Annotated in this window: 49 protein-coding genes, 2 tRNA genes and 1 pseudogene; 22 read left to right on the top strand and 30 right to left on the bottom strand. The window is 67.8% G+C overall.

Features of this window, described 5'->3' with window-relative positions:
• Nucleotides 1-196: 196 nt before the first annotated feature.
• Complete coding sequence (locus tag OC372_RS19270) at nt 197-508, bottom strand: hypothetical protein (protein ID WP_262003878.1); 312 nt, start codon at nt 506-508, stop codon at nt 197-199.
• Between the two features lie 248 nt (nt 509-756).
• Between OC372_RS19270 and ppk2 the strand changes: the two genes are divergently transcribed.
• Complete coding sequence (ppk2, locus tag OC372_RS19265) at nt 757-1,617, top strand: polyphosphate kinase 2 (protein WP_410054878.1); 861 nt, start codon at nt 757-759, stop codon at nt 1,615-1,617.
• Nucleotides 1,618-1,662: 45 nt separating this feature from the next.
• Nucleotides 1,663-2,616 (top strand): aldo/keto reductase, encoded by a 954-nt coding sequence (locus OC372_RS19260; protein ID WP_262003873.1) that lies wholly within the window; start codon nt 1,663-1,665, stop codon nt 2,614-2,616.
• 4 nt (nt 2,617-2,620) lie between these two features.
• Here the strand turns inward: OC372_RS19260 and OC372_RS19255 are convergent, their stop codons facing one another.
• From OC372_RS19255 to OC372_RS19235, 5 genes and pseudogenes are all read right to left on the bottom strand, one after another.
• The gene (locus tag OC372_RS19255; protein WP_262003872.1) at nt 2,621-3,304 is read right to left on the bottom strand and encodes a response regulator; all 684 of its coding nucleotides are present in this window, start codon (nt 3,302-3,304) and stop codon (nt 2,621-2,623) included.
• Nucleotides 3,301-4,575 carry a sensor histidine kinase gene (locus OC372_RS19250; RefSeq protein WP_262003869.1) on the bottom strand — a complete coding sequence of 425 codons (1,275 nt, stop codon included), beginning with the start codon at nt 4,573-4,575 and terminating at the stop codon, nt 3,301-3,303. The genes OC372_RS19255 and OC372_RS19250 overlap by 4 nt, the downstream gene beginning before the upstream one ends.
• A gap of 10 nt (nt 4,576-4,585) precedes the next feature.
• Nucleotides 4,586-5,401: an ABC transporter permease gene (locus tag OC372_RS19245; protein WP_262003866.1), complete on the bottom strand. Its 816-nt coding sequence runs from the start codon at nt 5,399-5,401 to the stop codon at nt 4,586-4,588.
• Nucleotides 5,398-6,236: pseudogene (locus OC372_RS19240) on the bottom strand (ABC transporter ATP-binding protein). Before OC372_RS19240 ends, OC372_RS19245 begins: the two are co-directional and overlap by 4 nt.
• A 93-nt stretch (nt 6,237-6,329) precedes the next feature.
• Nucleotides 6,330-6,956 (bottom strand): SOS response-associated peptidase family protein, encoded by a 627-nt coding sequence (locus OC372_RS19235; RefSeq protein ID WP_029262752.1) that lies wholly within the window; start codon nt 6,954-6,956, stop codon nt 6,330-6,332.
• Nucleotides 6,957-7,057: 101 nt separating this feature from the next.
• On the opposite strand from OC372_RS19235, the gene OC372_RS19230 reads away from it, so the two are divergent.
• Nucleotides 7,058-7,969, top strand: a complete 912-nt coding sequence (locus OC372_RS19230; protein ID WP_262003887.1) for a DMT family transporter — start codon at nt 7,058-7,060, stop codon at nt 7,967-7,969.
• 4 nt (nt 7,970-7,973) lie between these two features.
• On the opposite strand, the gene OC372_RS19225 is transcribed toward OC372_RS19230, so the two are convergent.
• Together OC372_RS19225 and msrB are read right to left on the bottom strand one after the other, a co-directional pair.
• Nucleotides 7,974-8,537, bottom strand: a complete 564-nt coding sequence (locus OC372_RS19225) for a nitroreductase family protein (RefSeq protein ID WP_029273975.1) — start codon at nt 8,535-8,537, stop codon at nt 7,974-7,976.
• Nucleotides 8,534-8,938 carry a peptide-methionine (R)-S-oxide reductase MsrB gene (msrB, locus tag OC372_RS19220; protein WP_029262749.1) on the bottom strand — a complete coding sequence of 135 codons (405 nt, stop codon included), beginning with the start codon at nt 8,936-8,938 and terminating at the stop codon, nt 8,534-8,536. Before msrB ends, OC372_RS19225 begins: the two co-directional genes overlap by 4 nt.
• Nucleotides 8,939-9,009: 71 nt before the next feature.
• Here msrB and OC372_RS19215 point away from each other — a divergent pair, with 71 nt between their 5' ends.
• The 4 genes from OC372_RS19215 to groL all read left to right on the top strand — a co-directional run bounded on the left by OC372_RS19215 (nt 9,010) and on the right by groL (nt 12,681).
• Nucleotides 9,010-10,002 carry a DUF2332 domain-containing protein gene (locus OC372_RS19215; RefSeq protein WP_262003864.1) on the top strand — a complete coding sequence of 331 codons (993 nt, stop codon included), beginning with the start codon at nt 9,010-9,012 and terminating at the stop codon, nt 10,000-10,002.
• A 9-nt stretch (nt 10,003-10,011) separates the two neighbouring features.
• Nucleotides 10,012-10,269: a DUF3263 domain-containing protein gene (locus OC372_RS19210; protein WP_029262747.1), complete on the top strand. Its 258-nt coding sequence runs from the start codon at nt 10,012-10,014 to the stop codon at nt 10,267-10,269.
• Nucleotides 10,270-10,358: 89 nt separating this feature from the next.
• A complete protein-coding gene (locus OC372_RS19205; RefSeq protein WP_029273976.1) occupies nt 10,359-10,937 on the top strand; it encodes a LytR C-terminal domain-containing protein in 579 nt (192 codons plus the stop codon).
• Nucleotides 10,938-11,061: 124 nt separating this feature from the next.
• The gene (gene groL, locus OC372_RS19200; RefSeq protein WP_029262745.1) at nt 11,062-12,681 is read left to right on the top strand and encodes a chaperonin GroEL; all 1,620 of its coding nucleotides are present in this window, start codon (nt 11,062-11,064) and stop codon (nt 12,679-12,681) included.
• A 67-nt stretch (nt 12,682-12,748) separates the two neighbouring features.
• Here the strand turns inward: groL and OC372_RS19195 are convergent, their stop codons facing one another.
• The 3 genes from OC372_RS19195 to OC372_RS19185 all read right to left on the bottom strand — a co-directional run bounded on the left by OC372_RS19195 (nt 12,749) and on the right by OC372_RS19185 (nt 15,609).
• Nucleotides 12,749-13,036 carry a WXG100 family type VII secretion target gene (locus tag OC372_RS19195; protein ID WP_105711327.1) on the bottom strand — a complete coding sequence of 96 codons (288 nt, stop codon included), beginning with the start codon at nt 13,034-13,036 and terminating at the stop codon, nt 12,749-12,751.
• Between the two features lie 120 nt (nt 13,037-13,156).
• Nucleotides 13,157-14,857, bottom strand: a complete 1,701-nt coding sequence (locus tag OC372_RS19190) for a sensor histidine kinase (RefSeq protein WP_262003862.1) — start codon at nt 14,855-14,857, stop codon at nt 13,157-13,159.
• A 59-nt stretch (nt 14,858-14,916) separates the two neighbouring features.
• Nucleotides 14,917-15,609, bottom strand: coding sequence for a response regulator transcription factor (locus OC372_RS19185; protein ID WP_029262742.1), 693 nt, complete (start codon nt 15,607-15,609; stop codon nt 14,917-14,919).
• Nucleotides 15,610-15,703: 94 nt separating this feature from the next.
• On the opposite strand from OC372_RS19185, the gene OC372_RS19180 reads away from it, so the two are divergent.
• Nucleotides 15,704-16,720, top strand: coding sequence for a CPBP family intramembrane glutamic endopeptidase (locus OC372_RS19180; protein WP_262003859.1), 1,017 nt, complete (start codon nt 15,704-15,706; stop codon nt 16,718-16,720).
• Between the two features lie 24 nt (nt 16,721-16,744).
• Here the strand turns inward: OC372_RS19180 and OC372_RS19175 are convergent, their stop codons facing one another.
• Genes OC372_RS19175 through OC372_RS19165 form a run of 3 tightly spaced genes read right to left on the bottom strand, consistent with a single transcriptional unit; the run spans nt 16,745 to nt 20,420 of the window.
• Nucleotides 16,745-18,385 (bottom strand): DNA repair helicase XPB, encoded by a 1,641-nt coding sequence (locus tag OC372_RS19175; RefSeq protein ID WP_262003857.1) that lies wholly within the window; start codon nt 18,383-18,385, stop codon nt 16,745-16,747.
• A 36-nt stretch (nt 18,386-18,421) separates the two neighbouring features.
• Nucleotides 18,422-20,134 carry a helicase-associated domain-containing protein gene (locus tag OC372_RS19170; RefSeq protein ID WP_262003855.1) on the bottom strand — a complete coding sequence of 571 codons (1,713 nt, stop codon included), beginning with the start codon at nt 20,132-20,134 and terminating at the stop codon, nt 18,422-18,424.
• 10 nt (nt 20,135-20,144) lie between these two features.
• Complete coding sequence (locus tag OC372_RS19165; protein WP_105711324.1) at nt 20,145-20,420, bottom strand: multidrug ABC transporter ATPase; 276 nt, start codon at nt 20,418-20,420, stop codon at nt 20,145-20,147.
• Between the two features lie 118 nt (nt 20,421-20,538).
• On the opposite strand from OC372_RS19165, the gene OC372_RS19160 reads away from it, so the two are divergent.
• Both OC372_RS19160 and OC372_RS19155 read left to right on the top strand, forming a co-directional pair.
• Nucleotides 20,539-20,919 carry a cold-shock protein gene (locus OC372_RS19160; RefSeq protein ID WP_029262737.1) on the top strand — a complete coding sequence of 127 codons (381 nt, stop codon included), beginning with the start codon at nt 20,539-20,541 and terminating at the stop codon, nt 20,917-20,919.
• On the top strand, nt 20,903-21,475 hold the full coding sequence (locus OC372_RS19155; RefSeq protein ID WP_262003852.1) for a DUF3027 domain-containing protein: 573 nt from the start codon (nt 20,903-20,905) through the stop codon (nt 21,473-21,475). Before OC372_RS19160 ends, OC372_RS19155 begins: the two co-directional genes overlap by 17 nt.
• 10 nt (nt 21,476-21,485) lie before the next feature.
• Here OC372_RS19155 and serC read toward each other — a convergent pair whose 3' ends face one another.
• Nucleotides 21,486-22,598 (bottom strand): phosphoserine transaminase, encoded by a 1,113-nt coding sequence (gene serC, locus OC372_RS19150; protein ID WP_262003850.1) that lies wholly within the window; start codon nt 22,596-22,598, stop codon nt 21,486-21,488.
• Between the two features lie 101 nt (nt 22,599-22,699).
• Here serC and OC372_RS19145 point away from each other — a divergent pair, with 101 nt between their 5' ends.
• The 3 genes from OC372_RS19145 (at nt 22,700) to OC372_RS19135 (ending at nt 25,318) form a co-directional block, all read left to right on the top strand.
• Nucleotides 22,700-23,401, top strand: a complete 702-nt coding sequence (locus tag OC372_RS19145; protein WP_029262734.1) for a metal-dependent transcriptional regulator — start codon at nt 22,700-22,702, stop codon at nt 23,399-23,401.
• A 360-nt stretch (nt 23,402-23,761) separates the two neighbouring features.
• Nucleotides 23,762-24,511 carry a M23 family metallopeptidase gene (locus OC372_RS19140; RefSeq protein WP_036303711.1) on the top strand — a complete coding sequence of 250 codons (750 nt, stop codon included), beginning with the start codon at nt 23,762-23,764 and terminating at the stop codon, nt 24,509-24,511.
• 309 nt (nt 24,512-24,820) lie between these two features.
• A complete protein-coding gene (locus OC372_RS19135; protein ID WP_262003845.1) occupies nt 24,821-25,318 on the top strand; it encodes an HNH endonuclease in 498 nt (165 codons plus the stop codon).
• A 173-nt stretch (nt 25,319-25,491) separates the two neighbouring features.
• Here OC372_RS19135 and OC372_RS19130 read toward each other — a convergent pair.
• From OC372_RS19130 to idi, 9 genes are all read right to left on the bottom strand, one after another.
• Nucleotides 25,492-25,564 (bottom strand) — tRNA-Arg (locus OC372_RS19130).
• A 42-nt stretch (nt 25,565-25,606) separates the two neighbouring features.
• Nucleotides 25,607-27,793 carry an MMPL family transporter gene (locus OC372_RS19125; RefSeq protein ID WP_262003843.1) on the bottom strand — a complete coding sequence of 729 codons (2,187 nt, stop codon included), beginning with the start codon at nt 27,791-27,793 and terminating at the stop codon, nt 25,607-25,609.
• Between the two features lie 60 nt (nt 27,794-27,853).
• Nucleotides 27,854-28,747, bottom strand: a complete 894-nt coding sequence (locus OC372_RS19120; protein WP_105711319.1) for a prenyltransferase — start codon at nt 28,745-28,747, stop codon at nt 27,854-27,856.
• Nucleotides 28,744-29,088, bottom strand: a complete 345-nt coding sequence (locus OC372_RS19115; RefSeq protein WP_262003841.1) for a lycopene cyclase domain-containing protein — start codon at nt 29,086-29,088, stop codon at nt 28,744-28,746. Before OC372_RS19115 ends, OC372_RS19120 begins: the two co-directional genes overlap by 4 nt.
• Nucleotides 29,085-29,432, bottom strand: coding sequence for a lycopene cyclase domain-containing protein (locus OC372_RS19110; protein WP_105711317.1), 348 nt, complete (start codon nt 29,430-29,432; stop codon nt 29,085-29,087). Before OC372_RS19110 ends, OC372_RS19115 begins: the two co-directional genes overlap by 4 nt.
• Nucleotides 29,432-31,033 (bottom strand): phytoene desaturase family protein, encoded by a 1,602-nt coding sequence (crtI, locus tag OC372_RS19105; RefSeq protein WP_262003838.1) that lies wholly within the window; start codon nt 31,031-31,033, stop codon nt 29,432-29,434. Before crtI ends, OC372_RS19110 begins: the two co-directional genes overlap by 1 nt.
• Entirely contained in the window at nt 31,030-31,938 is a 909-nt protein-coding gene (locus OC372_RS19100; RefSeq protein WP_262003836.1) for a phytoene/squalene synthase family protein, read from the bottom strand. The genes crtI and OC372_RS19100 overlap by 4 nt, the downstream gene beginning before the upstream one ends.
• Entirely contained in the window at nt 31,935-33,017 is a 1,083-nt protein-coding gene (locus tag OC372_RS19095; RefSeq protein ID WP_262003834.1) for a polyprenyl synthetase family protein, read from the bottom strand. Before OC372_RS19095 ends, OC372_RS19100 begins: the two co-directional genes overlap by 4 nt.
• A 3-nt stretch (nt 33,018-33,020) precedes the next feature.
• Nucleotides 33,021-33,542: an isopentenyl-diphosphate Delta-isomerase gene (gene idi, locus OC372_RS19090; protein WP_262003832.1), complete on the bottom strand. Its 522-nt coding sequence runs from the start codon at nt 33,540-33,542 to the stop codon at nt 33,021-33,023.
• Nucleotides 33,543-33,626: 84 nt separating this feature from the next.
• Between idi and OC372_RS19085 the strand changes: the two genes are divergently transcribed.
• Nucleotides 33,627-34,277 (top strand): MarR family winged helix-turn-helix transcriptional regulator, encoded by a 651-nt coding sequence (locus OC372_RS19085; protein ID WP_262003830.1) that lies wholly within the window; start codon nt 33,627-33,629, stop codon nt 34,275-34,277.
• A 25-nt stretch (nt 34,278-34,302) separates the two neighbouring features.
• On the opposite strand, the gene OC372_RS19080 is transcribed toward OC372_RS19085, so the two are convergent.
• Both OC372_RS19080 and OC372_RS19075 read right to left on the bottom strand, forming a co-directional pair.
• Nucleotides 34,303-34,650 (bottom strand): histone-like nucleoid-structuring protein Lsr2, encoded by a 348-nt coding sequence (locus OC372_RS19080; RefSeq protein WP_029262722.1) that lies wholly within the window; start codon nt 34,648-34,650, stop codon nt 34,303-34,305.
• 78 nt (nt 34,651-34,728) lie between these two features.
• Nucleotides 34,729-35,586, bottom strand: a complete 858-nt coding sequence (locus tag OC372_RS19075) for a LuxR C-terminal-related transcriptional regulator (protein ID WP_262003827.1) — start codon at nt 35,584-35,586, stop codon at nt 34,729-34,731.
• A 108-nt stretch (nt 35,587-35,694) separates the two neighbouring features.
• On the opposite strand from OC372_RS19075, the gene OC372_RS19070 reads away from it, so the two are divergent.
• Both OC372_RS19070 and OC372_RS19065 read left to right on the top strand, forming a co-directional pair.
• Nucleotides 35,695-36,042: a DUF485 domain-containing protein gene (locus OC372_RS19070; protein ID WP_029262720.1), complete on the top strand. Its 348-nt coding sequence runs from the start codon at nt 35,695-35,697 to the stop codon at nt 36,040-36,042.
• Nucleotides 36,039-37,676 (top strand): cation acetate symporter, encoded by a 1,638-nt coding sequence (locus OC372_RS19065; protein WP_262003825.1) that lies wholly within the window; start codon nt 36,039-36,041, stop codon nt 37,674-37,676. The genes OC372_RS19070 and OC372_RS19065 overlap by 4 nt, the downstream gene beginning before the upstream one ends.
• An 81-nt stretch (nt 37,677-37,757) precedes the next feature.
• Here OC372_RS19065 and OC372_RS19060 read toward each other — a convergent pair whose 3' ends face one another.
• Nucleotides 37,758-38,270 carry a methylated-DNA--[protein]-cysteine S-methyltransferase gene (locus tag OC372_RS19060; RefSeq protein WP_105711310.1) on the bottom strand — a complete coding sequence of 171 codons (513 nt, stop codon included), beginning with the start codon at nt 38,268-38,270 and terminating at the stop codon, nt 37,758-37,760.
• Between the two features lie 229 nt (nt 38,271-38,499).
• Between OC372_RS19060 and OC372_RS19055 the strand changes: the two genes are divergently transcribed.
• Together OC372_RS19055 and OC372_RS19050 are read left to right on the top strand one after the other, a co-directional pair.
• Nucleotides 38,500-42,168 carry an AAA family ATPase gene (locus OC372_RS19055; RefSeq protein ID WP_262003883.1) on the top strand — a complete coding sequence of 1,223 codons (3,669 nt, stop codon included), beginning with the start codon at nt 38,500-38,502 and terminating at the stop codon, nt 42,166-42,168.
• Nucleotides 42,161-42,367, top strand: coding sequence for a hypothetical protein (locus tag OC372_RS19050; protein ID WP_262003822.1), 207 nt, complete (start codon nt 42,161-42,163; stop codon nt 42,365-42,367). Before OC372_RS19055 ends, OC372_RS19050 begins: the two co-directional genes overlap by 8 nt.
• Before the next feature lie 85 nt (nt 42,368-42,452).
• Here OC372_RS19050 and mscL read toward each other — a convergent pair whose 3' ends face one another.
• From mscL to OC372_RS19035, 3 genes are read right to left on the bottom strand one after another with little or no spacing between them, the layout of a single operon-like run.
• On the bottom strand, nt 42,453-42,875 hold the full coding sequence (gene mscL, locus OC372_RS19045; protein WP_029262715.1) for a large conductance mechanosensitive channel protein MscL: 423 nt from the start codon (nt 42,873-42,875) through the stop codon (nt 42,453-42,455).
• A gap of 24 nt (nt 42,876-42,899) precedes the next feature.
• Nucleotides 42,900-43,172, bottom strand: a complete 273-nt coding sequence (locus OC372_RS19040) for an FmdB family zinc ribbon protein (RefSeq protein WP_262003820.1) — start codon at nt 43,170-43,172, stop codon at nt 42,900-42,902.
• Nucleotides 43,173-43,187: 15 nt separating this feature from the next.
• Complete coding sequence (locus OC372_RS19035; RefSeq protein WP_029262713.1) at nt 43,188-43,784, bottom strand: 5-formyltetrahydrofolate cyclo-ligase; 597 nt, start codon at nt 43,782-43,784, stop codon at nt 43,188-43,190.
• A 41-nt stretch (nt 43,785-43,825) separates the two neighbouring features.
• On the opposite strand from OC372_RS19035, the gene galU reads away from it, so the two are divergent.
• The 4 genes from galU to OC372_RS19015 all read left to right on the top strand — a co-directional run bounded on the left by galU (nt 43,826) and on the right by OC372_RS19015 (nt 46,430).
• Nucleotides 43,826-44,713: a UTP--glucose-1-phosphate uridylyltransferase GalU gene (gene galU / locus OC372_RS19030; RefSeq protein WP_029262712.1), complete on the top strand. Its 888-nt coding sequence runs from the start codon at nt 43,826-43,828 to the stop codon at nt 44,711-44,713.
• A 43-nt stretch (nt 44,714-44,756) separates the two neighbouring features.
• The gene (locus tag OC372_RS19025; protein ID WP_091029250.1) at nt 44,757-45,368 is read left to right on the top strand and encodes a GNAT family N-acetyltransferase; all 612 of its coding nucleotides are present in this window, start codon (nt 44,757-44,759) and stop codon (nt 45,366-45,368) included.
• A 91-nt stretch (nt 45,369-45,459) separates the two neighbouring features.
• The gene (locus tag OC372_RS19020; protein ID WP_105711307.1) at nt 45,460-46,305 is read left to right on the top strand and encodes a hypothetical protein; all 846 of its coding nucleotides are present in this window, start codon (nt 45,460-45,462) and stop codon (nt 46,303-46,305) included.
• A 52-nt stretch (nt 46,306-46,357) separates the two neighbouring features.
• Nucleotides 46,358-46,430: transfer RNA gene (locus OC372_RS19015), tRNA-Ala, on the top strand.
• The last annotated feature ends 528 nt before the right edge of the window (nt 46,431-46,958 follow it).

Here is a 46,958-nt window from a genome sequence, read left to right as displayed (position 1 = left end):
ATACTCAGTGCTGCTCAACCGCAATAACAGTGCTGCTCAGCCCCTCGAATACTCAGCCTACTACTGCTCGCAGTTCACCGGCCCAAAACAGTGGGCGCCAGGAGCGTACTCCTGATCGCCGACGCTCGAAGGCCAATCTCGCGGTAGCGAGAGTTCTTCCCGGCTCCACGGCGCACGCCTCCTCGGAGTGGACGGACTAGCTCTCGGGTGCGTCCAGCACCTCGTCGATGAGGCTGATGCCGCCCGTGGAGCTCGCGGACTGCATCAGGTCCTGGATCCATTTCGGATTCAGCTGCGGCGCCTCCGGCTCGTCGAAGGTGAAGCGAAGCGGTATCGACGGGTGCAGCCAGATGGTCGACCGTCCCATGGGCTGCCCTTCAGGGTGCCGCCACGAAAGAGTGAAACTCTCGTTGCGTCGGAGCTTCGTCGCGATGACGACCTTCAGATGCGCGAGTGCGCGGTCCTCGATGTGGATCTCGTCACCGCTGCCGTACTGGATCGTGCCCATGCCAGAACGATAGTCGCCCCATGCGGATGGGCCGAATCCCTGTGCCCGCGCCGATGCCGAGGGTGAGAAACCTGAAAACGCATTCCGATGTATCGCCTCAGTCGATGATATGTTACACATCAGGCAGGTTTCCTGGCGGGCCTCTGGATCGTGCCAGGTAGAAGACGCGCAGGTGGCCGCCTCCCCGCTCCGGCCACCTGCGCTTGCCTGCTTGGTTTCGGGGACCAGACAGCAAGGGAGAGGGCGAGATCTTGAGCAGTGCACCCGATACGGCGACGGTCACTCCGGAGTGGCAACACGACTACCCGTACGCGAAGAAGCTCTCCACGGCGGAATACGAACGAGAGAAGCGGTTGCTGCAGATCGAGCTCCTGAAGCTCCAGTCGCACATCAAGCACTCCTCCGAGCGCTTGCTCATCCTTTTCGAAGGACGCGACGCGGCGGGGAAGGGCGGGGCGATCAAGCGCTTCATGGAGCATTTGAACCCTCGAGGAGCCCGGGTCGTCGCGCTCGACAAGCCGACGGATGCCGAGCGTACGCAGTGGTATTTCCAGCGCTACATCGCGCACTTGCCTTCGGGCGGCGAGATCGTGATGATGGACCGCTCCTGGTACAACCGCGCCGGCGTCGAACGGGTCATGGGGTACTGCTCATCGGCCGAGTACGAAGAATTCATGCAGACCGCGCCGCAGTTCGAGCGGATGATCGTGGGGTCGGGCATCCGCCTCATCAAGCTGTGGTTCTCGGTGGGAGAGGCCGAACAGCGACGCCGGTTCAGGCGCCGTAGCGAGGATCCCGTCAAGCAGTGGAAGCTGAGCCCCACGGACCTCGCCAGCATCGACCGCTGGGCGGACTACACGGCGGCGAAGGAAGCGATGTTCTTTCACACGGACACGCCGACCGAGCCCTGGATCGTCATCAAGTCGAACGACAAGAAGAGGGCTCGGCTCGAGGCGATGAGGTGCGTCCTCGCCCGATTCGACTACCCCGGCAAAGATCCCCTGGTCGCTCACGCCCCGGACACCCGGCTCGTCGGGCGGCCCTCGCAGATCTACGACGAGGGCGAGACGCCCAGAAGCGATTCCTCCCCTGCCGACCACGAAAAGTGACGTCATCCGGGAATGCGCGAAGACCGATCCGCGGTTGTCTTCGTCATGACTCGTATCGGCACCAGTGATCTTGACGTCCTCCCGCTCGCGCTCGGCGGCAACGTGTTCGGCTGGACAGCCGATCGCGATGCGTCGTTCGCAGTGCTCGATGCATTCGTCGACGGGGGCGGGGACTTCGTCGACACGGCCGATTCGTACAGCTCCTGGGTGCCGGGCAATGACGGTGGCGAGAGCGAGACGATAATCGGTGAGTGGCTCGCATCCCGCAAGCCATCCGGTGTCGTCGTCGCGACGAAGGTGAGCCAGCACCCGCAGTTCCGCGGCCTCTCCGGGGCGAATGTGCGAAAGGCGGCCGAGGCCTCGCTCCGGCGTCTCGGCGCCGATGAGATCGACCTGTACTACGCGCACTTCGACGATGACACCGTTCCACTGGAAGAGACCGTCGCCGCGTTCGGACAGCTCGTCGAGGATGGCCTGGTGCGTCACGTGGCGGTGTCGAACTACTCCGCCGAACGCATCAGAGAGTGGATCGAGATCGCGCGTCGCACGGGCGTCGCTGCGCCGGTCGCCGTTCAGCCGCACTACAACCTCGTTCATCGCAATGAGGTCGAGGACACCATCATCCCGGTCGCCGAGGAGTTCGAGCTCGGGCTTGTTCCCTACTACGCGCTGGCGAGCGGATTCCTGACCGGCAAGTACCGCTCGTCCGATGTCGCGGGGCAGGACTCCCCGCGTGCGCAGGGCGCCGCGAAGTACGCGACCGAGGCGGGCCTGCGCGTCATCGATGCGCTCGAGCAGATCGCCGCCGCCCACGGCGTGTCGATCGCCGCGACGTCCCTCGCCTGGTTGCGGGCGCAGCCGACCGTGGTCGCGCCGATCGCGAGTGCTCGCACGGTCGCGCAGGTGCCCGACCTTCTGGCGGGTGCTCGCCTCGAACTCTCCACCGACGAGGTGGGGCTGCTCGATCGGGTCTCTGAATGGACCCCCGCCGGCGCCTGAGGCCTCAGGTCTCGTTTCCGACGAGGCCGAGTCTGTGCGCGAGGATCACGGCGTGGATGCGATCGCGCGCGTGGAGCTTCGCCAGCACCCGACCGACGTGCGTCTTCACGGTGGATTCGCCGACGTAGAGGGCGTGGGCGATCTCGGCGTTGGTCAGCCCGCGTCCGATCGCGAGGAATACGTCTCTCTCGCGTTCGGTGAGCGAGTCCAGCGCCGCGCTCTCCGCGGCATCCGGTGTCGGGGAGGACGAGGCGCTGAGCTGCGGGGTCACGTGCTCGAGGAGCATCCGCGTGATCCGGGGAGAGAGCGCGGCATCGCCACGGTGTACGGCGCGGACGGCGGAGATCATCTCGTGACGCTGAGCGTCCTTGAGGAGGAAGCCGCTGGCACCGGCACGGATGGCGCCGAAGGCGTATTCGTCGAGGTCGAACGTGGTCAGCACGAGCACTTTCGTCTGAGGGCGATCCCGCACGATGGTCTCGGTGGCAGCGATGCCGTCCAGCTCCGGCATGCGGATGTCCATGAGCACCAGGTCGGGTGCGAGTGCGGCGCTCTGCGCGATCGCCGCCCGCCCGTCGCCGGCCTCACCGACCACGACGATGTCGCTCTCCGCTTCGAGGACCATCCGGAACCCGACGCGAATCAACTCCTGGTCGTCCACCAGAAGCACCCTGATCGCATCCGTCATCCGTCGTCCTCCGTCGATTCGTCTTGTGGGGCGGGGGCAGCCGCCTTCGTCGGCAGCACAGCGCGCAGAACCCATCGTCCCCCGTCGGTCGGCGCGGACTCCACGCTTCCCTGCACGTGAGCGGCGCGCTCGGCGAGTCCGCGCAACCCGAAACCTTCGGTCCCGATGCCACCGGTCGCGCCGTCGTTGACGATGTCGATCGTCACGGAGTCCGGTGTGTACTCCAGCCGCACAGTGATGGCCGACGCGGTCGGGGCATGTCGCATCGCGTTCGTCACGCCCTCCTGCACGATCCGCCCGATCGCGTGGGCGACGGCGGGGGAGACTTCGGCCTGCCCCGCGACCGTGAGCGTCGCGGGGTATCCGGCGCGCTGCGCCGCCTCGACCGTGTCGCGCGGCGGCGCTGGCTTCATGGGTGCCAGGGGCAGCGGAGAGTCGTCGTCCCGCAGCACACCGAGCATGGCTCGCATCTCGGTCAGGGCCGCACGAGCGGTGTCGGCCGTGTGGATCGCCGCTCTGCGTGCCTGCTCGCGGTCGGGCGTCGCGGCGGCACCCTCGGAAAGCGCCACGATCACCGTCAGCGAGTGGGAGACGATGTCGTGCATCTCCCGAGCGATGCGGGCCCGTTCGGATGCGGCGGCGAGCTGCGCCTGCTGGTCACGCTCGACGAGCAGCTGCCGCGAGCGATCGATGACGGCCGACAGATAGCGCTTGCGGCCGCCGACGTTGACGCCGATGAGTATGCCGATCAGACCGAGCACGATGTAGCTGAGCGCGGTGTCGAGTCCGTTCTGCATCACGATCACGCCGGTGAGCATCAGGAGCCCACTGAGCAGGAGGAACCACACCGCGCCGATTCCGTAAGAGGTCCAGGCGGTGCGTGACGACCGGTAGACGGCGAGACCGTAACAGGCGACGAGTAGCAGGATGGTGCCACTGGACGGCCCGGTGAACAGACTGGCCGTCCCCAGGATCATGGCCGCGAAGAAGGGAACGAGCGGCGCCCGCCGTCGCCACAGCAGTGTGCTGCACGCCACGACGACCATGGCCACGGTGGCGATGTTGAGCGCGATGTAGGCGGATTCAGGGACGGACTCATCGACGAACCGACCCGCCGGGGCGAGCGAGAGGAACAGGCAGAACAACGTCAGCAGGACGTCGGCGAACACCGGATGACGGGCCCAGTATCGGCGGAAGAGGCCCGGCGCACGCGGAAGCCGCAGCTCCTCGTCCTCTCGGATCGAGTCGCTGCGGCTTCGCGTTCTGCTCACAGGGGCGACTTTACGCGTCGCGGGTGCGCAGCACGCCCCACGCGACGAGGGCACCGCCGGCGACCCAGCAAGCCAGAGTCAGGAACGCGACCGGGGCATCGAGTGTCGCGCCGTCGCTCGGCAGGATCGCGCTCTGCGCAGCTGCTACGGGCAGGTAGGCGGATGCGTCGATGACCCATGCCCACGCCTCGCCGGCGAATGAGAAGAAGTTCGCCACGATCGGCAGGACGAACAGGACGCCGACGGTTGCCGCGATGGCTCCGGCCCCCGAACGCAGGATGAACCCGAAGGCGACTCCGATCAGGGCGAACACCGCCATGGCGAGGGAGGAGACGACGATGGGCAGGAACGACGCGGCCGGGTCCGACCAATCGATGCTCTGATCCCGCGGCGCCACGATGAGCGAGACCGCGACGGCCGCGAGACCGAAGATCACCAGGGAAGACAGGAACATGAAGACCGCGAGCACGGTCGACTTGGCCGCCAGCACCGACCCGCGGATCGGGTTCGCGGTGAGCGTCGAACGGATCATCCCGGTCGAGTACTCGCCCGTCACGGAGATCGCACCGATGATGCCGGCGAGCAGCATCGTGAACTGGATCGGCATGACGACGGCCTGGATCGGCTCGAACCCCGGCATGTCGACCGCCTGTGCGATCAGCACGGAGATCCCGATGGTGAGGGCCGCGGCGATGCCGATGGACCACCACGTCGAGCGGAGGGTGGCGAGCTTGATCCACTCGCCACGCAGGGCGCGGACGAAGGTCAGCCGGCGACCGGTGTCGACGCGCGGCCGCGCGGGCGCGGGTGCCTGTGTCGTGGTCATGAGATCTCCTTGGTGCGGTACTCGACGGAGTCGCCGGTGAGGGCGAGGTAGGCGTCTTCGAGCGATCCGGTGGTGGGGGTGAGCTCGTGCAGCGGGATGCCGCGGTCCGCGGCGAGATCGCCGATGCGGGCAGCGGGGAGACCCACGATGTCGAGGAGGTCGGGAGCCGAGCTCACGATCTCCACACCCGGGCCGCCGACGACCGCGGCGAGATCGGTGGGTCGCGGGGTGCGCACACGCACGGTGTTCTGCGTCCAGGAGCGCACGAGTTCGGCCAGCGGAGCATCCGCCAGCACGCGTCCGCGCCCCATCACGATGACATGGTCGGCGGTCTGCGCCATCTCGCTCATCAGGTGGCTCGACAGGAGCACCGTGCGTCCCTCGGAGGCCGCGTGCCGGACGAACTGACGCACCCAGCGCACGCCCTCAGGGTCGAGGCCGTTGACCGGCTCGTCGAGGATCAGCGTGTGCGGGCCACCGACCCGATGCCCGCGAGGTCGATGACCTCGTCGACGCGGGAGGAGGGGATCCCGTGGGTCGCCGCCATCGCCCGAAGGTGATTGCGTGCCGTCCGCCCGGTGTGCACGGCCTTCGCGTCGAGAAGGACGCCGACCTCGGTGAGCGGCGCGCGAAGCTTGCGGTACTCGCGACCGGCGATCTCGGCGCGTCCGGACGTCGGCCGGTCGAGGCCCACGATCATTCGCATCGTGGTCGACTTGCCGGCACCGTTCGGACCGAGGAAGCCGGTGACGCTACCCGGCTTGACGGTGAACGACACGTCATCGACGGCCGTCTTGTCTCCGAACCTCTTCGTGAGGCCTTCTGCTGTGATCATGTGGACAACGCTACGGAGCGTCGGGCCGTCGCGCGTCCTCCCCAGGTACCGTCCTCCGGAGCAGGATGTCCTCCCCGCGGCGGATGGATCGGCTCAGGAACGGGGACGGGCGTGGACCCGTGCGGCCATCTCGTCGGAGGCGAGGATCGCCTCGTCGATGATCTCCCTCGACGGTGGCGCCGTCAGCCAATCGTGACTCAGCGAGGCCGGGACGAGCAGCGGCATGCGATCGTGCAGATCGACGAGGTGGTCGGGGGCGGGGCGCATCACGATCGAGTAGCACGTGTACCACTCGCCGTCAGCGGTGCGACCCCGCTGTGTGACCGCCGCCATGCCGAAGAGCGTGCCCTCGTCGATGAGGAACTCGTTCCACTGGCGCGACGGCTTCTGCATCTCGTACCAGCTGGTCGCCGGGACGATGGCCCGCGACTTCGCTCCGCCCGGGCGCTCCTGCAGGCGCTCGGATCGCGTGTTGATCGAGGGGAACTTCGCCGGCTCACCGTTCACGAGAAAGCCCCACCACGCGGGTTCCAATGTGGGAGCGGCATCGGGCTGCACGATCACCGGGTTGAGGTTGCGGAGGTTCTTCCCCGTCGGACGGATGGTCTCACCGGCGTTCCCCTCCGCCCAGACACGCAGGCCCTCGAGCACCGCATCGTCGGCGGCGGCGAGGACTTCCGCATCGGTGAACCGGGGATCGAGACCGTAGCTCGCGCACATGCCGTCAGCGTAGCCCCGGCCGCCGACATCCGTCACGCCACGGCGGGCTGGGGCTCCGATAAGGTCGACGGGTGCCAGAAACCCGTCGACTCCCCGCGCCCCTGGCACTCGGCGGGGCCGTCGCGATCGGAGTCATGACGGCGATCCAGGCCCGGATCAACGGCGTTCTCGGGGTGCGCGTCGATGACGGCATCGTGGCGGGCCTCCTCTCGTTCTCGGTAGGCCTGCTCGCACTGGTCGCCGTGATCTGCTGCATCCCCTCCGCCCGGCGGGGAGTGGGACGCCTCCGGAGCGGCATCCGACGCCACACGATCCCGTTCTGGATGCTGCTGGGCGGGGCGTGCGGAGCCCTCACCGTGTCCACCCAGGGGCTGACCGCCGGGGTCCTCGGCGTCTCGCTGTTCAGCGTCGGCGTCGTCGCGGGCCAGACCCTGCACGGACTCGTGCTCGATCGGATCGGGTTCGGCCCTGCGGGCGTGGTTGCGGTCACCCCCGGCCGGGTCGCCGGCGGCGTTCTCGCGCTCGCCGCGGTCGGCATCTCGTTGTCGGGCGACGTGCTCGCCACCGCCCCGCTGTGGATGCTGCTGCTGCCGTTCGCCGCCGGAGTCGGAATCGCGTGGCAGGCGGCCACGAACGGTCGCCTTTCGCAGCGTGTGCAGTCGCCGCTCGCCGCGACTCTGATGAGTTTCATCACCGGCACCGTCATCCTGCTGCTCGCGGCCGGGACGAGCATCGCCTTCCGCGGGATGCCCGATGCGCTCCCCGTCGAGCCGTGGCTGTACCTGGGCGGGTTCCTCGGCGCGGCCTACATCCTGCTCGGCGCGTTCATCGTCGCGCACACCGGTGTGCTCCTGATGGGGCTGGGCTCCGTGCTCGGGCAGCTCGTGACGTCGGTCGTGATCGACCTGATCTGGCCTCCGGCAGCAGGACCGGCCCTCTGGCAGGTCATCGCCATGGTCGTCGTCGCGGTGGCGTCCGTGATCGTCGCCGTTCCGCGAAGACGCCGCCGCTGACGCGTTACTTCTTCTTCGCCTTCTTCGCCCCGGCCTTCGGCATCCGCGTGATCAGCTTGCGTGCATCCACGGCCTTGCGGCGGCCGGGCTTCTTGCCCGCGGGCTTGCCTCCCACGTACAGCCAGCCGAGGAGTTCCTCGTTCTTGTCGAGGCCGTGTGCCTTGGCGACGGCCTTCGCGCGCGTGTAGTGCCCCGTGCGCCAGATGACGCCCCAGCCGGCTTCATCGAGGAGCAGGCTCAGGGTGTGGGCGACTCCGGAGGCGACGGCCTCCTGCTCCCACCGCGGGACCTTCTCGCTCTTGCGATAGCTGGCGACGACCGCGATCAGCAGCGGTGCGCGCAGCGGCTTCGACGACGGGGTCGCGTCTCCCTGAGCTTTGGCGATGGCAGCGCCGAGCATCTCGCGATCCGCTCCGCGCAGTTCGATGAGCCGCCACGGACGGAGCGAGGAGTGATCCGCGACGCGACCCGCTGCGGCGACGAACGTCAGCAGCTCTTCACGGCTCGGCGCCGTCTCGTCGACCTTCGACCAGGACTGGCGCGCGCGGACCGCGTCGAGAGCACTCACGAGGCGTCGGGGGTGAAGTTCATCGCGATCGAGTTCATGCAGTAACGATCTCCGGTCGGCGTGCCGAACCCGTCGGGGAAAACATGACCGAGATGCGAGCCGCAGTTGGCACAGCGCACCTCCGTTCGCACCATGCCCAGGCTGTCGTCCTCGATGAGTTCGACCGCGTCGGGGCGGATCGACTCGTAGAAGCTCGGCCAGCCGCATCCGGAGTCGAATTTGGTTCCGCTCTTGAAGAGTTCCGCGTTGCACGCCCCGCAGGTGTAGAGGCCTGCGCGCTCCTCATCGAGCAGCTCACCCGTCCAGGCCCGCTCGGTCGCGGCCTGACGCAGCACGGCGTACTGCTCATCGCCGAGCTCGCGGCGCCATTCGTCTTCGGTCTTGTCCACGCTGTACGACATGTGTCCTCCTCAGTCCACTCCATTCTCTCTCGTCGGACGAGGCCCCGGGCGCTGCGCGTCAGAATGGACGGATGACGGATGCCGTGCAGGAGCGCTACGCGCGATTCGCCCGTGACGAGGCTCCGGGGCGGAGCGCGCTCTATGCCGAGTGGGCGGCGGGGGTCGCCGGGGATGAGGAGGTGCAGCGCATCCTGCTCCGGATCCCGGAGACGAGGCGCCAGCCGCCGCTGGTGTTCGCCGTCACCCGGCTGCTCGGCGTCCCGCTCGAGCCGTATGCGCGGTGGCGTGCTTTCGTGCTCCGGAATGCGGACGAGATCGTCGTCGAGTGCGCGCGCAGGTCTTTGCAGACGAACGAGCCCCTCCGTCTCGCGGCACTTCTGCCGGTGCTCTCCGAGATCGAGGGGCCGATCGCGCTTCTCGAGATCGGGGCGTCGGCGGGACTCTGTCTCTACCCCGATCGGTACTCGTATCGCTTCGTGGACGAGGACGGGGTGCTCCGCGCCGGCCTCGACCCGGCGGACGACGTCTCGACGGTCGTGCTCGAGAGCCGGGTGACCGGTCCGCTTCCCGCGCTCCGGATGCCGGAGGTGGTGTGGCGTGCCGGGATCGACCTGGCGCCGCTCGATGCCGCCGATGAACGCGATCGGCGTTGGCTGCGCGGTCTCGTGTGGCCGGGGGAGCCGGGGCGCGAGGAGCGCATCGAGGCCGCCCTCGACATCGCAGCCGGTGATCCTCCTCTTCTGGTGGAAGGGGACGCCGGCACGCACCTCGCCGCGCTGGCGTCGGCGGCACCCCCGCAGGCGACCCTCGTCATCACCACTCCTGGCGTGCTGGTGCACATCCCTCGGGTGGAGCGGACGGCGCTGATCGCGAGGATCTCGCGCATGGACGCCCGCTGGATCACGATCGATCCGCCCGCGGTGACCGACGCCTGGGAGCCGCCCGTCGATGCGGATCGGTGGCGGGGGTTCGTGGTGGCGCTCGACGGACGGGTCCGCGCGGCCGCAGATCCGCTCGGGCGATGGTGGGAGTGGCGACCCGGCCTGCCGGCGGATGCGTCCTAACCTGGAGCCATGCTCGGAGATCTCACGGAGCGCGATCGCGCGATCCTCGCCCTGGAAGCGGCATGGCCGCGCCACAGCGGGGCGAAGGAAGAGATCATCCGCGCCCAGCTCGGGATGAGCGCCGCACGCTACTACCAGCTGCTCGGACGACTGATCGATTCCGAATCCGCGCTCGAATACGATCCGATGCTGGTGCGCCGCCTCCGCCGACTCCGCGATTCGCGTGCGACCCGGCGCAGCGCGCGGCTGCCCGGTTTCGTCGGCTGAGGCTCTCCGGTGACTGCTCGCCGGCGACGCGCGCACCTCCGGCCCGGCGGCGAAACGGATTGACAGGAAGGTGCCGCTAGCATCGAGGGGTGTCAAAGCCCACCCGCGATCGCTTCGATGATGCTCCCCGTACGTCCGGACGGGTGGGAGCGCACCGTGCCGAAGCGCCGGGGATGAACGGCTGGGTCGTGCTGCTCTGGTCGTTCGTGGCTGCACTCGTGCTCATCATCGCCGGCATCTTCGGCTCGCTGGTGGTCATGGGCCGTGTCTCGCTGTTCCCCGACGCGGCGCCGAGCGCTGTGCCGACGCCGGAGGAGACGGGGATCGTCGACCCCAGCATCTCGGTGATGATCCTGAACGGCACGCCCGACGAGGGCGCCGACACGCGCATGCGCGACACGCTCATCAACAACGGCTGGGCTGCTGACAACGTCTTCGCGGGCGACAGCTCCAGTCAGGATTTCGCCAACACGACCGTGTTCTACGTCGAAGACGCGGACGAACTGGCAGCCGTCGGTCTGGCTGACCTCCTCGGCGGTGCAGCCGTGCAGCAGAGCGACTACTACTCCGGTCAGACGGAGGACGGACAGACGCAGTTCACCGTCGTGATCGGCCTCGATCGGTCGACCTCGGCACCTGAGACGCCGGAAGAGGCGCCTGCCTCCTGACGTCGGGATGCGCCCCGCCTCCGGCGGCTTGCACTCGAAGGTGTCGAGTGCCAGAATGGCGTTAGCACTCTCACACTCTGAGTGCTAAACCCAACGTCTACGTCCAGGAGGGACGAAAAAACTCATGGCAAAGATCATTGCTTTCGATGAGGAGGCCCGCCGCGGCCTCGAGCGCGGCCTCAACATCCTCGCCGACGCGGTCAAGGTGACCCTCGGCCCGCGCGGTCGCAACGTCGTCCTCGAGAAGAAGTGGGGCGCTCCCACGATCACGAACGACGGAGTCTCCATCGCCAAGGAGATCGAGCTGGACGACCCGTACGAGAAGATCGGCGCGGAGCTCGTCAAGGAGGTCGCGAAGAAGACCGACGACGTCGCGGGTGACGGCACCACCACCGCCACGGTCCTCGCACAGGCTCTGGTCCGCGAGGGCCTGCGCAACGTCGCAGCCGGCGCCGACCCCATCTCGCTCAAGCGCGGCATCGAGAAGGCCGTCGCCGCGATCACCGAGGAGCTCCTCTCGAGCGCCAAGGAGATCGACTCCAAGGAGCAGATCGCCGCCACGGCATCCATCTCCGCTGCAGACCCGGCGATCGGCGAGCTCATCGCCGAGGCGATCGACAAGGTCGGCAAGGAAGGCGTCGTCACCGTCGAGGAGTCGCAGACGTTCGGCACCGAGCTCGAGCTCACCGAGGGCATGCGCTTCGACAAGGGCTACCTGAACCCGTACTTCGTCACGGACCCGGAGCGCCAGGAAGCGGTCTTCGAAGACCCGTACATCCTCATCGCGAACCAGAAGGTCTCCAACATCAAGGACCTGCTGCCCATCGTCGACAAGGTGATCCAGGACGGCAAGGAGCTCGTCATCATCGCCGAGGACGTCGAGGGCGAGGCTCTCGCGACGCTCGTGCTGAACAAGCTCAAGGGCATCTTCAAGTCGGTCGCCGTCAAGGCTCCCGGCTTCGGCGACCGCCGCAAGGCGCAGCTGCAGGACATCGCGATCCTCACCGGTGGTCAGGTCATCACCGAGGAGGTCGGCCTCAAGCTGGAGAACGCCACGCTCGACCTGCTGGGCCGTGCGCGCAAGGTCATCGTCACCAAGGACGAGACCACGATCGTCGAGGGCGCCGGTGAGGCAGACCAGATCGAGGGTCGCGTCACGCAGATCCGTCGCGAGATCGAGAACACCGACAGCGACTACGACCGTGAGAAGCTGCAGGAGCGTCTGGCGAAGCTCGCCGGTGGCGTCGCCGTCATCAAGGCGGGCGCGGCCACCGAGGTCGAGCTCAAGGAGCGCAAGCACCGCATCGAGGACGCCGTCCGCAACGCGAAGGCAGCCGTCGAAGAGGGCATCGTCCCCGGCGGTGGCGTCGCGCTGATCCAGTCGGGCACGAAGGCTCTCGACGGCCTGACGCTCTCGGGCGACGAGGCGACCGGTGCGAACATCGTTCGCGTCGCGATCGAGGCTCCGCTCAAGCAGATCGCGCTGAACGCCGGTCTCGAGCCGGGGGTCGTCGCGAACAAGGTCTCCGAGCTCCCCTCGGGTCAGGGCCTCAACGCGGCCACCGGTGAGTACGTCGACATGTTCGCTGCGGGAATCATCGACCCGGCGAAGGTGACCCGCTCGGCGCTGCAGAACGCAGCCTCGATCGCGGCTCTCTTCCTCACCACCGAGGTCGTCGTGGCTGACAAGCCCGAGAAGGCCGCTGCTCCGATGGGTGACCCGTCGGGCGGCATGGACTTCTGATCCAGCCCTCATGACAGAACGCCCCCGGCTCCGGCCGGGGGCGTTCTGCGTTCGTGTCGGGCGAGGTTCAGCGGAACAGGCTGGCCGAGTACTGGTCGGCGTCCGCGTACTGAGAGGCTGCCGACCCGAGCGAGGTGCCGATCGAGTCGAGCACCTGTTCGACATGGAGCTGCGCGCCCTGCCACTGCTCCGCGCAGCCCTGGAAGGCGGTGGATGCACTGCCGACCCAGGAGGACTGCAGCTGCCGCAACTGCGCCATGAGCGTGGCCGACTCGGTCTGCAGTCGTTCGATGGTGGCTCTGGTCGCTCCGTGCGCGGCGTGGACGGCTTCGGTGTCGACGGTGAAGACGGACATGAGAACTCCTTCTGTTGGAGTTCCGACGCTAGGCGGGCTGGCCCTGCCCGCTCCGTCCCCAGGCCGCTCGCGCACAGCGGGTGTGCAGAACCACGAGCCACGGCGGGTCGTGCAGAGCCGTCAGGACAGGTCGAGCCGTTCCAGGGGCTGGGTGTCCTCGAGAAGGTGCTCGGGTGTGGCGCGGGCAGGCGCGAGAGGGAGCGTGACCGTGAACGTCGCTCCACCTCCCGGAGTCTCCGAGACGTCGACGCCGCCGTGCAGCGCCTTCATGATCGACGCGACGATCGCGAGCCCGAGGCCGGAACCGCCGGTCTCGCGTGCGCGGGACGTGTCGGCGCGCCAGAAGCGCTCGAAGATCTGCTCCCGGATCTGCGGGGGGATACCCTCGCCGTGGTCCACGATCGAGATGCTGCCGGTGCCGAGCACCCGGTCAGAATCGACGACGATCTCGATCGGGCCGTCCTCGGGGGAGAAGCGGCGGGCGTTCCCCAACAGGTTCGTCACGACCTGCCGCACCTTGTTCTCTTCGCCCAGAACGATCGGCGGGGTGCGCACGGGGATGTCGGGGATCTCGGTGAAGTCGATCGCCGGTGCCGGATCCGGCTGCCGCGGACGACGCCGCAGGCGCGAAAGCGCGGTGCGGGAGAGCCCTCGTGCGGGCGGTGTCGCCGGCTGATCCGGTTGAGGAGCAGCCGTGTCCTGTAGCTGGATGGGCGACATCGCCTCGACCGTGCGATCGATCACCGTCACTGTCCGCCCCGGTGCTGCGGCGCGCAGATCGAGAGCGGCGTCCCGGGCGATCGGTCGCAGGTCGAGCGCGACGATCTCGGGCTCGCGCTCTTCGTCCAGACGTGCGAGCGCGAGGAGGTCCTCCACCAGGACACCCATGCGGATGGCCTCCTTCTCGATGCGCTCCATGGCTCTGGCGGTGTCCTCCTCGCCCTTGATCGCCCCCATGCGATACAGCTCCGCATAGCCGCGCACGCTCACCAGCGGCGTGCGCAGCTCGTGGCTCGCGTCCCCGATGAATCGTCGCATGTGCTGAACGCTGCGGTCGCGCTGAGCGAGTGAGCCGTCGACGCGATCCAGCATCGTGTTGATCGCCGTGTTCAGTCGCCCGACCTCGGTGGTCGGTTCGAGGTCGGTCAACCGCTGCCGGAAGTCGCCTGCCGCGATGGACATGGCCGTCGCCTCGACCTGACCGAGCCGGCGGAAGGTGAGTGTGACGAGCCCCCGGGTGAGGAGTGCCGCGATGAGGATCGTGATCAGCGCGATCGTGATGTAGATGCCGAAGTACTGGCTGATGATGCGGTCGGCGGGTGCGAGCGGCAAGGCGACCAGTTGGATGCGCAGCGCACCGCCCTCCGACCCCACCACCGCGACGGCGCCATGGAAGACGCTGCCGTCTGCGCCGGGGATCTCGAGCGGAATCTGATCGGTGTCTGCGGTCGCCTTGGCGAGTGAGTATTCCGAGGGGAAGAGAGGGGCCTGACCCGACGTGCCTCGCGCAGTGGCACGGAGCACCCCTGTCGCGTCGTAGATCGCGAAAGAGAAGTCCCGTGGCTTCTCTTCACGCGGGGTATAGGTCGTGACGCCGTCGACCGTCGTGGCATCGAAGTACCGTTCGACCAGATCGCTGGACACCAGTGCGGGCAGCTGCGCATCGATGTTGGCGACGAGTGCGTTGCGGAGGATCGGTACGGTTCCGAGACCCGCGACGAGAAGACCGAGAGCGAGCACCGCCACCGTGACCCCGGTGACCTTCGCGCGCAGGCTGATGCGGCGCCACCAGGCGGTGACCGCATCGGGCTTGTTCGCCATGCGGTCCTCCTCGGGCGTTCTGTACGCCGTGGGACGGCGCTGGTGGTCGGGGTCGGTCGTCAGACCGACTTGCCGACCTTGAGCATGTATCCGAACCCGCGCTTGGTCTGGATGAGCGACTCTTCGGTGTGCGGGTCGATCTTGCGACGCAGGTACGAGATGTAGCTCTCGACGATCCCGGCATCGCCGTTGAAGTCGTACTCCCACACGTGATCGAGGATCTGTGCCTTCGACAGAACGCGATTCGGGTTGAGCATCAGGTAGCGCAGCAGCTTGAACTCGGTCGGGCTGAGTTCGATCGGCTCCTTGCCCACATGGACATCGTGCGTGTCCTGATCCATCGACAGCTCGCCCGCTCGGATGATCGACTCCTCGTCGGCCTGCATCGTGCGCCGCAGGATCGCCTGCGCCCTCGCGACGATCTCGTCGAGGCTGAAGGGTTTGGTGACGTAGTCGTCGCCGCCCGCGTTGAGGCCCTCGATCTTGTCCTCGGTCCCGTCCTTCGCCGTGAGGAACAGGATCGGTGCGGTGAACCCGGCGCCGCGGAGACGCTTGGTGACGCTGAACCCGTTCATGTCCGGGAGCATGACGTCGAGGATGATCAGGTCCGGCTCCTCTTCGAGGACGGCCGAGATCGTGGCGGCGCCGTTGGCCACCGTCTTCACCTGGAATCCGGCGAAGCTGAGACCCGTCGAGAGCAGGTCACGGATGTTGGGTTCGTCGTCGACGACCAGGATGCGCGGAGCAGTCATGTCCCCATTATGGTGACTTCGGCCATGCAGTTGCTGACTATTGTCCGGAACGGCGCGGAGTCGCGCACCTCTGCATCGTTGAGAGGATGGGAGCATGAGCTCGAACGAGGACGCCCCCGCCGCCCCCGCATCCGCCATCGCTCCGGCCGTGCCCTCGCCCGCCGAGCAGATCCCCTACCACCGTCTGGCACGCCTGCGACCGAGGTACCGCTGGTGGCGGATGCTCGTGACCGGAGTCGTCGGAGTGGCGCTCTACGTGGCGATCCTGCTCCTCCTGATCGTGCCGCTCGTCGTCGCCTCGCTGCTCGTGCCGGGTTGGGGAGCCGAGATGCAGGTTCTCCTCACGACGGTGCAGTACTTCGACCTCGATCGCCCCTGGCTCTTCCTCGCACTGGTGCTGCCCTTGATCCTGATGATCCCCGCGCTCCTGCTCGCGTCGCGCATCGTCGAGGGGCGCGGCGTCGGCCTGTTGTCCTCTGTCACCGGACGGTTGCGCATGGGGTGGCTCGTCCGGAGCCTGCTGCTGGCACTCGCGGTGTTCGTCGTCTACTTCGCGGTCGTGCTCGGCGGGGCGGCCGCCACGGGCGAGGTGATCGTCGTCGACTTCTCCCACCCGGCGCTATGGGTCATGGTGCTGCTCGTGCTGCTGCTCATCCCGCTGCAGGCCGCCGCCGAGGAGTATGTGTTCCGCGGCTATCTGATGCAGCTCGTCGGTGGCTGGTTGCGGCATCCGGCCTTCGCCATCCTGCTCCCGGTGCCGCTGTTCGTGCTCGGGCACGGCTACGACATCTGGGGGGCGGCGAGCGTGGGCATGTTCGCGATCGTCGCCGCGTGGCTGACCTGGCGCACGGGCGGTCTGGAAGCGGCGATCTCCCTGCACATCGTGAACAACGCGCTCATCTTCCTGCTCGGCACCGTCAGCCTCGTCGATGCCAACGCCACCACGGGAACGCCCGTCGATCTGCTCGCGTCGACGGTCGCGATGGTCGTCTATGCGCTGCTCGCCGACCGGTGGGCGGGCAGGCTCGGCATCGTCCGCACAGCGAGCAGGGTGACGGGCGCCGGCGTCGGAAGCGGAACCCATCGCCTGGACCCGATGCTGCACGGCTGAGCGGTACAGCCGCCGGAGGGAGGCTCAGGCTGCGATCGCGTCCGAATCCATGATCGTGTAGCTGTACCCCTGCTCGGCCAGGAAGCGCTGGCGGTTCTGCGCATAGTCCTGGTCGATCGTGTCGCGCGCGACGAGGGTGTAGAAGCTTGCGGTGTGTCCGGACTGCTTGGGGCGCAGTAGTCGACCGAGTCGCTGCGCCTCCTCCTGGCGGGATCCGAACGAGCCGGACACCTGGATGGCGACCGAGGCCTCCGGCAGGTCGATGGAGAAGTTCGCGACCTTCGACACGACGAGGAGCGAGATCTCGCCCTCGCGGAAGGCGCGATAGAGCTCCTCGCGCTCGTCGATCGGGGTCGCACCCGTGATCTGGGGAGCATCCAAGGCGGCCGACAGCGACTCGAGCTGATCGAGGTACTGTCCGATCACGAGGATGCGCTCGCCCTGATGCTTCGCGATCAGCTCGCGCACCGCCTTGACCTTGGCCGGAGCGGATGCCGCGAGTCGGTACCGTTCGTCGTCGGTGGCAGCGGCGTACTCGAGGCGGTCGCTCGGCGGGAGGTCTACGCGCACCTCGTAGCAGGCGGCGGGGGAGATGAAGCCCTGCGCCTCGATCTGCTTCCACGGGGCGTCGAAGCGCTTGGGGCCGATGAGGCTGAACACGTCGCCCTCGCGGCCGTCCTCGCGCACGAGGGTCGCGGTGAGTCCGATACGGCGGCGGGCCTGGAGATCGGCGGTGAGCTTGAACACCGGCGCCGGCAGCAGGTGGACCTCGTCGTACACGATGAGGCCCCAGTCGAGGGCGTCCAGCAGCGCGAGATGAGCGTACTCGCCCTTCCGCTTGGCGGTGAGGATCTGATAGGTCGCGATCGTGACGGGCTTGACCTCTTTGGCCTGGCCCGAGTACTCGCCGATCTCTCCGGGAGTGAGGCTCGTGCGCTTCAACAGTTCGTCGCGCCACTGTCGCGCGGAGACGGTGTTGGTGACCAGGATCAGCGTGGTGGTCTTGGTCGCCGCCATCGCGCCGGCGCCGACGATCGTCTTGCCCGCGCCGCAGGGCAGGACCACGACGCCCGATCCGTCCTTCGAGAAGGCGTCGACGGCGTCCTGCTGATAGGGGCGGATGTGCCAGCCGTCCTCGGCGAGGTCGATCTCGTGCGGAGTGCCCGGTGTGTAACCGGCGAGATCCTCGGCAGGCCAGCCGATCTTCAGCAGTTCCTGCTTGATCTGCCCGCGCGCCCAGGCGTCCACCACGAAGACCTCGGGAGTCGGATGCCCGATCAGGAGGGGCTGAATGCGCTTGTTGTTCGCGACCTGGGCGAGCACGGCGGGGTCGGAGGAGCGCAGGATGAGGGTTCCCTCGTCGTCGCGCTCGATGACCAGCCGGCCGTAGCGGTTCACGGTCTCGCGCAGATCGACGGAGACCGACGGCGGAACGGGGAAGCGCGACCAGCGATCGAGCGTCTCCAGCATGTCTTCCGCGGTGTGCCCGGCGGCGCGTGCGTTCCACAGTCCGAGGCGGGTGATCCGGTAGGTGTGGATGTGCTCGGGGGCTCGTTCCAACTCGGCGAAGATCGCGAGTTCGTGGCGGGCGCTCTCGGCGTCGGCGTGGGCGACTTCGAGCAGCACGGTGCGATCGCTCTGGACGATCAGGGGGCCATCAGACATAGCTGTCCAGTTTACCGGTCGCGAGAGGCCCTGGGCCTACGGCCCGACGATCGTCGCTGCGAGGATGCTCGACACCGGGAGCGTGCGCTCGACGTCGGCCGCACGGTCCCGGCCGCGAAGACGACCACCACCCATCCCCGTGGCTTCAAGGAGGAGTTCTCGGGTGGAGCCGTCCGGCATCCCGACCGTGACCTGGAGGACGGATTTCGCGCGCACCGCCGCCTCGAGCTCCCGGTCGAGCCAGGCGGCGTCGGCATCCGGGCCCTGGTGCGAACGCAGGCGTGTGATGAGGGGGGTGAGATCCAGGGTGTCCAGGTCGGGCAGCGTCGCCGGGGCGGCGGGGTGCCGTTCGCGCACCAGGAGAGCACCGTCCGCGCCGACCAGAGTCGCCGGATACCTCGCGTCGGTGAGCGCCCAGTACACCGTCTCGCGGCTGACGCGGGTGGTGAGCGACCCGACGTGCACCGCGAGCGCGAGCGGACGCAGCGACTGGTCGACGGCCATCGCCTGGATGAGGTGCGAATCCGTGCTCTCGATCCGCGTGCGACCGGTCTCCTCATCCGTGAACACGCGGACGAGGCCGTGCCGTTGAGCGGTCTGTGCGATCAGGTAGCCGAGCGGCTGCGGTATGCCTGTGAGGGAGAGGGAGCCGAGGAACTCGAGGATCGACTGCTCGGTCTCGCCGGCGACGAACGCGTGCGCCACCGATTCCGTGGTGAACCGGTACGACGATGCCTGGGCCGCTGACTCGCGGGCGGCGATCGTGCGAAGACGCACATCGAGTGCGGGTTCCAGCGGGCCGGGGGCGATCGCCGTGAGGTCGTTCTGCAGGAAGATCCGGTCCACTTCCGCCGGCAGCAGCCGCACGAGGGCCCGAGCGTCGGCATCGCCTCCGGCGCGCAGCCCGACGGCCCATTCCGGTTCGCTGCCGTCTTCGGCGATCAGCCCGAGCAGCCGCGCTGCCTCGTGCAGGACACGGGCGCGGTCGGGCCACGTCGGGTCCCACGGATGCGCGTCGCTCCACGACTGTGGAGGCGTCCACCCGCCGTCGGGAGAACGGACGCCGCGCGGCAGGGCGTCGCGGAACGACGTCGCCAGCACGCTCCAGCGTTCGACCGCCGAGGAGCGCAGCCAGGCTTCTGCGGATTGGCTCGATCGCAGTCGGCGGTCCGCCGCGACCGCGAGCCCGGACTCGAGCGCGATCGACACGAGCGTGTCCACGATCTCCACGGGCACGCCTGCTTCGCCGAGCTGACGCTTCTCGCCGGCGTTCACGCCTCCGCCGGTGAGCAGCGAGAACGGATTCTCCCTCGCGACGAGAAGCAGGTCCGCGAGCACGGCGACCGTCGTGAACGCACGTTCTGCGGCGTGGGCCGATGCCGTCTCGGAGGAGGGGACGGCGGTCGGCTGATCGGCCGGGAGGTCCGGAACCGAGCGCCCCGCGAGCGCTGCGGTCACGGGGGGATACGGGGCGCCGTCCGCCCGGAGCAGGGCCAGTGCCGTCAAGCTCTCCTGCTGCACTCCGGCGCCGACGCCCGAGGCCGCGTCGATCAGCGCCTTCGCCTCCGCGGCGGTCAGCGAGGGAAGAACTTTCGACAGGGAGGTGGGGTCGAGGAGGGACTCGGCGGCGTCGAAGAAATCCTGCCAGCCGACGTCCGGTCGCACCCGGCGCGCCGTGAACAGTCGTCGGAGGTCATCGTCGCTCGCCTCCGACAGCCAATCCGCCAGCGGTCGCGCGTGAGTGCTCATGGCCGATGCCTCACGAACGCGAAGACGCGCGGCCCTTTCGGATGAAGCTCATCGTGAGGAGGGTGATGATCATCACGAAGGCGAGAGGAAGTCCCCAATAGGGGATCGCGGCGATGAGAGGCCACACGCCATGGCCGAAAGCCTCTTGATCCATGCCGACCCAGGTGCCGATGATGATGGCGAAGAAACACACCACAGCGGCAGCGGCGATTCCGAGCGCGCCGAAGGTCAGGAAGCGGTCCACCCGACGGATGGGGACCTCCGGCTCGGAATTCTGCGTGCTCATCCGTCCCAGCCTACTCGTACTGCGCCCATCGGTTCCGCGGGCCGTGCGACCGGTAGGCTGGGGGGACGCGCACGAGCGCGCCCACTGTTCTGCATATCGATCTCAGCGAGGTTCTCCCATGCCCACCGGCAAGGTCAGGTTCTACGACGAAGACAAGGGTTTCGGCTTCATCGCCAGCGATGACGGCCAGGACGTCTTCCTGCACGCCTCCGCGATGCCTACCGGCACCGCTGTGAAGGCCGGTGCGCGCGTGGAGTTCGGCGTCGCCGATGGCAAGCGCGGTCTCCAGGCTCTGTCGGTGCGTGTGCTCGAAGCGCCGCCCAGCCTGTCGAAGGCCAAGCGGAAGCCGGCCGATGACATGGCGATCATCGTCGAAGACCTCGTCAAGCTGCTCGACGGCATCGGCGGAGACCTGCGCCGCGGGCGCTACCCCGCCTCCGGACACGGCCGCAAGATCGCTGCCGTCCTGCGCAAGGTCGCTGATGACCTCGAAGCCTGACGCCGACGCGCGTCTCGTCGGCGCCCACGATCTCGCCCTGGCAGCGCTGGGCGAGATCACTCCCGCGTCCACGGTCGGTCCCGCAGCCGGGTACCTCATCGAAGAGGACGGCTCTGTGTCGTTGCGGTTCGAGAACCGTCTGGCCGGCTACCCCGGCTGGTACTGGACCGTGACCGTCGCGCAGGTCGATGATGAGGATCCGACGGTCCTCGAGCTCGAGCTTCTGCCCGGCGACGGAGCCCTTCTGGCGCCGGAATGGGTGCCCTGGGCCGAACGTCTGGCCGAGTACCGCGCGCATCAGGTGGAACTCGCGGAGGCCGCGGCCGCCGCGGGTGACGAGAGCGCCGAGGACGCCGACGATCTCGATGACGAGGATGCTCTCGACGACGACATCCTCGACGATGACGACGATGAGCTCGACGAGGACGATGACCGTGCTGCGGACATCCTCCACGCGGGCGATCTCGACGGGGTCGACATCGATGAGCTCGACGAATCCGACGACGACGCCGACGCCCTGGATGCGGACGCCGGCGAGGTCGACGAAGAGGAGTGAGTCCGGGCGCTCAGGCGCCCAGGTTCTCCAGCACGAAGTCGATCGAACGGGTGAGCTGACGCACGTCGTCCGGGTCGATCGACACGAAGGTCGCGACGCGTAGCTGGTTGCGTCCGAGCTTGCGATACGGCTCGGTGTCGACGATGCCGTTCGCCCGGAGGGTCTTCGCGATCGCCGCCGCGTCGATGCTGTCGTCGAAGTCGATCGTGGCGACCACCGGAGAGCGGTGTGCGGCGTCCGTCACGAAGGGCGTGGCGATCGACGACGCCTCGGCCCAGGCGTACAGCACCGAGGACGACTCGGACGTGCGGGCCGCCGCCCAGGCGAGCCCACCGTTGTCGAGGATCCAGCGCAGCTGGCTGTCGAGCAGGTGCAGCGTGGTCAGTGCCGGGGTGTTGAGCGTCTGGTTGAGCCGGGAGTTGTCCACGGCGTTCTTCAGGCTCAGGAACTCGGGGATGTACCGACCGGATGCTGCGATGCGCTCGATGCGCTCGATCGCAGCCGGTGAAACCGCCGCGAACCACAGGCCGCCGTCCGAACCCAGGTTCTTCTGCGGGGCGAAGTAGTAGACGTCGGCCTGAGCCGCGTCGAAGTCGATGCCGCCGGCGGCGCTCGTCGCGTCGATGACGGTCAGCGCGCCGTCGGCGTCGATGCGGCGGACGGGAGCGGCGACGCCGGTCGAGGTCTCGTTGTGGGGCCAGGCATAGACGTCGACACCCGGCACGGGCTCGGCGACGGTCAGGGACCCGGGCTCGGCCTTGCGCACGTCGGGAGCCTCGAGCCAGGGGGCACCGGCTGCGGCGGCGAACTTACCGCCGAACTCGCCGAAGACGAGGTTCTGGCTGCGACGTTCGATGAGGCCGAAGGCCGCGGCGTCCCAGAAGGCGGTCGAGCCGCCGTTGCCCACCAGGATCTCGTATCCCTCGGGGATGCGGAACAGGGCGGCGAGCTGCTCGCGCACGCTGCCGACGAGGTTCTTCACGGGCGCCTGGCGGTGCGAGGTCCCGAGGATCGACGCTCCCGATGCGACCAGCGCCTCGAGCTGCGCGGGGCGCACCTTCGAGGGGCCGCAGCCGAAGCGGCCGTCAGCGGGCAGGAGGTCACCGGGAATCTCGATCGCCATGGGTCGATTCTAGAGGGCACCCGGCGGGTCGCCGGACCGGCGACGGATCCGATGTCGGTCCGGGAATGTAGGCTTGCCTAAGAACCCCGGAGGGCCTGCACATGACCGATCTGATCGACACCACGGAGATGTATCTCCGCACCATCCTCGAACTCGAGGAGGAGAACATCGTGCCGCTGCGCGCGCGCATCTCCGAGCGCCTCGGTCACTCCGGCCCGACGGTCTCGCAGACCGTGGGGCGCATGGAGCGCGATGGCCTCGTCATCGTCTCGGAGGACCGCACGCTCGAGCTCACCGACGCCGGCCGCCGCAAGGCCGTCGACGTGATGCGCAAGCACCGTCTCGCCGAGCGTCTGCTGTCGGATGTCATCGGACTCGACTGGGCGTACGTGCACGAAGAGGCCTGCCGGTGGGAGCACGTGATGAGCGAGCAGGTCGAGCGCCGCCTGGTGGAGCTGCTCGGGCACCCGACCGAATCGCCCTACGGCAACCCGATCCCCGGCCTCGACCAGCTCGGCGACCTGCCGGCTCGCACCTTCGACGAGGGCGTCATCGGTCTCGTCCAACGACTCAACGCAGCGGGCGAGCCCGTCGAGGGGACCGTTCGTCGCCTCGCCGAGCCCGCGCAGGTCGACCCCGAGCTGCTGGAGCAGCTGCGCGATGCCGGTGTGGTTCCCGGAGCGCACGGAGACTTCCGCTTCAGCGAGGGGTACGTCCTCATCCAGATGGACGGCAAGGAAGACGGTCTGGAACTCCCCGTGGAGCTTGCATCGCACATCTTCCTCGTGGGCGAACCCGCCTGATCCGGCACGGATTCCGTGCCTCGCAGCGGCATGTGGAGTGCTCCTGATGCGGCCTCTGCGACGATTGTCAGGTTCCCGGGGTGACACGATCGTTATCTTCCGGTAACCTCGGTCGAGTCGCCAGCGAAGAAGCCCGCTGGAGATGGACCGCGAAGATACGCCTTTCAGGCTCGTCGTCTTCACGGCAGGAACGCACAAAGTACCCGAGATACGTTCGTGCCACGAGAGCAGAGTGCCGACGAGCCAGCGCTACCCGAAAGCGCTAGGGCCCAGGAGGACCACGTTTTGGCCGCAGACATCGAACAGCCCGCGAAGAAGACATCTGGAGACCGAGTGAGCGCACGACGTGCAGGTGCGCGGGTGACCGCTCGCAAGGCCGTCAAGCCACTCCGATCCATCGCCATCTTCGGGGCCGTCGGTGCGCTCGTCGCCGGCATCGCTCTTCCTGCGTTCGCGCAGTCGAAGCCGAGCGAAGCCGCTCCGACGACCTTGCAGCAGCTGGCCGCGGTCGACGCGCAGTCCCTGGTGGTGGCCTCGCAGGCCACAGCTGCTCCCTTGAGTCGAGGCTCCTTCAGTGCGACGACTCCCGAGGAGATCGCGAAGAAGAAGGCAGAAGAGGCCGCTGCGGCTCGCGCGGCCGCTGCCGCAAAGGCATCGACGGCGTCCTCGTCTGCCCAATACAACACGGCCGGCTACGCGCTGACCTCCCCGGGCTCGGGTGAAGTCCGCTACCCGCTCCCGATGGGCTCCTGGAACGTCAGCCGCACGATCGGCGGCGGCCACAACGGTGCCGACATGCTCGCTCCCGCGGGCACCCCGATCTATGCCGCCGCTGCCGGAGTCGTCCGCGCTTCCGCCGAGAGCATCGGCGGCTACGGCGTCGCCGTCATGCTCGACAGCGTCGTGGGCGGTCAGCGAGTGCAGACGACCTACGGTCACATGATCTACGGTTCGCGCCAAGTGCAGGTCGGACAGTCGGTAGCGGCAGGACAGCTGATCGGCTATGTCGGCAGCACCGGACGCTCGACCGCCAACCATCTGCACTTCGAGGTCTGGATCAACGGCGGACTCGTCGAGCCCATGTCGTGGCTCTCGGTCAACGCCGGCTGATTCCCGGACACGCCTCGCTCCATTCACCCTCCGTTTCGCCCCGCATACAGCCGGATGGGTTAGCCTGATCCCGTTGTCGTACAGGTGGGAGAGGCTGATGGAGCGAATACCGACCATCCGAACCATGGATGCCCTCGGTCGTCACGTCCTTCTGCATAGCCCGCGGGGAAGCCACGGCGTCGCCGTGCGCGAAAGGCGCTGTCTTTAGACGGCGCCTTTTTTCGTCCCCACGATCGCTCTGCCACCTGGGCGACCTCGTGTGAGTCGAGAGTGCCGGGAAGCCGTCCCGGCGGATCGAGAGGATGACGAATGCGCACACTGGTCCTGAATGCCGGATACGAGCCGCTCGCGATCGTGTCGTTCAAGCGAGCCCTGGTGCTCGTGATGAATGACAAGGCGACCGTGATCGAACGCGTGGAAGACGACCCCGTCTGGGGCACCCACGGCGTGTATGAACGTCCGGCGGTCATCATCCTCGCTCGGTACGTCCGGGTGCCGACGAGCAGACGCGTGCCGGTCACCCGCCGCGGTGTGCTGCGTCGTGACAATCATCGATGCGGCTACTGCGGGAAAGCGGCTTCGACCATCGACCACGTACTGCCGCGTTCGCGCGGGGGAGCGGACTCCTGGGAGAACCTGGTGGCCTGCTGTCTACGCTGCAACAACGTCAAGAGCGATCGCACACCGCAGGAGATGCGCTGGCAGCTGCGATTCACCCCTCGTCCTCCGCACGGCACCGCCTGGACGGTGCGCGGAACCGAGCGCAGTGACCCGCGGCGGGAACGGTACCTGGCACTGGCGGCGTGACGTCGCGTGCCTTCGAGTCCTCCACCGGCCCCTCCACGCGCCGCGGGATGGTGAGGCGCGGAACGGTGGGAGCAGGGGCGGCGCGTGGAGCATCCTGGCCGGCGGGGCCCGCTGACGAAGGGCCTGAGACGTCGAAGAGGGGCCACCCTCCGGGCGGCCCCTCTTCGACGTCGTGCCCTCGACAGGATTCGAACCTGCGACCTGCCCTTTAGGAGAGGGCTGCTCTATCCCCTGAGCTACGAGGGCGTGCGTCCAGTCTAGGCGACCGTCCGCACGCCCCCTCGCGCATCAGTCCTCGCCGCGGCGCCACAGCTTGGAAGGCCACCAGATCGCCTTGCCGATGTCGTACGTCAGCGCGGGGACGAGCAGCGAACGGACGACGAACGTGTCCAGCAGCACCCCGAACGCCACGATGAAGGCCAGCTGCACCAGGAACAGGATGGGGATCACCGACAGCGCGGCGAAGGTCGCCGCGAGCACGAGACCCGCTGACGTGATCACCCCGCCCGTGATCGACAGGCCCCGCAGGATCCCCTCTCGGGTGCCGTGCTGCTTCGACTCCTCGCGGACCCGCGTCATCAGGAAGATGTTGTAGTCGATGCCGAGTGCCACGAGGAACACGAACCCGAAGAGCGGAACGGCGGGGTCCGCACCGGGGAAGTCGAAGATCCCGTTGAACACGAGCGCGGAGACACCCATCGCGGTTCCGAACGACAGGACCGTCGTCAGGATCAACAGCACCGGCGCGAGGATCGACCGCAGCAGCAGCATGAGGATCAGCATGATCACGAGGAGGATCACGGGGATGATCAGGTTGCGGTCATGGATGGAGGCATCGTTCGTGTCGATCGAGGTCGCGGTGACGCCGCCCACGAGTGCCTTCGTGTCGCCGAGGTCGGAACGCACCTCTCTCACGGTGGCGGCAGCGGCGGCCGAGTCGGCCGCGTCGATCAGCGTGCCCTGAAGCAGCACCTGCCCGTCGACCGTCGTGGGGTCGGGGGCGGGGGTGCCCGGCGGGCCGACGGCCGTGATGCCGTCCTCGGTGACGGGGGCGGTGCCGCTGGGGGAGTCCGCGGCTGTGACGGAGACCGCATCGATCCCGTCGTTCGCGAGCAGGACGTCCGCGGCATCCTGCAGTCGGTCCTCGTCGACGACCACGTACACGGGGCTGCCGGATCCGCCGGGGAAGTGCTCGCCCAGAGCCACCTGACCGTCGCGGGCTTCCGAGGCACCGAGCACCAGGTCCGATTGCGGCACCCCGTTCGCGTCGAGCTGTGTGACACCTGCCGCGCCGGCGACGAGGACCAAGGTCGTCACGATCCAGATGACCCGTGGGCGCCGCTTGATGAGTCCCGCCAGCCGCGCCCACAGTCCCGTCGTGCGCATGCCGTGCTCTGCGGCGACCACTTCCGGTTCGAAGCGCGGGCGTCGCGGCCAGAACACGGCGCGACCGAAGAGCAGAAGCAGGGAGGGAAGCAGGGTGAGGGCGGACAGCATGGCGAAGACGATGCCGATCGCCGCGACGGGGCCGAGCGTGCTGTTCGACTTCAGGTCGCTGAGCAGCAGACAGAGGAGTCCGGCGATCACGGTGCCGCCCGAGGCCGCGATCGGTTCGACCGAGCCCTTCCACGCCGCCAGGAGTGCGACGCCCTTGTCCTGCGCCACCCGGAGCTCCTCGCGGAAGCGTGCGACGAGGAGCAGGGCGTAGTCGGTGGCGGCGCCGATCACGAGGATGAAGAGGATTCCCTGCGTCTGGCCGCTGAGAAGCAGCACTTCGAACTTCGCCAGCCACCACACCACGAGGAGCGCCACGCAGAGCGCGAACAGGCTCGTCGAGAGCACGACCAGAGGCAGCAGGAACGAGCGGTAGACGAGTACCAGGATGACCAGCACCGCCAGGAGTGCGACGCCAAGGAGCAGCCCATCGATCCCGGCGAAGCCGGCGACCAGGTCGGCGCTGAACCCCGCGGGTCCCGTGATGTACACGCTGATGCCGTCCGGGACGGCGGCGCGCAGCTCGTCGCCCAGTGCCGTCGTCGTGTCGGCCAGCTCGGCGTCGCTGTCGATCGGGATGAACGCTTGTACGGCCTGCCCGTCATCGGAGGGGAGGGCGGGAGACACGTCCTCGCCGACGCCCTCCACGGTCGAGGCCTCGGCCACCGCATCCGAGATCGCATCGAGTTCGCTCTGCGTGAGCTCGTCCTCGGACGTGAAGACGGCGATCGCCGGGATCGAGTCGCTGTCGTTGAATTCACCGAGCAGCTGCTGCACCTCGGTGGCCTGCGCGGATTCGGGGAGGTACGTCGTCTGCTCGTTGGAGGAGACCTCATCGATCTTGCCGAACAGTGGACCGCCCAGAGAGGCGCCCACCAGCCACACGAGGATCAGAGCCACGGGGATGAAGACCCGCGCCCAGGAGTGCTGCCGCGAGCGCTCCCTGAGGGGTGGAGTCGGTGGGGAATCAGGGCGGGACATCAGGTGCCTTTCGGGGAGGACGGTCGTTCAGAAGCAGGAGTCAGGAGCAGGAGGCAGGAGTCAGGAGATCCACGCGAGGATCAGGATCATCGTCGCGAGGAAGCCGGCGAAGTAGTTGAGGGCGATGAACCGGCGCCAGGCGCGATTCGTCGACGCGGAGCTGCCATCGTCGACGTTCCACCACGGTGCTGCGTTGACCACGTAAGGCAGAGCGAGGACGGCGGCGAGCGGGCCGGGCCAGGGGGTGAACAGCATCGCCGCACCGGCGATCGCCCAGAGCCCGAGGGAGAGCCGAACCGTCGCACGCGCCCCGATGACGGTGGCTGTCGAGGAGATTCCGCCTTCGCGGTCGGGGCCGATGTCCTGCACGGCACCGAAGGCATGGGCTGCCATGCCCCACAGGAAGAAGGCGCCGAGTGTGATGATCGTGCCGATCGTCACCGGTGCGCCGACCAGGGCGAGAGCGACGATCGCCGGACTCACGAAGTGCGTGCTCGAGGTGATCGAATCGAGGAACGGCCGCTCCTTGAAACGCAGCCCCGGTGCCGAGTAGGCGATCACGGCGAACACGCTGACAGCGAGCCAGAACCAGGATGCCGGGTTCCCGACGATCACGAGGTAAACGAGGAACGGGATGTTCGTGGCGGCCGCCGCCCAGAGCGTAGCGCGATGGATGCGAGGCGCAAGGAGCGCACCCTCGATGCCGCCCTTACGGGGGTTCGCCAGATCGGAGGCGTAGTCGAAGACATCGTTGATCCCGTACATCGCGAGGTTGTACGGGACGAGGAAGTAGAGGGTCCCGATCACCAGGGTGATGTCGAGTTCTCGCGTGGCGAGGAGATAGGCCGCCGCGAAGGGGAACGCGGTGTTGATCCAGCTGATCGGCCGCGAGGAGAGCACAATCTGCGCGAGATCCCGTCCGAAGGTGCGCTCGCGTGCGGATCGGGCGTTCATCCGCGGGCCTCGTCATTCTCGGTCGAGGCTTCGCGCGCTCGCCGCCGTGCGCGCATAGCCGTCCACAGGGCGGGAAGGAGCAGCGCGCCCGCGAGCGGATACGCGAAGTCCTCGATGGGGGCGAGGCCGATGTGCAGACCGAGCAGGGGACCCTGTGCGTAGTGGAACAGCCCACTCGCGATCATCAGCGTGTCGAAAACGGCCGTCAGGAGGAACAGGACGAGCACCGTCAGCAGGACGGCCGCGGGCACGGGGCCGCGTCGGCGGGAGGCCAGGGCCAGGACGATGCCACCGCCGGCGGCGACGAGGAGGAAGCAGGCTGCGACGTGGATATAACTCATGCGTCACCGGCCTTCGTGCGGAGCCGATCGCGCCTCCGAGCGAGCAGGCGGGCGGAGCCGGTGTAGATGACCATCGTGCACACGATGAGGAAGAGCAGGAACACCGGCTCCTCCACGGGCAGTTCCGGTGCGAGCACCAGACCTGTCGCGATCGCCGCGTCGCCGCGGAGGAAGATGCCGTTCACGATGCCCGCCGCGTCCCACAGGAGGAAGAAGACGAGGCCGACCACCGTGACGACGGCGGCCGAGAGCGCATCCCGCCAGAAGAACAGCCGGAACCGCCAGTCCAGAAGCAGCATGCAGCCCAGCGAGACCAAGAGCGCGGTCAGGTACAGCGCGCCCATCAGGAGTCCGCCGTCCCGATCGTGGGGGCATCCGGTTCCGGGAGTGGGCCGGGGGAGTGATCACCGCGGAGGCGCTTCAGGACGATCTCGGCGCTGATCAAGCACATCGGCACGCCGACGCCGGGCGCGGTCGTGGCCCCGGCGTAGAAGAGTCCCTGCACCCGCCTGGACGCGTTCTGAGCACGGAACATCGCACTCTGGGAGAGGATATGCGCCGGCCCGAGCATCCCGCCCCGCCACGAGCGGTAGTCGTCGCGGAAGTCGGCCGGCCCTTTGGTCTCGCGCACGACGATCCGCTCACGGAGATCGGGGATGCGTGCCCATGCCGCGACCTGGTCGATGGCGGCATCGGCTGCTCGCTCGATCTCCGCGGACCCCGATCCATCGGATCCGCCATGCCCGAGCTCGACATCCGCCGGAACGGGAACCAGGATGAACAGGTTCTCGTGGCCGGGCGGCGCGACATCGGGGTCGGATGCGCTCGGTCGGCAGACGTAGGTCGAGGCCGGGGCGGGGACGGACGGGGTGGGGCCGAAGATCGCGTCGAAGTTCGCATCCCAGTCGTCGGTGAAGAACAGCGAGTGGTGAGGGAGTTCGGGCAGGGAGCCTTCTACCCCGAGCATGACGAGCACCCCGCCGGGACCGCTCGTGCGGCGAGTCCACCACGACTCGGGATAGCTCTGCAGCGATCGCGGCAACAGCCTGGTCTCGGTGTGGTGCAGATCTGCGGCGGAGACGACGATATCGGCGAGCTCGACGTGGGAGGTGCCCGATCCGTCCACCCAATCGACGCCGGTCACGCGTGTTCCGCCGTCCCCATCCTCGGTGCGGATGCCGGTGACGTCGGCACCCGTGACGACCCGGGCTCCCGCATCGCGGGCCAGGGCCTCGATCCGTTCGATGACCCGCCAGAACCCGCCCTGCGGGTAGCTGACGCCCTGGTCCAGATCGAGGGAGCTCATCAGGTGGTACATCGCGGGAGCGCTGCGAGGGTCTGTGCCGAGAAACACCGCCGGGTAGCCGAGGATCTGACGCACGACCGGATGCCGGAAACGACGAGCCGCGAAGGACTGCAGCCGGGTGCCGAGCAGCGTGAACAGACGGGGCAGCGCTCGAAGGACCTCCGGCGCCAGGAGCGACCGTGTCCGGGTGAAAGGGTTGTAGAGGAAGTACTTCTGCGCCATCTCGCCGGCATGACGTGCCGACTGCAGGTAGGAGTCCAGCGCCGGGGCAGAACCCGGTTCCAGATCCTCGAAGAGGCGCGTGACGGCCTGCCCGCCGGCGGGCACCGTCACCGCGCCGCGCGTCGGATCCTCTGCGGTCGGTTCGCGGAACACGCGATAGCCGGGATCCAGTCGGGTGAGGTCGAGCTGCTCCTCGGTCGTGGTGCCCATCATCGCGAAGAAGTGGTCGAAGACCTCGGGCATCAGATACCACGACGGTCCGGAGTCGAATCGGAAGCCGTCACGCTCCATCGTTCCGGCCCGCCCGCCGACGCGGTCGTTTTTCTCGAGGACGACGACCTCGTGCCCGTCCCGTGCGAGCAGTCCCGCGGTCGCGAGGCCGGCGACGCCCGCACCGATCACCACCACACGGCTCATCGGTCGCGCTCCATCGCGGTCACGGCGACCGCGCGAGCGGCGAGCACGGCCTTGATCGGGTCAGGAACCCGCACCCGTCGTCGATACAGGACCTCGGCCGGTGTCTTCGCAACGCGGCGGGTCAGTGCGGCGAACAGCGCCAGCGCGCTGCGCACGGCCGCGCGAGCATCCTTCGGGAGCAGGGGGATCGCCGCGCGGGCGTCGGTCAGTTGGCGCAGGATCGTGTCGACCCAGTCGTCCCGGTCTGCGTCGGTCAGACGCGCGGTGCCGCCGAGGTAACCGCGGTGCAGACGATCCGTGTCGTCGGCGAGGTCTCGCAGGAAGTTGACGTTCTGGAAGGCTGCGCCGAGCTGTCGCGCACCGCGTCGGAGGGTCTCGAGCTCCTCGGGTGTGCGGGGCGAGTCCCGCAGGAATACCTGCAGGCACATCAGCCCCACGACCTCGGCGGACCCGTAGACGTATGCCGCGTGGGCGTCGGCGTCATAGGCGGCGAATCCCGCAGCACCGCCGATGTCGGCGCTCATCGACTCGAAGAACGGCGTGGTCAGGTCTTCGCCGATGCCGCATTCCCGCGCTGTCCGCGCGAACGCGTGCAGGATCAGATCGCTGCTGTACCCGCTGCGCATCGAGCGGTGCGTCGCTTCCACATAGGAGGCGAGAGCTGCCGACTGCGCCGCGCTGTCGAGCCCGGCCTCGGCGGCGACACCGTCGACGATCTCGTCGGCGATGCGCACCATCGCGTAGATGTTGCGCACATGTTGACGATGTCGCCGTCCGAGAAGTCGGGTCGCGAGTCCGAACGACGTCGAGTAGGTGCGGATCACGTCGCTCGTCGCGATCTCCGCCGTGCGGCTGAATCGGCGGAGGGCGGCGTCGTCGGAGGGATCGTGGGGGATGGTGGTCATCGCTCGCGACCATCGACGCGGGAGGCCAGTGCGCGGATCGTCCGTCCGGCGGCCGGTGGGAGTGTGCCCTCGGACTCCGCGTCGCGGAGAACGGTCGATGCGGCCTCGAGGTGCTCGCGGACGAGCCCACGCACGAATGCCTCGGCGCCGCACTCGCGCAGTCGATCGCGAGCTCGGGAGCCGTCCGCGCCGCTGAGATCGGCTCTGCCGAAGTGCTGTTCGATCCCCTCCCAGTGGCTCGTCATGCGGGCATAGGAGATGATCGCGGTCTCCTTGCCTTCCCGCAGGTCCGAGAAGGGATCCTTGCCGTGTTCGTCGGGGTCGCCGAACACGGAGAGCAGATCATCCTGCAGCTGATACGCGAGGCCGAGGTGTCGGCCGATCGTGGTGAGTCGCTGCTCGGTCGCCGCCGACGACCCTGCCAGCACGGCTGCGGCGCGCAGCGGAAGCACGAACGAGTACGTCGCCGTCTTGTAGGCGCTCGTCGAGAGGATCGTTCGTAGATCCGGAGTGATCATGCCGTCGCTGAGAGCGACATCGGCATGCTCACCGGCGACGGTCTCGAGGATGGTCTGCTCCAGAAGCGAGAGCAGGCGATCGCGTGCGTGCACGGAGACGTCCACCCGGGCGAACCCCAGCACCGCCGAAGCCAACAGGAGATCGCCGAGGAGGATCGCGCTCGATCGCGCCCAGTGCAGTTTCGGTGCGGCAGGGGCGTCCGGCCGACCCGCGACGAGAGTGCCGATCAGGTTCGGTCCGCGCCGGCGGATGAGGTCTCCGTCGATGACATCGTCATGCAGGAGGAAGGCGAAGTGCAGCAGCTCGACCTCGGCCGCGACATCGATCGCGGACTCGCTCGCCTCCGCCGAGAGCGGGTGCGGTGAGAGGGCCTGCGCCAGGTCGACGAGCAGTCGCGGCCGGAGGAGTTTGCCGCCGAGTGCGTGTTCGGCCGCCACCGTCCACAGCTCCGTGAACCCGGGGCCGTATTTATCCGCCGCTGCCGTGTGCGCGGAGAAGCGTCGCCGCAGCGCGGCTTCGATCCGTGTCCCGAGTGCTTCCTCCGTGGCTGTCGCGCTCATTGCTCAGACCTCGCCGACCTGTCGCAGAAGGGGAAGCTGCTCGACGAGCCACGGGCTGAACACGAACGGAGCGTGTGTGACGGCTTCGATCAGGGCGGGCACTTCGACCCACATCCATTCCGATACCTCGTCGGGATCGGCCGCGGGTTCACCGTCGATCATCGCCACGTGCACCGGGCAGATCTCGTTCTCGACAATTCCACTCGCGTCGATGGCCCGATAACGGTAGTCAGGCAGCACGAGGCGAACACCCGAGAGTCGGATGCCGAGCTCGTCCAGACCACGTCGCCGAACCGCGTCCCCCATCTTCTCGTCGGGTCGTGGATGGCCGCAGAAGCTGTTCGTCCAGACGCCGGGCCAGGTCCGCTTCGCGAGCGAACGGCGGGTGAGGAGCAGACGTCCTCGTGCGTCGAAGATGTAGCACGAGAAGGCGAGATGCAGCGGGGTGTCGCTCGTGTGGACCTCGCTCTTCGGCAGTGTGCCGATGGCGGTCCCATCTTCGGCCAGGAGGGTCACGTGGTCCATGGCATCTCCTCTTCCGAGCGTTGGAATAGCTAACTTGGTAAGTAGTCAACTTAGCATGAAACTGTGTGTGTGTAACATGATCGCATGGACACGGAGCCCGGCACCACCCCGCACACCGGGGCGAGGGCGACGAATCCGCCCATCGATGGTGATACGAGCCCTGCCGACCGCGCGCCGGATGGGCTGAGCCACGCCGCGATCTACGACGTGGACGCCAGTGATCCGCGAAGCACGCTGGTCGATCGGACGGGTGTTCCGCCTGAGGAGTTGCGGCAGATCGCCCGGCTCATGGAGTCGCTCGCGGGTCTGCGGGAAGCCGAGCAGACCCTCTCTCAGGCTTCACGCCGGTACATGCGCCTCAATGAGACCGACATGCGTGCGCTGCACTATCTGATCGTGTGTGCGAATCGGAGCCTGGTGGCGACACCCGGGGGTATAGCTCACCACCTCGACGTCTCGACGGCCGCGACGACCAAGCTCCTCGATCGGCTGGAGAAGGGCGGGCACATCACACGCTCACCCCACCCGACCGACCGGAGGGCGCTCCGCATCAGCATCACGCCGGAGACGCGGCTCGCGGCGATGGAGACGGTCGGTCGACAGCAGGCGAAGCGCTTCTATGCGGCCGCCCGGCTCTCGCCGGCAGAACGCGACGTCGTTATCCGATTTCTCCAGGACATGACGGAAGAGATCACGCTTCGAGACGAAGCCTGGTTACAGCAGACGTCTGATTGAGAGAACGGCCCACGAGGGGCCGAACTCAGTGCGCTGCCTTGTACGCATCCAGGATCGGGGCGGGGATGCGTCCTCGCTCGGAGAGCGTGTAGCCGTTCTCGTTGGCCCATGCCCGGATGGCGGCGACCTCGGGATTGCGTGCCGGTCGCTTGCGAGAAGATGAAGAGGAACGTGCGGTGCTGGAGGACCCGGCGCGACGCCCTGCAGCGATATACGGCTCGAGAGCCTTTCGCAATTCCTCCGCGTGCGCGGCATTCAAATCGATCTCGTAGGAGGCGCCGTTGACCGAGAAATGCACGGTCTCGCCTTCTCCGACTTCGAGGACGCTGCCGTCGATGTCGTCGACCAGCTGGTGCACAATTCGTCTAGCCATGCGTGCGACTTTACCTGCAGAAGCGAAATGCGACAACAATTGAATATTGCATGGTCATAATCCGCTTCAGCGCTGGTCTCAGGGAAGAAGCCCCGCGCGGCGCGCTCGAGTGACGGCCGCATGACGGGTGGAAGCGTCGAGTTTCGCCATCGCGGTGCCGAGGTATGCCTTGACCGTGCCCTCGCGCAGCCCGAGTTGCGCGGCGATCTCCGCATTGGTCGATCCCAGCGCCGCGCAGGCGAGGACGTCGGTTTCACGGGGTGAGAGATGGATCGTAGGCACGGGGCCCGTCGTAGCGGGAGTCGAATCCCCGGCGAGTGCCACGAGGCGCCGCTCGACCTCGGCGATCCGTGCCCGTATCGCCGCGTCGTCGACCGACGCCGCGATGCTGCGCAGCTCGGCGAAGCTCTCCCGGAGCGCCTCGCGCTGCGGGGGCGCCACAGCCTCACTTCCCAGCGGGCTCGTGTCCAGCCGTCGCTGTACCTCGTCGCGGATCCGCAATTCATCGGCGACGGACTGGGCCACCTGCATGGCGGGAGCCGTGGTGACACCCCCGACCTGTTCCTCGTCCCATGCGCCGGCGTAGAGCACGCCGCGGGACCTGCCGTGGACGACGATCGGGAGGGCAAGGAGCGTACGCAGCCCCTCGCCGAGGACGAAGACGTCGTAGTCGTGGGTGATCTGCTGCGAGGAGCCGTAGTCGCTCGTCATCCGTGGGCGCAGTTCCATCATCGCCCGCCCGCCGAGTCCGCGCTCCGGGCGCACTCGCAACCCGTCCAGGGATCGGGTTCGCGCGCCGACGATACTGGTCACGCTCACGACGCCCTCTTCGATGAGACCGCCGAATGCGACAGGGAATCGCGTTCGCCGCGCGAGCTCGCGCACCGCATGGGCGACGAGCTCCGACTCGGAACCGAGAGGGACTGGGGCGCTCACAATTACCTACTTCCGGGGGTGACGACTGTGTTCCCCGTTTCGTAGCGTCGACTTTATCATCCGCACAGTTCCGCTGCGCGGGGACCGGACATGTGGCAAGGAGGCCCCATGAGTGATCAGACGCACGTCGATTCGAACGGTGAGATCGACTACATCGCCGTCGAGCAGTCTCCACGATTCCAGAGGTTGAAACGGACGCAGAGATCGTTCATCTTTCCGCTCGCCGTGTTCTTCCTGTTGTGGTATTTCGCCTATGTGCTTCTTGCGGCATTCGCGCCCGATTTCATGGGACAACGTGTGTGGGGCGATATCACCATCGGGCTCCTCCTCGGTCTCGGACAGTTCGTCACGACGTTCGGCATAACCATGGCGTACGTGTCGTTCGCGAATCGGAAACTCGACCCGTTGGCGACGGAGATCCGTGAAGAACTCGAGAAGGCGCAGGGGCACGCATGAACGCAATCCGCGCGGCGGTCGAGCCGGTCGCTCTCGATATCAACCCCGTCTTCAACATCTCGATCTTCCTGGCTTTCGTCGCGGTGACACTCTTCATCGTCATCCGCGCGAGCCGCAACAACAAGACCGCTGCCGACTACTACGCCGCCGGCCGTTCTTTCACGGGACCGCAGAACGGATTCGCCATCGCAGGCGACTATCTGTCCGCGGCGTCCTTCCTCGGCATCTGCGGCGCCATCGCGATCAACGGCTACGACGGATTCCTCTATTCGATCGGATTCCTGGTCGCCTGGCTCGTCGCACTGCTGCTGGTGGCGGAGCTGATGCGCAACACCGGGAAGTTCACGATGGCGGACGTGCTGTCGTTCCGCTTGAAGCAGCGCCCAGTGCGAATGGCGGCCGCGATCACGACGCTCGCTGTGTGCTTCTTCTATCTGCTGGCGCAGATGGCCGGTGCCGGTGGGTTGGTATCGCTGCTGCTCGGCATCGACGGACGGCTCGGGCAGTCGATCGTGATCGCCGTGGTCGGCTTGCTGATGATCGTCTACGTCCTGATCGGCGGCATGAAGGGCACCACCTGGGTGCAGATCGTCAAGGCCGTCCTCCTGATCGGCGGCGCCGTCGGCATGACGATCTGGGTGCTCGCGATCAACGGCTTCAGCCTGAACACCCTTCTCGAAGCCGCGGTCGCGAATTCCGACAAGGGCGATGCGATCCTGGCTCCGGGACTGCAGTACGGCGCGAACCCGTGGGACTTCCTGTCCCTCGGCATGGCGCTCGTACTCGGGACCGCCGGCCTGCCGCACGTGCTCATGCGCTTCTACACCGTGCCGACGGCCAAGGAAGCACGCCGCTCGGTCGTCTGGGCGATCTGGCTCATCGGCGGCTTCTACCTGCTGACCCTCGTGCTCGGCTACGGTGCCGGCGCACTGGTCGGTGCGGATGTGATCGCGGCCGCTCCGGGCGGCGTGAACTCGGCGGCGCCGCTGCTCGCGCTCCGGCTCGGCGGTCCGGTGCTGCTGGGCTTCATCTCCGCCGTGGCTTTCGCGACGATCCTCGCGGTGGTCGCTGGTCTGACGATCACGGCCGCGGCATCGTTCGCGCACGACATCTACGCCAATGTCATCCAGAAGGGGCGCAAGGATGCTGCCGGCGAGCCGGTCGCCGCAGATCCGAACGGCGAGGTGCGCGTCGCTCGTCGCACTGTGGTCGTGATCGGCATCCTGGCGATCCTCGGCGGCATCGGAGCGCAGGGGCAGAACATCGCCTTCCTCGTCGCTCTCGCTTTCGCCGTCGCCGCTTCCGCCAATCTGCCGACCATTCTCTATTCGCTCTTCTGGCGGCGGTTCACGACCCGGGGCGCGGTGTGGAGCATGTACGGCGGGCTCGGGTCGGCGATCCTGCTCATCGTGCTGTCGCCGGTGTTCTCGGGAACCCCGACATCGATGATCCCTGGGATCGACATCGCCGTGTGGCCACTGAACAATCCGGGGATCGTCTCGATCCCGCTGGGTTTCCTCCTCGGCTGGCTCGGAACGGTGACGAGCTCCCGCAAGGAGTCTCCGCAGCTCGCCGCCGAGATGGAGGTGCGCTCGCTCACGGGGTTCGGCGCGGAGAAGGCGGTCGAGCACTGACCGCGGCCTCCTGAGGATCGAACCCGGGCAAGACGTGGACCCGGCGGCCTACTCGCCGGGTCCACGTCTGCGTCCGCTCGCTCAACCCGCCTCGAGGTCGAGCAGGTATCTCTTGCGCTCAGGGTGCGCGCCGTACTGGCCCACACTTCCGTCCGACCGGACGACGCGATGCACCGGCACGATGATCGAGAACGGCGTGAGCCGACACGCAGTGCCGACCGCGCGGGCCGCGCCGGGGTGTCCGGCACGGACGGCCACCTCTCCGTAGCTCATCGTCTCGCCCCATTCGATCGTGCAGATCGTCTGCAGGGCGCTCAGGTGGAATCCGTCCACCAGCCGCCAGTCGAGCCGGAGGTGCTGGTCGAAACGCACCGGGTCACCGTCGAAGTAGTCGGCCAGAAGATGCGCGAGCTCGTCGGCGGCCCCGGGGTCGGGCTCCGGAACGGCGCCCAGCTGTCGTGTGACGCCCTCGAGGAGCCAGGGAACGAGCGGGTCTTCGGATTCGGAGAGGTCGAATCGCACGATGCCCTCGTCCGAGAACACCGCGAGGGCATCACCGAACGGAGTCGGAGCGAAGTCATAGCGGAAGGTCATGCGACCATCCTGACCGGCATCGCCGTCCGGGGAGCACCGGCCTCCCGGGCGGGGTGGAGAACGTGACGGTCATCGCCACAGGGCAGGAGGAGTGCGGATCAGCTCTCGGAGGCGGATATTCGGCGGAAACCCGCCCGGGATACCCCAGCTCGCCCGGTCTCGCGCCTAGGGTGTCATTGTGTGGCGACGTGAAGACAAGACTGCGGAGAACACAGCGGCAGACGCTGCTGTGGCCATCGGCGATCTGCACGAGCCCACGACCGGCGTTGACATCGCCCATGCCGCTGAGGCTGAGCGCACCCGGCTGAGGGCGGAAGCGGCCGACCTCGGCGGCCCCTCTCCGCTGGTGAGCTTCCGCGACAGCCCGGAATCGGGCATCGACATCTCCAAGGCCCACCCCGGCAGCCTGCCGCAGTTCATCACCGGAAAATCGACCCTACTGTCGAACCTCTTCCGCGACGAGGTGGGTCTGCGCACCGCGCGGCTGGCCGCCGAGCGGATCACCGCGAAGAACACCGAACTGCGCACCGTCCGTGGCATCGAGGCCGTGCACCTGGCCGTCGGAGTCGCCCGGTGGCGCATCGGCGGAGCAGGCTTCGCCGCGCCCGTGCTGCTGCGGCCGCTGGCGATCCGGCGGCATCACTCCGACTTCGAACTCAAGCTCCAGGGCGCGTTCGAAGTCAATCCCGAACTCGTCCGCATCGCCCGTGATCATTTCGGGCTGTCGATCGATGCCGCGTCCCTCGCAGCGCTCGCGTACGACGGTGGGATCTTCAAGCCGCAGCCGGTCATCGACAACCTGCGCGTGATGACCCGCTCGATCGACACCTTCTCCGTAGAGCCGCGGCTCGTGGTGTCGACGTTCGCCGACGTCTCCGGAGCGATGTCCCGCGACGCCGGAAGCCTCGATCACGTGCTCCTCAATGCGCTGGGCGGCCATGTGGGCGACCGCGAGCGTGTGACGGCGCCTCGCGCCACGCCGCACCACACCGGACCCGACGATCGGGCTCCCGCATCGGACAATCTTCTTCTCGACGCAGACGCCGAGCAGGAAGCGGTTCTCGCGCGCATCGCCGCCGGACACTCGCTCACGGTGGCGACGCTCCCCGGCACGGGCGGAACGCAGACGGTGATCAACGCGCTCGGCGAACTCGTCCGCGCCGGCAAGCGCGTGCTCGTGGTCTCGGCGCGTCGTTCGACACTCGACGGCGTTCGTCATCGGCTCGCGGGTATCGGGCTCGACAGCCTCGCGATCTCGCCGGCCAGCGTGCGTCGCGACCTGGTCAGGGCGATCGGCCGCAACGAGAAGGCGACACCACCCAAGGTCAGTGAGGTCGACGACGCGCTGGTGCGCCTCCGGACCGTCCTGCGCGACTACCGCCAGGCTCTCACGGCTCCCATCGCGGGAGTGGATGCCTCGGTGCTCGACGCGACCCGCCAGCTCACCAGGCTCGCGTCGCTGCCGGTGCCGCCGTCCACCACCGCTCGGCTCGGCACCGACGCTCTCCGTCGCCTCGCGGCAGATCGCAGCGAGGCTGCAGAAGCCCTCGCTCAGGCCGCGCGTCTTGGGGAGTTCCGCTTCGGCCCGAATGATTCGCCGTGGTACGGCGTGACCTTCACGAGCACCGAAGCGGCCAGAGCCGCGCACGAGCTCGCCGGTCGACTGCACTCGGACAGCGTCCCCGCTCTTCTCGAGCGCGGCTACGAACTGATCGCCCAGACGCACATGCGACCGTTTGCGACGATCGACGAGCTCGGCGAGTATCTGCGTCTGCTGCAGGGCATCCGCGATTCACTCGATCGCTTCAGCCCCACGGTCTTCGAGCGGCCGTTGGGCGAGCTCATCCAGGCGCACGGCTCGCGTCGCGACGCCCCCGGTCTCTCCGGAGCGAACCGGCGGCGGCTGCGGCGTCTGGCGAAGGAGTATGTCCGTCCGGGCGTCCACGTGACCGAGATGCATGAAGCGCTGCTGCGGATCCAGACTCAGCGCACGCAGTGGCAGCGGTACGTCGAGGCGGGGGTCGCCCCGGAGATCCCGCTCGGTCTCGCCGACGTGTACGTGGCCTGGCAGCGGGCCGAGGCGGAGCTCGCCGAACTGGATGCCGCGCTGGGCCGCCGCGAGCCGTTGGCGTCGCTCCCGGTCGCACGACTCGTCCGCACTCTTGCCGGGCTCGCCGCCAAGTCCGACGTGTTCGAGAACCTCGTGGAACGCGCGCAGCTGCGCGATCGCCTCGCGCTCCTCGGGCTCGAGCCGCTGCTCGCGGAACTTTCGGTGCGGCACGTGGCCGAATCGCAGGTGGGGGAGGAGCTCGAGTTCGCCTGGTGGCAGTCGCTCCTCGAGCGCGCGCTGCAGGATAACCGTGCTCTCCTCGGTGCGAACACCGCCGTCGTCGACCGGCTCGAGCGCGACTTCCGGCTGGTGGACGAGGCACACGCCGCGATGGCGGGCCCGCTCCTGGCCTGGCAGCTCGCCAACCAGTGGCGGATCGCGATCGTCGACGAACCGCAGCAGTCGCAGCATCTCCGGCGCGCGCTGACTCAGCCCGCCGCGACCACTGCGCAGGTCGTCAGCGCCGCGCCGACCCTCGTCGACGTGCTCGCGCCCGTCTGGATCTCTTCCCCGTACCTCGTGCCGGAGATCCCGGAATCGGTCGAGTTCGACACCGTCCTTCTCGTCGATGCGGCCGCGATCAATCTGGCTGAGGCTGCACCGGCGATCTGCCGGGCACGCCAGGTCGTCGCGTTCGGCGATCCGGTCACGCAGCGTCCCACACCGTTCCACATCGCCGTGGACCCGGAGGACACCTGGGAGGCGGAGGTGTCGTTCGACGACGTCTCGGTGTTCGAGCGCCTCTCCGAGCTTCTGCCCGTGATGACTCTGACGCGCAGCTACCGTGCCGGTGGCGAGGATCTCGCTGAGCTCATCAACGATGCGTTCTACGGCGGCGAGATCGTCTCCCTGCCGTGGGCGGGCTCCTATCTCGGTCGCGGCAGCCTCACGGTCGACTACGTCGAGGGCGGGACGGGTACCCCTGATCCGGTGTCCGGTGCGGTCGAGAGCCCCGATGCCGAAGTCGCGCGTGTGGTGACCCTCGTGGTCGAGCACGCCGTTCACCGGCCCTCCGAATCCCTCATGGTGGTCACCGCCAGTGCGCGTCACGCCGAGCGCGTGCGTGCCGCTGTCACCTCCGCCTTCGCCGGGCGTTCCGACGTGGCGGACTTCGTCGGCCGTGATACCGCAGAGCCGTTCGCCGTCCTCACCCTCGAGGAATCCGTGGCGGAGAGTCGCGACCGCGTGATCTTCTCGCTCGGGTTCGGACTCACCAAGCACGGCCGTGTCCTGAGCGACTTCGGCGATCTCTCCACACCGGACGGCGAGCGTCTGCTCACGGTCGGGATGACCCGAGCCCGCCGATCGATGGTCCTCGTCTCGTCGATCCGCCCGTCCTCCTTCGACGATGGGCGCCTCGAGCACGGCGCAGCCACGCTCATGTCGATCCTCGGTGGTCTCGCCGCCCGCGGCAGGGATGCGCGGCTCGAGGATCTGGCTGACCCGCTCACTCTCGCCCTGGCCAGGGAACTGCGGCGGCTCGGCGCCTCCGTCGATGTCGACTACCGCGGACTGCTTCCGCTGGTCGCGCAGCACGGCGGCAAGGCGGTCGTGATCGAGCCCGACCCGGAATCGCGCGGTGAGTCCCTGCGCGAGACGCTGCGGCTGCGGCCGCACGTCCTCCGTCGCCTCGGCTGGCACTACGTGCGCGTGCACGCGTTCGATCTCTACAGCGATCCGGCGACCGTCGCGACGCGCATCGCCGCCGTGTTGGGCATCTCCGACACCGTGCCCCGCGCCGAGAACGACACGCAGCCGCTCGATATCGCCGACACCCCGAATGACTGACCAGGTCGATCCTGATGTTCCGCGTCAGCGTGTGGTGCGGGTCGCCGGATCGCGTCGTGCCCGACTGACGCCGGTGCCTGGAAGCGACCCGGCCCCGGATGCCGGGACCGACCAGCCGGCGCCGCCGCGTGCACGGCCGAAGGGCGCGAAGGGCCCGAACGACGATCAGCTCATCCAGGACGTGCCGCCGCACTACTGATCCGTCGTCATGGGTTGTCGGCGAAAAGAGAGACGCACGATCCCTCCGAAGAGGAATCGTGCGTCTCGTGTCTGAGCGGAAGCCGTCAGGCGCCGCGCTGAGCCTTGAGCAGGTCGCGGATCTCGACCAGGAGTTCGGCCTCGCTCGCTGCGGCCGGCTCTTCCTCGGGCTCTTCAGCCGGCGTGCCCTTGCGGGCCTCGACGTGCGCCTTGAAGGTGTTCATCGGCAGCACGAAGACGAAGTAGACGACGGCCGCGACGGCGAGGAAGCTGATGATCGCCGAGATGAGGTCACCGATCGGGAACGTCACCGTCTCGCCGTAGATGTTCGGAACGGGGATCCCGAACTCCCCTGCGGCATCCGCCTTGAGGAAGAGTGAGATGAAGGGGTTGATGATGCTGTTGACCACCGCGGTCACGATCGCGGTGAACGCCGTGCCGATCACGACGGCCACGGCCAGATCGATCACGTTCCCGCGCAGCAGGAAGTCCTTGAAACCTTTGAGCATGGGAACCCCCAGTAGATCAGGGCCTCACGAAGAGGCCGGAGTCGACGCAGCCGCCGGTTTGGCGCTCGTCGTCGATTCCGTCTTCGATGATGCCGAAGCATCCCCGGAACCGCCGGATTTGGCACGCGAGTCCGTGCGATAGAAACCGGACCCGTTGAAGGTGACGCCGATCGAACCGTACTGCTTCCGCAGCTGGCCGCCGCACTCGGGGCACACCGTCAGGGCGTCATCCGCGAAGCGCTGCACGGCGTCGAACTTGTGTCCGCACGATGTGCAGGCATAGGCGTAGGTGGGCATGGGGGTCCTTGCAGGTCAGCGTCGCCGAGGCGACAGGGTGAGAGTCTGCGACGGCGTCACGATCCCGTTCACGGGCTGATCGTGCACCTCTCGCGGAAGTTCGTCGAGTACCTCGGAATCATAGATGACCGCGTAGACGGGCGGGCACTGCTCCATGGAGCCGATCGTCTTGTCGAAGTAGCCGCGTCCCCAGCCCATCCGCATCCCGGTACGATCGACGGCGGCGGCAGGGACGATCATCAGGTCCACGTCGTTGACGGCGATCGGACCGAGGACCTCACCGGTGGGCTCCGGCAGGCCGTGGAGTCCTTCGGAAACCTCGTCGTCGTCGGTGGCCACGGCCCAGTCCAGGAGACCGTCGGCGCGGGTGACCGGCAACAGGACGCGGATGCCGCGGCGCACCGCCCTCGTCACGAAGTCACGGGTGCCCGGCTCGGTGGTGGTCGACAGGAAGCACGAGATCGACTGTGCGCCGAGCTCGTCGACCAGGGCGTCGAGGCGCTCGCCGATCGCCGTGGCCGCGGCCTCGCGTTGCGGATCGGAGAGGAGCTGGCGTCTTTCGCGCAGTTCGGCGCGGAGAGCGCGCTTGGCGTGTTCGACGTCATTCGACATGGCTCCGAGTCTACGGCGACGCTCACCGCTAGGCTGGGAGGATGGCTGACCACAAGATCAAAGCCGTCATTCCCGCGGCAGGACTGGGGACTCGATTCCTTCCCGCGACGAAGGCGATGCCGAAAGAGATGCTGCCCGTCGTCGACAAGCCGGCGATCCAGTACGTCGTCGAAGAGGCTGCGGACGCCGGGATCGACGACATCCTCGTCATCATCGGCCGCAACAAGAACGCGATCTCCAACCACTTCGACTCGGTGCCCGAGCTCGAGGTGAGGCTCATGGAGAAGGGCGACACGGGGCGACTCGAGCGAGTGATGAAGTCGAGCGACCTCGCCGACATCCACTTCGTCCGGCAGGGCGAGCCGAAGGGTCTCGGACACGCGGTCCTGCGTGCACGTACCCACGTCGGCGACAGTTCGTTCGCGGTGCTGCTCGGCGACGATCTCATCGACGAGCGCGATCCGCTCCTCACCGACATGATCGCCGAGCACGAGCGCTCCGGCGCCGCGGTGATCGCGCTGATGGAGGTCGACCCGGCCAACATCCACATGTATGGCGCCGCGGCGGTCGAGCCGATCGAGGGCCAAGCTGCCGTCCGGGTCACCGGTCTCGTCGAGAAGCCTGCGCAGGAAGACGCTCCGTCCAACCTCGCCATCATCGGTCGATACGTTCTTCCCGCGTCGGTTTTCGAGATCCTCGAGCGCACCGAGCCGGGCAAGGGCGGCGAGATCCAGCTCACGGATGCGCTGCAGGAACTCGCGACCGATCCCGACGGACCCGGCGTCGTCGGTGTCATCTTCGGAGGACGCCGTTACGATACGGGCGACCGCGTCGACTACATCAAGGCCATCGTTCAGCTCGCCTCGGATCGGGAGGACCTCGGCCCCGAGCTGCGTCCCTGGCTCAAGGAGTTCGCGGAACGCCTCTAGGCGATCCTGCGGAGGTCGGTGCGGCATGGAACTGGCGACGGGAATGCGACACGGACCGATCGAGCTGCGACTCGTGCGGGCGAAGGATGCCCGCCCGCTGCAGCATGAGCTGCTCGCGAACCGATCGTGGCTCCAGCCCTGGGAAGCGACCGTCCCGTACGGCTCCGTCTCGTTCGACATGAGGCTCAGCATCCGTCGTCTGCTTCAGCAGTACCGTGACGGATCGGGCTATCCGTTCGTCATGGAGTACGACGGCGAGGTCGCCGGGCAGCTCAATGTGTGGGGCGTCTCGCGCGGCTCCCTCTGCTCGGCGACCATCGGGTACTGGGTGAGCGAGCGTTTCGCGGGCCGGGGCATCACCCCCACCGCAGTGGCGCTGGCCACCGATGCCTGCTTCACGGAGTACGGGCTGCACCGGATGGAGATCTGCATCCGACCGGAGAACGCTGCGAGCCTTCGAATCGTTCAGAAGCTCGGATTCCGCTACGAGGGTCTGCGCCGCCGCTACATCCATATCGACGGCGACTGGCGTGATCACTACGCGTTCGCGCTGACCCGCGAAGACGTCCCTCAGGGTGTGCTCGCACGCTGGCTCAGCGGTCAGGTGCCGCCTGACGCCGCGACGGTACCGCCGTCCGACCGAATCGCCCTCTGAGCCGGTGCTCGCCGGGCGATCCTGACGGACTCGCCGCGACACGCGCCCTTCTGTACGGCTCTGTCACCGCTGAACCCGTACCGTTGTCGATATGGACGGGCCGGTGCTGAGCGGGGGAGTGATCGTGCTCGTCGCCGTGCTCCTCTGGATGCTCTACCTGCTCCCTTCGTGGAGAGGCCGCTTCCAATACAACGCCGCGGAACGCAACGCCGTTCGACTGAACCAGGCGCTCCGCATCCTCGCCGAGACGAGTGAGACTCCGGCCGAGGTGCACGTCGAGCTGAACGCCCGTACGGCGCTGGCACAGCAGAAGCTCGCCAAGCGGGTGCAGTCGGAACGCGAGGCCGCCGAGCTCGAGTCTCTTCGCGAGGAACTCGCAGCGACCAGGGCCGACCCGGTGATCCGTCGAGCTCGCGCCCGCCGCCGGGTGCGCATGGTCGCGACGATCTCCCTCCTGCTCGGTCTCGCCGTGGTCGCATTCGGCATCTGGCAGCTCGTGGCCGTCGGGACCTCGGTGCTGCTGTGGCTCGGCGGGTCGATGATCCTGCCCGCCGGCATCGCGCTCCAGAGGATGGCGGCGGTCGCGAACCGCGCGGCGCGCGCCACGCATGAGGTGGCGCCACCCGTCAAGGAACGTGTCGCACCCGTGCTGCACGACCAGGGCCCGGCGACGTGGACACCGCGTCCGCTCCCAGAGCCGCTGGCGTCCGTGTCGGGATCGCGTGCGCAGGCTGCGCAGGCCCAGATCGAGGCGCAGGAGCAACGCCGCAAGGCAGCCAGAGTCGCCGCGCTGCGTGAGCGCGCCGAGCAGATGGCGCCGGCAGCACCGGTGCAGCTTCCTGCCGCGTCGTCGCCCTACGCGAAGATGGGCTTCGTCGACGATGCGGAGATCGAGGCGCACGTGCGGGAGTTGCTCTCGCGTCGCGCCGCGGGGTGATCGTGGCAGACGCGAGCAACGCTTTCGTCGTGATAGCGTAGATCTCGTTCACGGGCCTATGGCGCAGTTGGTAGCGCGCCTCGTTCGCATCGAGGAGGTCAGGGGTTCGAATCCCCTTAGGTCCACAGAACACGAAAGCCCCCGGTGAGAACCGGGGGCTTTCTTCTTTCCTCCGGCGCTCTTTGCCTTCCCCCGCCCTCTTCACTTCATGTGCTTGCTCGAGTCGACGGTCGGACCGCGACGGGGGAGAGTGCGCGGCAACGCCGGTCCCTCTCTCTGCCGAATGCACCCGCGCCGTGACGTCGCGCCCGTAGGGGCGATCGAGGGTGTGCTCTCGCCGTCCATCGAGGACGGCTCCGTGACGCGGGTTCTCGGGCGACACGCCCGGCGGTCAGCCCTGATTTGCCCGATCCCCGGGATCCGCGTAACTTATTACTTGTTCGCCCCAAACGGTTGAGCGGAGGTCCTCGGACCGGCTCCCGTCAAGCATCGAACACCTCCCGAATCTGAAACACTCACTGAGTGAAGAGGATGAAGGTGCTGGTCCGTTCCCACGGTCAGGCCGAAGAAACTCGGACTTGACAACGGAAACGAGATCGGTAAGATAGAGAAGTTGCCCTGCGGGCCTGGCTGTGATGGCTGGGTCGTGGGAG

It is taken from the genome of Microbacterium sp. Mcb102, assembly GCF_024519805.1.
GTDB lineage: Bacteria > Actinomycetota > Actinomycetes > Actinomycetales > Microbacteriaceae > Microbacterium.
The sequence above is the reverse complement of the archived record's forward strand: the minus strand, read 5'-3'. Positions and strand labels throughout refer to the sequence as shown.

What these genes read in the sequence shown, in the direction of transcription:
- OC372_RS19180 (WP_262003859.1), top strand. Translation starts at nt 15,704, where the DNA reads ATGAGCTCGAACGAGGACGCCCCCGCCGCCCCCGCATCCGCCATCGCT.
- OC372_RS19035 (WP_029262713.1), bottom strand. Translation starts at nt 43,784, where the DNA reads ATGTCGAATGACGTCGAACACGCCAAGCGCGCTCTCCGCGCCGAACTG.
- groL (WP_029262745.1), top strand. Translation starts at nt 11,062, where the DNA reads ATGGCAAAGATCATTGCTTTCGATGAGGAGGCCCGCCGCGGCCTCGAG.
- OC372_RS19270 (WP_262003878.1), bottom strand. Translation starts at nt 508, where the DNA reads ATGGGCACGATCCAGTACGGCAGCGGTGACGAGATCCACATCGAGGAC.
- OC372_RS19190 (WP_262003862.1), bottom strand. Translation starts at nt 14,857, where the DNA reads ATGGCGAACAAGCCCGATGCGGTCACCGCCTGGTGGCGCCGCATCAGC.
- msrB (WP_029262749.1), bottom strand. Translation starts at nt 8,938, where the DNA reads ATGTCGTACAGCGTGGACAAGACCGAAGACGAATGGCGCCGCGAGCTC.
- OC372_RS19110 (WP_105711317.1), bottom strand. Translation starts at nt 29,432, where the DNA reads ATGGGCGCGCTGTACCTGACCGCGCTCTTGGTCTCGCTGGGCTGCATG.
- OC372_RS19025 (WP_091029250.1), top strand. Translation starts at nt 44,757, where the DNA reads ATGCGACACGGACCGATCGAGCTGCGACTCGTGCGGGCGAAGGATGCC.
- OC372_RS19145 (WP_029262734.1), top strand. Translation starts at nt 22,700, where the DNA reads ATGACCGATCTGATCGACACCACGGAGATGTATCTCCGCACCATCCTC.
- OC372_RS19085 (WP_262003830.1), top strand. Translation starts at nt 33,627, where the DNA reads ATGGACACGGAGCCCGGCACCACCCCGCACACCGGGGCGAGGGCGACG.
- OC372_RS19155 (WP_262003852.1), top strand. Translation starts at nt 20,903, where the DNA reads ATGACCTCGAAGCCTGACGCCGACGCGCGTCTCGTCGGCGCCCACGAT.
- OC372_RS19065 (WP_262003825.1), top strand. Translation starts at nt 36,039, where the DNA reads ATGAACGCAATCCGCGCGGCGGTCGAGCCGGTCGCTCTCGATATCAAC.
- OC372_RS19050 (WP_262003822.1), top strand. Translation starts at nt 42,161, where the DNA reads ATGACTGACCAGGTCGATCCTGATGTTCCGCGTCAGCGTGTGGTGCGG.
- OC372_RS19070 (WP_029262720.1), top strand. Translation starts at nt 35,695, where the DNA reads ATGAGTGATCAGACGCACGTCGATTCGAACGGTGAGATCGACTACATC.
- OC372_RS19255 (WP_262003872.1), bottom strand. Translation starts at nt 3,304, where the DNA reads ATGACGGATGCGATCAGGGTGCTTCTGGTGGACGACCAGGAGTTGATT.
- serC (WP_262003850.1), bottom strand. Translation starts at nt 22,598, where the DNA reads ATGGCGATCGAGATTCCCGGTGACCTCCTGCCCGCTGACGGCCGCTTC.
- OC372_RS19060 (WP_105711310.1), bottom strand. Translation starts at nt 38,270, where the DNA reads ATGACCTTCCGCTATGACTTCGCTCCGACTCCGTTCGGTGATGCCCTC.
- OC372_RS19260 (WP_262003873.1), top strand. Translation starts at nt 1,663, where the DNA reads ATGACTCGTATCGGCACCAGTGATCTTGACGTCCTCCCGCTCGCGCTC.
- OC372_RS19095 (WP_262003834.1), bottom strand. Translation starts at nt 33,017, where the DNA reads ATGAGCGCGACAGCCACGGAGGAAGCACTCGGGACACGGATCGAAGCC.
- OC372_RS19100 (WP_262003836.1), bottom strand. Translation starts at nt 31,938, where the DNA reads ATGACCACCATCCCCCACGATCCCTCCGACGACGCCGCCCTCCGCCGA.
- OC372_RS19195 (WP_105711327.1), bottom strand. Translation starts at nt 13,036, where the DNA reads ATGTCCGTCTTCACCGTCGACACCGAAGCCGTCCACGCCGCGCACGGA.
- OC372_RS19120 (WP_105711319.1), bottom strand. Translation starts at nt 28,747, where the DNA reads ATGAACGCCCGATCCGCACGCGAGCGCACCTTCGGACGGGATCTCGCG.
- OC372_RS19235 (WP_029262752.1), bottom strand. Translation starts at nt 6,956, where the DNA reads ATGTGCGCGAGCTACGGTCTCGATCCCCGGTTCACCGATGCGGAAGTC.
- OC372_RS19185 (WP_029262742.1), bottom strand. Translation starts at nt 15,609, where the DNA reads ATGACTGCTCCGCGCATCCTGGTCGTCGACGACGAACCCAACATCCGT.
- OC372_RS19160 (WP_029262737.1), top strand. Translation starts at nt 20,539, where the DNA reads ATGCCCACCGGCAAGGTCAGGTTCTACGACGAAGACAAGGGTTTCGGC.
- OC372_RS19245 (WP_262003866.1), bottom strand. Translation starts at nt 5,401, where the DNA reads ATGACCACGACACAGGCACCCGCGCCCGCGCGGCCGCGCGTCGACACC.
- galU (WP_029262712.1), top strand. Translation starts at nt 43,826, where the DNA reads ATGGCTGACCACAAGATCAAAGCCGTCATTCCCGCGGCAGGACTGGGG.
- mscL (WP_029262715.1), bottom strand. Translation starts at nt 42,875, where the DNA reads ATGCTCAAAGGTTTCAAGGACTTCCTGCTGCGCGGGAACGTGATCGAT.
- OC372_RS19115 (WP_262003841.1), bottom strand. Translation starts at nt 29,088, where the DNA reads ATGAGTTATATCCACGTCGCAGCCTGCTTCCTCCTCGTCGCCGCCGGC.
- idi (WP_262003832.1), bottom strand. Translation starts at nt 33,542, where the DNA reads ATGGACCACGTGACCCTCCTGGCCGAAGATGGGACCGCCATCGGCACA.
- OC372_RS19170 (WP_262003855.1), bottom strand. Translation starts at nt 20,134, where the DNA reads ATGAGCACTCACGCGCGACCGCTGGCGGATTGGCTGTCGGAGGCGAGC.
- OC372_RS19210 (WP_029262747.1), top strand. Translation starts at nt 10,012, where the DNA reads ATGCTCGGAGATCTCACGGAGCGCGATCGCGCGATCCTCGCCCTGGAA.
- crtI (WP_262003838.1), bottom strand. Translation starts at nt 31,033, where the DNA reads ATGAGCCGTGTGGTGGTGATCGGTGCGGGCGTCGCCGGCCTCGCGACC.
- OC372_RS19125 (WP_262003843.1), bottom strand. Translation starts at nt 27,793, where the DNA reads ATGTCCCGCCCTGATTCCCCACCGACTCCACCCCTCAGGGAGCGCTCG.
- OC372_RS19080 (WP_029262722.1), bottom strand. Translation starts at nt 34,650, where the DNA reads ATGGCTAGACGAATTGTGCACCAGCTGGTCGACGACATCGACGGCAGC.
- OC372_RS19020 (WP_105711307.1), top strand. Translation starts at nt 45,460, where the DNA reads ATGGACGGGCCGGTGCTGAGCGGGGGAGTGATCGTGCTCGTCGCCGTG.
- OC372_RS19135 (WP_262003845.1), top strand. Translation starts at nt 24,821, where the DNA reads ATGCGCACACTGGTCCTGAATGCCGGATACGAGCCGCTCGCGATCGTG.
- OC372_RS19175 (WP_262003857.1), bottom strand. Translation starts at nt 18,385, where the DNA reads ATGTCTGATGGCCCCCTGATCGTCCAGAGCGATCGCACCGTGCTGCTC.
- OC372_RS19040 (WP_262003820.1), bottom strand. Translation starts at nt 43,172, where the DNA reads ATGCCCACCTACGCCTATGCCTGCACATCGTGCGGACACAAGTTCGAC.
- OC372_RS19215 (WP_262003864.1), top strand. Translation starts at nt 9,010, where the DNA reads ATGACGGATGCCGTGCAGGAGCGCTACGCGCGATTCGCCCGTGACGAG.
- OC372_RS19165 (WP_105711324.1), bottom strand. Translation starts at nt 20,420, where the DNA reads ATGAGCACGCAGAATTCCGAGCCGGAGGTCCCCATCCGTCGGGTGGAC.